This window comes from Sphingomonas sp. ERG5 (genome assembly GCF_000803065.1).
Classification (GTDB): Bacteria; Pseudomonadota; Alphaproteobacteria; order Sphingomonadales; family Sphingomonadaceae; genus Sphingomonas.
On record NZ_JSXI01000039.1, the window covers coordinates 1 to 56,460 of the forward strand.

At 63.4% G+C, this 56,460-nt stretch carries 51 protein-coding genes, 3 tRNA genes and 1 pseudogene (1 of these 55 only partly in view); 29 read left to right on the forward strand and 26 right to left on the reverse strand.

The window, feature by feature from the left end:
- Window positions 1–133: 133 nt before the first annotated feature.
- Window positions 134–211: pseudogene (locus OO12_RS28910) on the forward strand (DUF2274 domain-containing protein); the annotation flags it as partial.
- 233 nt (window positions 212–444) lie between these two features.
- Here OO12_RS28910 and OO12_RS14165 read toward each other — a convergent pair.
- The 5 genes from OO12_RS14165 to OO12_RS14185 form a co-directional block, all read right to left on the reverse strand.
- Window positions 445–1,809 (reverse strand): tyrosine-type recombinase/integrase, encoded by a 1,365-nt coding sequence (locus OO12_RS14165; RefSeq protein WP_082006543.1) that lies wholly within the window; start codon window positions 1,807–1,809, stop codon window positions 445–447.
- 163 nt (window positions 1,810–1,972) lie between these two features.
- Window positions 1,973–2,049: transfer RNA gene (locus tag OO12_RS14170), tRNA-Arg, on the reverse strand.
- A 172-nt stretch (window positions 2,050–2,221) separates the two neighbouring features.
- Entirely contained in the window at window positions 2,222–3,535 is a 1,314-nt protein-coding gene (locus OO12_RS14175) for an ABC transporter ATP-binding protein (RefSeq protein ID WP_034159372.1), read from the reverse strand.
- Between the two features lie 36 nt (window positions 3,536–3,571).
- Window positions 3,572–5,308 carry an ABC transporter permease gene (locus tag OO12_RS14180; protein ID WP_034159373.1) on the reverse strand — a complete coding sequence of 579 codons (1,737 nt, stop codon included), beginning with the start codon at window positions 5,306–5,308 and terminating at the stop codon, window positions 3,572–3,574.
- A 313-nt stretch (window positions 5,309–5,621) separates the two neighbouring features.
- On the reverse strand, window positions 5,622–5,885 hold the full coding sequence (locus tag OO12_RS14185) for an SWIB/MDM2 domain-containing protein (protein ID WP_034159374.1): 264 nt from the start codon (window positions 5,883–5,885) through the stop codon (window positions 5,622–5,624).
- 356 nt (window positions 5,886–6,241) lie between these two features.
- Here OO12_RS14185 and OO12_RS14195 point away from each other — a divergent pair, with 356 nt between their 5' ends.
- Window positions 6,242–7,351, forward strand: coding sequence for an S-(hydroxymethyl)glutathione dehydrogenase/class III alcohol dehydrogenase (locus OO12_RS14195; RefSeq protein ID WP_034159376.1), 1,110 nt, complete (start codon window positions 6,242–6,244; stop codon window positions 7,349–7,351).
- Window positions 7,352–7,463: 112 nt separating this feature from the next.
- Here OO12_RS14195 and OO12_RS14200 read toward each other — a convergent pair whose 3' ends face one another.
- Window positions 7,464–10,076, reverse strand: coding sequence for a TonB-dependent receptor (locus OO12_RS14200; RefSeq protein WP_034159377.1), 2,613 nt, complete (start codon window positions 10,074–10,076; stop codon window positions 7,464–7,466).
- A gap of 228 nt (window positions 10,077–10,304) precedes the next feature.
- On the opposite strand from OO12_RS14200, the gene folE reads away from it, so the two are divergent.
- Genes folE through OO12_RS14215 form a run of 3 tightly spaced genes read left to right on the forward strand, consistent with a single transcriptional unit; the run spans window position 10,305 to window position 12,054 of the window.
- Window positions 10,305–10,925, forward strand: a complete 621-nt coding sequence (gene folE / locus OO12_RS14205) for a GTP cyclohydrolase I FolE (RefSeq protein WP_034159378.1) — start codon at window positions 10,305–10,307, stop codon at window positions 10,923–10,925.
- A 6-nt stretch (window positions 10,926–10,931) separates the two neighbouring features.
- On the forward strand, window positions 10,932–11,696 hold the full coding sequence (locus tag OO12_RS14210; RefSeq protein WP_034159379.1) for an SDR family oxidoreductase: 765 nt from the start codon (window positions 10,932–10,934) through the stop codon (window positions 11,694–11,696).
- A complete protein-coding gene (locus OO12_RS14215) occupies window positions 11,689–12,054 on the forward strand; it encodes a dihydroneopterin aldolase (protein ID WP_034159380.1) in 366 nt (121 codons plus the stop codon). The genes OO12_RS14210 and OO12_RS14215 overlap by 8 nt, the downstream gene beginning before the upstream one ends.
- 355 nt (window positions 12,055–12,409) lie before the next feature.
- Here the strand turns inward: OO12_RS14215 and OO12_RS14220 are convergent, their stop codons facing one another.
- The 8 genes from OO12_RS14220 to miaA all read right to left on the reverse strand — a co-directional run bounded on the left by OO12_RS14220 (window position 12,410) and on the right by miaA (window position 20,475).
- Complete coding sequence (locus OO12_RS14220; RefSeq protein WP_034159381.1) at window positions 12,410–12,817, reverse strand: OsmC family protein; 408 nt, start codon at window positions 12,815–12,817, stop codon at window positions 12,410–12,412.
- Window positions 12,818–12,841: 24 nt separating this feature from the next.
- Entirely contained in the window at window positions 12,842–14,509 is a 1,668-nt protein-coding gene (gene leuA, locus OO12_RS14225; protein ID WP_034159382.1) for a 2-isopropylmalate synthase, read from the reverse strand.
- A 210-nt stretch (window positions 14,510–14,719) separates the two neighbouring features.
- Window positions 14,720–15,358, reverse strand: a complete 639-nt coding sequence (locus OO12_RS14230; RefSeq protein ID WP_052215889.1) for a TMEM175 family protein — start codon at window positions 15,356–15,358, stop codon at window positions 14,720–14,722.
- Window positions 15,355–15,969 carry a YceI family protein gene (locus tag OO12_RS14235; RefSeq protein ID WP_034159383.1) on the reverse strand — a complete coding sequence of 205 codons (615 nt, stop codon included), beginning with the start codon at window positions 15,967–15,969 and terminating at the stop codon, window positions 15,355–15,357. Before OO12_RS14235 ends, OO12_RS14230 begins: the two co-directional genes overlap by 4 nt.
- Before the next feature lie 93 nt (window positions 15,970–16,062).
- The gene (gene ilvC, locus OO12_RS14240) at window positions 16,063–17,082 is read right to left on the reverse strand and encodes a ketol-acid reductoisomerase (RefSeq protein WP_034159384.1); all 1,020 of its coding nucleotides are present in this window, start codon (window positions 17,080–17,082) and stop codon (window positions 16,063–16,065) included.
- 106 nt (window positions 17,083–17,188) lie between these two features.
- Complete coding sequence (ilvN, locus tag OO12_RS14245) at window positions 17,189–17,704, reverse strand: acetolactate synthase small subunit (protein ID WP_034159385.1); 516 nt, start codon at window positions 17,702–17,704, stop codon at window positions 17,189–17,191.
- Window positions 17,704–19,449 (reverse strand): acetolactate synthase 3 large subunit, encoded by a 1,746-nt coding sequence (locus tag OO12_RS14250; protein WP_034159386.1) that lies wholly within the window; start codon window positions 19,447–19,449, stop codon window positions 17,704–17,706. Before OO12_RS14250 ends, ilvN begins: the two co-directional genes overlap by 1 nt.
- Window positions 19,450–19,527: 78 nt before the next feature.
- Window positions 19,528–20,475 carry a tRNA (adenosine(37)-N6)-dimethylallyltransferase MiaA gene (gene miaA, locus OO12_RS14255; protein WP_034159387.1) on the reverse strand — a complete coding sequence of 316 codons (948 nt, stop codon included), beginning with the start codon at window positions 20,473–20,475 and terminating at the stop codon, window positions 19,528–19,530.
- Between miaA and serB the strand changes: the two genes are divergently transcribed.
- On the forward strand, window positions 20,468–21,349 hold the full coding sequence (serB, locus tag OO12_RS14260; protein WP_034159420.1) for a phosphoserine phosphatase SerB: 882 nt from the start codon (window positions 20,468–20,470) through the stop codon (window positions 21,347–21,349). The genes miaA and serB overlap by 8 nt on opposite strands.
- A gap of 81 nt (window positions 21,350–21,430) precedes the next feature.
- Complete coding sequence (locus OO12_RS14265; RefSeq protein WP_034159388.1) at window positions 21,431–22,837, forward strand: hypothetical protein; 1,407 nt, start codon at window positions 21,431–21,433, stop codon at window positions 22,835–22,837.
- A 25-nt stretch (window positions 22,838–22,862) separates the two neighbouring features.
- Here the strand turns inward: OO12_RS14265 and OO12_RS14270 are convergent, their stop codons facing one another.
- On the reverse strand, window positions 22,863–23,840 hold the full coding sequence (locus OO12_RS14270; RefSeq protein ID WP_034159421.1) for an SPOR domain-containing protein: 978 nt from the start codon (window positions 23,838–23,840) through the stop codon (window positions 22,863–22,865).
- Window positions 23,841–24,058: 218 nt separating this feature from the next.
- Between OO12_RS14270 and OO12_RS14275 the strand changes: the two genes are divergently transcribed.
- From OO12_RS14275 to OO12_RS14285, 3 genes are read left to right on the forward strand one after another with little or no spacing between them, the layout of a single operon-like run.
- Window positions 24,059–24,775 carry a ParA family protein gene (locus OO12_RS14275; RefSeq protein WP_034159389.1) on the forward strand — a complete coding sequence of 239 codons (717 nt, stop codon included), beginning with the start codon at window positions 24,059–24,061 and terminating at the stop codon, window positions 24,773–24,775.
- Window positions 24,776–24,830: 55 nt separating this feature from the next.
- Entirely contained in the window at window positions 24,831–25,535 is a 705-nt protein-coding gene (locus OO12_RS14280) for a hypothetical protein (protein WP_235364799.1), read from the forward strand.
- Between the two features lie 19 nt (window positions 25,536–25,554).
- Window positions 25,555–26,925, forward strand: coding sequence for an SPOR domain-containing protein (locus tag OO12_RS14285; RefSeq protein ID WP_034159391.1), 1,371 nt, complete (start codon window positions 25,555–25,557; stop codon window positions 26,923–26,925).
- Window positions 26,926–26,964: 39 nt separating this feature from the next.
- On the opposite strand, the gene OO12_RS14290 is transcribed toward OO12_RS14285, so the two are convergent.
- Complete coding sequence (locus OO12_RS14290; RefSeq protein ID WP_034159392.1) at window positions 26,965–28,191, reverse strand: dihydroorotase; 1,227 nt, start codon at window positions 28,189–28,191, stop codon at window positions 26,965–26,967.
- Window positions 28,188–29,177 carry an aspartate carbamoyltransferase catalytic subunit gene (locus OO12_RS14295; RefSeq protein ID WP_034159393.1) on the reverse strand — a complete coding sequence of 330 codons (990 nt, stop codon included), beginning with the start codon at window positions 29,175–29,177 and terminating at the stop codon, window positions 28,188–28,190. The genes OO12_RS14290 and OO12_RS14295 overlap by 4 nt, the downstream gene beginning before the upstream one ends.
- Window positions 29,178–29,301: 124 nt before the next feature.
- Between OO12_RS14295 and OO12_RS14300 the strand changes: the two genes are divergently transcribed.
- The gene (locus tag OO12_RS14300) at window positions 29,302–29,880 is read left to right on the forward strand and encodes a DUF805 domain-containing protein (RefSeq protein ID WP_200887475.1); all 579 of its coding nucleotides are present in this window, start codon (window positions 29,302–29,304) and stop codon (window positions 29,878–29,880) included.
- A gap of 1 nt (window position 29,881) precedes the next feature.
- Here OO12_RS14300 and ruvX read toward each other — a convergent pair whose 3' ends face one another.
- Both ruvX and OO12_RS14310 read right to left on the reverse strand, forming a co-directional pair.
- The gene (ruvX, locus tag OO12_RS14305) at window positions 29,882–30,346 is read right to left on the reverse strand and encodes a Holliday junction resolvase RuvX (RefSeq protein WP_034159394.1); all 465 of its coding nucleotides are present in this window, start codon (window positions 30,344–30,346) and stop codon (window positions 29,882–29,884) included.
- A gap of 115 nt (window positions 30,347–30,461) precedes the next feature.
- Complete coding sequence (locus OO12_RS14310; protein ID WP_034159395.1) at window positions 30,462–31,565, reverse strand: DUF3089 domain-containing protein; 1,104 nt, start codon at window positions 31,563–31,565, stop codon at window positions 30,462–30,464.
- 188 nt (window positions 31,566–31,753) lie between these two features.
- Here OO12_RS14310 and gatC point away from each other — a divergent pair, with 188 nt between their 5' ends.
- From gatC to OO12_RS14340, 6 genes are all read left to right on the forward strand, one after another.
- Window positions 31,754–32,041: an Asp-tRNA(Asn)/Glu-tRNA(Gln) amidotransferase subunit GatC gene (gene gatC / locus OO12_RS14315; RefSeq protein ID WP_034159396.1), complete on the forward strand. Its 288-nt coding sequence runs from the start codon at window positions 31,754–31,756 to the stop codon at window positions 32,039–32,041.
- Window positions 32,041–33,525 carry an Asp-tRNA(Asn)/Glu-tRNA(Gln) amidotransferase subunit GatA gene (gene gatA, locus OO12_RS14320; RefSeq protein ID WP_034159397.1) on the forward strand — a complete coding sequence of 495 codons (1,485 nt, stop codon included), beginning with the start codon at window positions 32,041–32,043 and terminating at the stop codon, window positions 33,523–33,525. Before gatC ends, gatA begins: the two co-directional genes overlap by 1 nt.
- The gene (locus tag OO12_RS14325; protein ID WP_235364800.1) at window positions 33,519–33,935 is read left to right on the forward strand and encodes a hypothetical protein; all 417 of its coding nucleotides are present in this window, start codon (window positions 33,519–33,521) and stop codon (window positions 33,933–33,935) included. Before gatA ends, OO12_RS14325 begins: the two co-directional genes overlap by 7 nt.
- Entirely contained in the window at window positions 33,932–35,398 is a 1,467-nt protein-coding gene (gene gatB, locus OO12_RS14330) for an Asp-tRNA(Asn)/Glu-tRNA(Gln) amidotransferase subunit GatB (protein WP_034159399.1), read from the forward strand. The genes OO12_RS14325 and gatB overlap by 4 nt, the downstream gene beginning before the upstream one ends.
- A 94-nt stretch (window positions 35,399–35,492) precedes the next feature.
- Window positions 35,493–36,125: a hypothetical protein gene (locus OO12_RS14335; RefSeq protein ID WP_034159400.1), complete on the forward strand. Its 633-nt coding sequence runs from the start codon at window positions 35,493–35,495 to the stop codon at window positions 36,123–36,125.
- On the forward strand, window positions 36,122–36,970 hold the full coding sequence (locus OO12_RS14340) for a hypothetical protein (RefSeq protein WP_034159401.1): 849 nt from the start codon (window positions 36,122–36,124) through the stop codon (window positions 36,968–36,970). The genes OO12_RS14335 and OO12_RS14340 overlap by 4 nt, the downstream gene beginning before the upstream one ends.
- Before the next feature lie 47 nt (window positions 36,971–37,017).
- On the opposite strand, the gene OO12_RS14345 is transcribed toward OO12_RS14340, so the two are convergent.
- Both OO12_RS14345 and OO12_RS28915 read right to left on the reverse strand, forming a co-directional pair.
- Entirely contained in the window at window positions 37,018–37,233 is a 216-nt protein-coding gene (locus OO12_RS14345; protein WP_034159402.1) for a hypothetical protein, read from the reverse strand.
- Window positions 37,230–37,406, reverse strand: coding sequence for a hypothetical protein (locus OO12_RS28915; RefSeq protein ID WP_200887476.1), 177 nt, complete (start codon window positions 37,404–37,406; stop codon window positions 37,230–37,232). Before OO12_RS28915 ends, OO12_RS14345 begins: the two co-directional genes overlap by 4 nt.
- Window positions 37,407–37,561: 155 nt before the next feature.
- Between OO12_RS28915 and OO12_RS14350 the strand changes: the two genes are divergently transcribed.
- The 7 genes from OO12_RS14350 (at window position 37,562) to OO12_RS14380 (ending at window position 44,526) form a co-directional block, all read left to right on the forward strand.
- Window positions 37,562–37,646 (forward strand) — tRNA-Leu (locus tag OO12_RS14350).
- A gap of 63 nt (window positions 37,647–37,709) precedes the next feature.
- Entirely contained in the window at window positions 37,710–39,347 is a 1,638-nt protein-coding gene (gene tig / locus OO12_RS14355; protein WP_034159403.1) for a trigger factor, read from the forward strand.
- A gap of 199 nt (window positions 39,348–39,546) precedes the next feature.
- Window positions 39,547–40,476 carry a glycosyltransferase family 2 protein gene (locus OO12_RS14360; RefSeq protein ID WP_034159423.1) on the forward strand — a complete coding sequence of 310 codons (930 nt, stop codon included), beginning with the start codon at window positions 39,547–39,549 and terminating at the stop codon, window positions 40,474–40,476.
- Window positions 40,477–40,536: 60 nt separating this feature from the next.
- Complete coding sequence (gene clpP, locus OO12_RS14365; protein WP_034159404.1) at window positions 40,537–41,238, forward strand: ATP-dependent Clp endopeptidase proteolytic subunit ClpP; 702 nt, start codon at window positions 40,537–40,539, stop codon at window positions 41,236–41,238.
- A 116-nt stretch (window positions 41,239–41,354) separates the two neighbouring features.
- Entirely contained in the window at window positions 41,355–42,623 is a 1,269-nt protein-coding gene (gene clpX, locus OO12_RS14370; protein WP_034159405.1) for an ATP-dependent Clp protease ATP-binding subunit ClpX, read from the forward strand.
- A 212-nt stretch (window positions 42,624–42,835) separates the two neighbouring features.
- Entirely contained in the window at window positions 42,836–43,921 is a 1,086-nt protein-coding gene (locus OO12_RS14375) for a calcium:proton antiporter (protein ID WP_034159406.1), read from the forward strand.
- Window positions 43,918–44,526, forward strand: coding sequence for a GNAT family N-acetyltransferase (locus tag OO12_RS14380; protein ID WP_034159407.1), 609 nt, complete (start codon window positions 43,918–43,920; stop codon window positions 44,524–44,526). Before OO12_RS14375 ends, OO12_RS14380 begins: the two co-directional genes overlap by 4 nt.
- 27 nt (window positions 44,527–44,553) lie before the next feature.
- Here OO12_RS14380 and OO12_RS14385 read toward each other — a convergent pair whose 3' ends face one another.
- The 4 genes from OO12_RS14385 to OO12_RS14400 all read right to left on the reverse strand — a co-directional run bounded on the left by OO12_RS14385 (window position 44,554) and on the right by OO12_RS14400 (window position 47,972).
- The gene (locus tag OO12_RS14385) at window positions 44,554–44,898 is read right to left on the reverse strand and encodes a hypothetical protein (protein WP_034159424.1); all 345 of its coding nucleotides are present in this window, start codon (window positions 44,896–44,898) and stop codon (window positions 44,554–44,556) included.
- Window positions 44,899–45,051: 153 nt separating this feature from the next.
- Window positions 45,052–45,648 carry a methyltransferase family protein gene (locus OO12_RS14390; RefSeq protein WP_034159408.1) on the reverse strand — a complete coding sequence of 199 codons (597 nt, stop codon included), beginning with the start codon at window positions 45,646–45,648 and terminating at the stop codon, window positions 45,052–45,054.
- Entirely contained in the window at window positions 45,645–47,369 is a 1,725-nt protein-coding gene (locus OO12_RS14395) for a M1 family metallopeptidase (RefSeq protein WP_034159409.1), read from the reverse strand. Before OO12_RS14395 ends, OO12_RS14390 begins: the two co-directional genes overlap by 4 nt.
- 18 nt (window positions 47,370–47,387) lie before the next feature.
- Window positions 47,388–47,972 (reverse strand): hypothetical protein, encoded by a 585-nt coding sequence (locus OO12_RS14400; RefSeq protein ID WP_160296815.1) that lies wholly within the window; start codon window positions 47,970–47,972, stop codon window positions 47,388–47,390.
- Window positions 47,973–48,135: 163 nt separating this feature from the next.
- On the opposite strand from OO12_RS14400, the gene lon reads away from it, so the two are divergent.
- The 5 genes from lon (at window position 48,136) to OO12_RS14425 (ending at window position 55,921) form a co-directional block, all read left to right on the forward strand.
- On the forward strand, window positions 48,136–50,550 hold the full coding sequence (gene lon, locus OO12_RS14405) for an endopeptidase La (RefSeq protein WP_034159410.1): 2,415 nt from the start codon (window positions 48,136–48,138) through the stop codon (window positions 50,548–50,550).
- A gap of 200 nt (window positions 50,551–50,750) precedes the next feature.
- A complete protein-coding gene (locus OO12_RS14410) occupies window positions 50,751–51,023 on the forward strand; it encodes an HU family DNA-binding protein (protein WP_034159411.1) in 273 nt (90 codons plus the stop codon).
- A 151-nt stretch (window positions 51,024–51,174) separates the two neighbouring features.
- Window positions 51,175–51,249 (forward strand) — tRNA-Val (locus OO12_RS14415).
- Window positions 51,250–51,568: 319 nt separating this feature from the next.
- A complete protein-coding gene (locus OO12_RS14420) occupies window positions 51,569–53,137 on the forward strand; it encodes a hypothetical protein (protein WP_034159412.1) in 1,569 nt (522 codons plus the stop codon).
- 69 nt (window positions 53,138–53,206) lie between these two features.
- On the forward strand, window positions 53,207–55,921 hold the full coding sequence (locus tag OO12_RS14425) for a TonB-dependent receptor domain-containing protein (RefSeq protein ID WP_034159413.1): 2,715 nt from the start codon (window positions 53,207–53,209) through the stop codon (window positions 55,919–55,921).
- Window positions 55,922–55,969: 48 nt separating this feature from the next.
- Here OO12_RS14425 and OO12_RS14430 read toward each other — a convergent pair whose 3' ends face one another.
- Window positions 55,970–56,460, reverse strand: partial view of a prolyl hydroxylase family protein gene (locus OO12_RS14430; RefSeq protein ID WP_443024565.1) — the 3' portion only. It continues 127 nt past the right edge of the window; only the last 491 of its 618 coding nucleotides appear in the window; its start codon lies beyond the right edge, outside the window — the gene reads right to left on this strand; its stop codon occupies window positions 55,970–55,972.

Below are 56,460 nucleotides of genomic sequence, written 5' to 3' on the forward strand. Positions count from 1 at the left end.
CGCTCGTGATCGACCACCATACGCACCGCGCGCTCGCGCACTTCCGGCGCAAACTTGTTCGTCGTCTTGCTCATACAGGCTCCACCTTCTCAGGAGTTGGAGCCTCCGGCAAACCCGGCGCGGTTCAGTTCCTGACCTGATACCGTCGATGCTTGCAGCCTTTCTGGAGAGCGACCGCGCATTTGCCCGTGCGCGATCGGGCGGGAAGTAGAAGTCCCGGACAGCAGGGGTAAACCATGACTCTTGCCAAGCAGCCGCGGAGTGAGCTGACAGCGACACCCGAGAACGTGACATCCGCGACGTTCATCACCTCGAATGAATTTGCATCGATAACACGCCTTTCGCGGAGACAAATCGATCGTCTCCGCAAGCGACGCCCGCCCGGATTTCCGACGGAATACGAACTGGGCAGCGGCAAAAGCAAACACGGCCGCTGCCCCCGGTTCAAACTCTCCGACGTGCTCGCCTGGGTGGAGACCCGCGCCCTCTGGTAGCGTGTCGGCGTGGCTGCCAGAGCAATTGCACTGGTGTTACCGAAGAGGAGCGATGCTCGGGCAAGCCCAGAGCTTCAGCGACACCGACTTGTCGAGCTATGCTGGCGATTTCGGCTTCCCATTTAAGAAACCATTCGCGCTTCTCGTCCTCGAGTTCATAGCCATCATAGATGCGCTCGAGGCCCTGTTTGGCATGGTTGAGCATCGCCTCAGCGGTTTCAAAATCCACCTTTAGCCGCTTGGTGTTTGAGCGCGCTGTGCGGCGCATGTCATGAGGCGTCCAGCGCTCAATCGGTCGCCCTGCATATTGGGACATGCGGTTCAACACGCGGTTGCGCGCCTTGTACCATCCGCAAAGAGCCTGCGGGCCATCAATTCTTGAAGAGGGAAATAGCCACTCACTGTTGATTCGAAACAGTGATTGTCCCCAAGGGCCGAGCGCGATCCGATGGACGCGTGAGTTTTTTGCGCGCCCCTCCGGGATCACCCACGTATCGACATGGAGTTCGTCGGATCTCGCCTTGGTTACCTCTGATATTCGTGCAGCAGTCAGGAGCCATAACAGCATCCCGCGTTGATAGGTTCGCGATTCGAGTGCGATAGCGCGCAGGAACCAGCCGATTTCGTCGAGGCTGAATTTGCGGGTTCGTGCCTCTTCGGCGAATTTTAGGTCGGTCAGCCGAGCGGCAGGATTGTCGGGGAGGGCGATTTCGGTGCCTCGAAGCGATGAGGCCCAACCAAAAAAGACCTTGAGTTCGGTTGCCAGGCGATTCGCCCGGATGCGGGCGACCTTGCCCTTGGCGAGAACGAGCTTCGTCAGATCGCGCTCGGTGATGTCATAGATTACCTTACCGCCAAATTTCGGCGCGATGTCACGATCATAGATTGCCAGCTTGTCGGCAATCGTGCGCGGCTTGTTACGGCGTTTCGCGCGAGAGGCGCGGCCCTCGCGCACCGCTTCCATGTAGAGAGCGTGTGCAAACTTCACGGTCATTTTAGCCCGATCTTGAGCGCTCCGTTCGACCTCACGTGGATCAACGCCGGCTTCGATTTGCTGGTTGAGGGCAGCCGCCCATGTCCGGGCAGCGGCAATGGTGTTTGCGGGGAATAGCCCCAGTGTCTTTTTAATTATTGTGCCGCAGCCGAGGATGCGGCGGCGGTAGAACCAGGTTTTCTTGTCGTTTGGCCGAGCTTCAATCCAAAGCCCAGGCGTTACCAAATCCGCCAACTTGCCGGTTGTCAGTGAGTCTATCGCAGCAGGTGTAAGCGTTTGCCGTCTTCCCATATCCGACTCCAAGTCGGCCCGGTCGATCAAAAATCAGGTCACAAATCGGGTCACAAACAGACCAAATCAGGTCACAAATCGGGTCACAAGAGCTGTCCAACTGAGACGAACTAGGTCGATCTCAGGCGAACCTCAGGTTCAAAGATTTGTGCTACGATCAATGACTTACGGGCCGAATCACGAGGATTCAGGGTGGTGCCCCCGGCGAGATTCGAACACGCGGCCTACGGTTTAGGAAACCGTTGCTCTATCCGGCTGAGCTACGGGGGCACTGGCGGTTTTCCTAGGTTTCCACGGCTCGGCGGTCAACCTGTCGTCGCAATGTGACCCCGATGGGTGATGGCGCGCAATCAGGTATGGCCGGTCCCGCCGCCTGTACCGTCGCAGGCACGGCGAACGACGGGACTGTCCCTTGGGATATATCCCCGAATGAGACCACGCATCAACTGGGATCTTCCAGGCTGAACCGATCGCCATCCTCGTCATAGGCGAATATCTCGGCATAGCGTCCCCACTGCGTTACGGTACGCAACGTCTCATCGGCATAGTCAGGCGACATATGATCCTCGAGCTCATCGCGAAAGCGGCGCGCCGGGGCGGTGTGGCCGGCGCGTTCGTCGAGGATACGGCGGATATGTCCGGCCAACGGAACATGGGCGAGCAGCGCCTGGGCGAACATTGCTTTGCGGTCGTCCACATCCGCTTCGGCATAGCGACGTGCTACCGCGGTCAGACGCAGTTCCGCGCCGGTCAATTCGGCAAAGCGCAGCAGTTGCAGCGTTTCCGCCATCGGGAACAGCTCATCGGTTTCGAGCTGAAGCTGGTCAGCGAGATCGGCCAGGCTGGCCGTGCCGTCAAAGGGTGCGGAATCCACTTCCTCGATCAACCCGGCCAGGGCGTTGGTGGAAACTCGGGGCAGCACCATCGCGATCCCCGTACCCGGAAACAGGCCGTCGCGCTGGGGCATGGCGACAGGCCGCGCCGTCATGCGTGCATAGATTTCGTCGACCAGCGCGCGAAAGGCGGGGTCGAGCCGGTCGCGCGGCTGCGGCAGGTCGACCCTGATCTCCGCCGCCACGCGTCCAGGATTGGACGAGAAAACCAGGATGCGGTCGCACATCAGCACCGCTTCCTCGATATTGTGGGTGACGATGAGCATCGACTTGATCGGCATGCGTCCTTCGAACCACAGATCGAGCAGATCGGTACGCAGCGTTTCCGCGGTGAGCACATCGAGCGCGGAGAAGGGCTCGTCGAGCAGTAGCAATGCAGGGTCGACCACGATCGCGCGGGCCAGTCCAACGCGCTGGCGCATCCCGCCCGAAAGCTCCTTGGGATAGGCATTCTCGAAACCGTCGAGGCCGATCAGGTCGATCGCCGCCAGCGCACGGGCGCGGCGCATATCGGCGGGCACGCGCCGCGCCTCCAGGCCCAGCTCGACATTCTGGAGCACGGTCAGCCAGGGGAACAAGGCGAAGGTCTGGAATACCATCGATATGTCGGGCGTGTTCCGGTCCGGATCGGGCGTGAAGCGCACACTTCCTTCATCGGGAGCGATCAGCCCCGCGATCGAGCGCAGCAGCGTCGATTTCCCCGAGCCCGAGCGACCCAGCAATGCGACGATTTCGCCGTCGTAAAGGGTGAGGTTCACATCATCGAGAACGGGGGCTGCGCGCCGCGCGGCGGTGCCGAAAAAGTGACGGAGGCGTTCGACCTGAACGAGCGGGCGCGACGCAATGGCGGTCTTGGTAGCCATGTCGGAACTCCTTGCATTACTTTGTTGCGCTTTGAATCAGGCGAGGCGCAGGCGGCGCTCCGCGAAGCTGTACATTGGCCGCCAGAGCAGCCGATTGAAGGCGATGACGAACAGCGACATCACGGCGATGCCGAGCGCCACGCGCGGATAATCCCCAGCGGCGGTCGCCTTGGCGATGAACGCGCCAAGGCCGGAGGCCTCGAGCTTCTGGTCACCCCATGATACCGCTTCAGCGACGATGCTGGCGTTCCACGACCCACCCGATGCGGTGAGCGCGCCGGTGACGTAGAACGGGAATATCCCCGGCAGGGCGACTTGCCGCCACCATTGCCAGCCGCGGACGCCAAACATGCCGGCGGCTTCACGCAAGTCGGTCGGGATCGCGCTTGCGCCCGCAATGACGTTGAACAGGATGTACCACTGCGTGCCCAGCACCATCAGCGGCGACAGCCAGACGTTCGGATCGAGCTTCCAATGCACGATCGCGATCACCGCGAACGGGAACAGCACATTGGCGGGGAAGGCGGCGAGGAACTGGGCGACCGGTTGCAGGCGCTCGGCCCATTTGGGGCGCAGCCCGATCCAGACACCGATCGGCACCCACACGATGCTGGCGAGAACGATCAGCACGAGGACACGCAGCATCGTTACGCAGGCAAGGGCGAAGACGGTGGCGGCGTCCTCCCAGCGCAGGGAGTGCATCACATAGCCAATGATCGTCCAGGTTGAGTAAAGCAGCGCGACCGCGATCAATACTGTCCAGACGATATCGCCGATGCGACGGACTTTCGGGTTCCGCGTCGCTGCGGGCCGCACTGGCCGGCCGCGATCGAGCATCATCAGCAGCCGTCCGAAACCGGTAACTGGTGCGAACAGGATCGGCAGCAAATGGGTGCGCCGGAACAGATCATAGGCCCAGGAGCGCGGGCGTTCGGTGCTCGCGGTCTGTTCGAAACGGAAACGGTCGGCCCAGGCGACCACGGGTCGGAAGACGAGTTGGTCATAGAGCAGGATGACCACGCCCATCGCCGCCACGGCCCAGCCCACGCTGACAAAGTCGCGATGATCGATCGCGATCGCCAGCCATGAGCCGATGCCAGGCAAGGTGACGGTCGTGTTGCCGACTGTGATCGCTTCCGACGCGACGACGAAGAACCAGCCGCCCGACATCGACATCATCGCGTTCCACACCAGTGCCGGTGTCGCGAAGGGCAGCTCCAGCCGCAGGAAACGGCGCAATGGCGACAGGCCGAACCCGCGCGACACTTCCTCAAGGTCGGAAGGGACCGAGCGCAGCGACTGATAGAAGCTGAACGCCATGTTCCAGGCCTGGCTGGTGAAGATCGCGAACACCGCTGCGCATTCGACGCCGAGTTGCTGGCCCGGGAACATCCCCATGAAGAAGGTGACCGTGAAGGTCAGGAAGCCGAGGATCGGCACCGACTGGAGGATGTCGAGCGCCGGCACGATGATCTGTTCGGCACGGCGGCTGCGTGCCGCCAGCGTTGCGATCACCAGCGTGAAGACCAGCGAAGCGCCCAGCGCCGCGAACATGCGCAGCGTCGTGCGCAGCGCATAGCCCGGCAGGTTCCACGGATCGAGCGTCACCGGCGCGATGCGCAGCTGTGACAGCGGTTCGGCGACGCCTTCGGCGCCGCGGATAATGAGTATGGCGATCCCGGCCAGAAGCAGGAACGCGATAATATCGGCCCGGTTCGGCCCGCGGCGCAAGATGCGCGAAAATGGACCAACGCCCCGGGAAATCGGGGGCATTTCTTTCATGTCTCACCTCGTCGGACGCTGCTGCCAGCGCCCCGGTGAGACTGAAGGATCAGGCTCGGCGGGAGGCCGTCAGCAGCAAGGACAATCGACTACTGTCGCTTGGCATTATTCGGTTGGCTTTCCTGATCGTCGGCGCGAGTCGTCAACAAGGGCGCGGGTGCTCCCGCAGTGCAGCATTGTCAAGCATCGAAGCTCTTGCGGCCCGGGTGACATCCGCAAAAAATCGGGCCCGGACAGCGAGGCTGCCGGGCCCGATCAGTTCGACTGAGCGACGCCGAGGCATTTGCCCCGCGCCGCTTCAAGGTCACGCCTTGACGTGTTGCGCGATATACTTGTTCATTTCGAACATCGTGCACTTGTCGCGGCCGAACACCTTCTTCAGCTTGTCGTCTGCCAGAATCTCGCGCTTGTTGGCGGGGTTCTGGAGATTGTTGGCCTTGATGTAGTCCCAGACCTTGCTGATGACCTGGCTGCGGGGCAGCTTGTCGTTGCCGACGATCGCGCCGAGTTCGGGCGATGGCTGCACCGGTGCATGAATGCCGCCGGTCTTGGTGGGGGTCGTCGCCATATGAAAGTCCTTCCTGATGTGCCGTTCAAGCCGACATCGATTCACGCCTTCTTCAGCGCGCGCTCCTTGTGCGCTGCCTTTCCGCGCTTGTCACTCTCTACCATAGCGTCCCGATCACCCTTCGTCGCAGAGAAGGGGCGGCTCCCGATCCGACGCCCGCCCGCCCGCTCTTTCATGGCCGTGCCGCCGGCGGTGCCGTGGTCGGATTTCCGGTTCGTCTCCGTACTGCCATTCCGAGCGCGGGAAGGCCGTGACGCAAAGACAGGAAAAGCCCGCATTTCCGCCATTCTCAGCCTCATGCTTGCGTTGTCAGCGCCAGCGCGGCATCTGACCCGCACAGCTTGAAAGGACGACTGATGAAGACCCGTGCCGCCGTTGCGTTCGAAGCGAAAAAGCCGCTCGAGATCGTCGAACTCGACCTCGAAGGACCGAAGGCGGGCGAAGTGCTGGTCGAGATCATGGCGACCGGAATCTGCCATACCGACGCCTACACGCTCGACGGACTCGATTCGGAAGGCCTGTTTCCAAGCGTGCTTGGCCATGAAGGTGCGGGAATCGTGCGCGAAGTCGGCGCCGGCGTGACGTCGGTGAAGCCCGGCGACCACGTCATCCCGCTCTACACCCCCGAATGCCGCCAGTGTAAGTCGTGCCTGAGCGGCAAGACCAATTTGTGCACCGCGATCCGCGCAACGCAGGGCAAGGGACTGATGCCTGACGGCACCACCCGCTTCTCCCATAAGGGGCAGCCGATCTTTCACTATATGGGCTGCTCGACCTTTTCGAACTTCACCGTTCTGCCCGAGATCGCGGTGGCGAAGATCCGCGAGGACGCGCCGTTCAAGACCAGCTGCTATGTCGGGTGTGGCGTGACCACCGGGGTCGGCGCGGTGGTCAACACCGCCAAGGTCGAGGTCGGCGATACGGTCATCGTGTTCGGGCTGGGCGGGATCGGCCTTAACGTGTTGCAGGGCGCGCGGCTGGCGGGTGCGGGGATGATCGTCGGGGTCGATATCAATCCCGACCGCGAGGAATGGGGCAAGCGCTTCGGTATGACGCATTTCGTCAACCCGAAACAGGTCGATGGCGACATCGTCGCGCATCTCGTCGCGCTGACCGACGGCGGGGCCGATTATACGTTCGACTGCACCGGCAACACGACGGTGATGCGCCAGGCGCTGGAAGCGTGCCACAGGGGCTGGGGCACCAGCATCATCATCGGCGTGGCCGAGGCGGGCAAGGAAATCAGCACGCGGCCGTTCCAGCTGGTCACGGGGCGCAACTGGCGCGGCACCGCGTTCGGCGGGGCGAAGGGCCGCACCGATGTGCCGAAGATCGTCGATTGGTACATGAACGGCAAGATCGAGATCGATCCGATGATCACGCATGTGCTGAGCCTGGAAGAGATCAACAAGGGTTTCGACCTGATGCATGCCGGCGAGAGTATTCGTAGCGTCGTGGTCTATTGAATCGACGATAGCCGGTGGGTGTGAGGCCCGCTGGAAAAGCAAAAACCCCCGGCGCGCGAACGCCGGGGGTTTTTGTTTGGCCGGGGACCGGCGAGCCGCCCCCGATGCCGGGTCAGAACGATTTGCGGATCGTCATGCCATAAGTGCGCGGCTGGTTGGGATAGCCGCTATAGCTGCCGTCCTGTGCCACTGTCGGGAAGGTCCCGATCAGTGAATTGTTGTTGGTCAGGTTGCGCGCCCAAGCCATGACTTCCAGCTTGGCGTTGACGAAGGTTACACCGAGGCTGGCGTTGACGTTGTTGCTGCCCCAGGTCGACAATCCCGGTGGGGTGGTCTCGGTCAGTTGCGTCTTGCTGGTGTAGTCATATTCGCCGCGCAGATAGGCGTTGATGCCCTCTGCGAGATCGTGGTTGACCGTTGCGGAGGTCGACAGGCTCCATTTCGGGATACCAGCAGGACGGTCGCCCGTCAGATCGCGAAAGTTCGGCCGTAGGCCCGTCGCGGGATTCACCGGGCAACGTACCGTATCGTAGTTGACGCAAGCCGCGCCGGCGAAGGAATCATATTTTGGGTCGAGATATGTCAAGCCGCCGGTCAGTGCCAGGAACGGTGCGGGGGAGTAAGCCGCATCGATTTCGAAACCGCGGACCGACTCCTTGCCAGCATTAACCAGGCTATAGCCCAAGCCGGTAAAGGCGTTGGACTGGAAGCCCTTGATCGACTGTTTGAACACCGCGAGGTTGAAGTAACCGCCACGGAACTTGGCCTTCAGCCCGGCTTCATAGACTGTCACTGATTCCGGATCGGCAGAGCGGCCAACGCCATTCAGCGGTGGGCGGCTGTCCGAGGAGAGGTTGTACGCGCCGGCCTTCCAGCCGGTCGAATAGCTGACATAGGCATTGATGGCACCGAGATCATATGCGGCGCGCGCCGCATAGGTAACCTTGTCGCCGGTCAGGACGCCTGATTCATTGGCATTGGGAAAATTGACCGGGCCATGGTTCGGCGTGTTGCCATAGAAGAATTGCAACGCATTGAGACCGAAGGGGTTAGTGCCGGCGCGTGAAGCGGGGCAGGGTGCCGAGCCAGGTCCCGGCAGCGATCCGCCGAGCGACGCGCCGAACAGATTGTTCGGTACAACGCCGCCATTGGCCGCGGGGTTATAACCCTTTTGCAGCAAACAGCCGGCGATCGAGGCCGGAAGCGCCGCGAACGGAATGAAGTTGAGACCTGGAACATTTTCCAGGTTCAGCTGCGAGAACCGATCGTTCAGTACGACATTCGACCTCGCTGCTTTGCGGTCGTTGAGATAGGCGAGGCCACCGGTCAGCGTGAGCCGGTCGGTGATCTTATAATCTACCTGACCGAAGATCGAATAGGACCGCTGCTTCATCGAATAATTGTCGGCGAGGCCCTGGCCGGGTGCGAAGTAATAGCTGCCTGGCGTAACCGCAGGATTGATCGCATGTTGCAGCGATTCGAGCGCGAAGAGCAGGCCGTTGGTGCCGCCGGTCAGTGCGTTGAGATAAGCACGCGCGTCCTTGCCGAAGCGGATGTCACGACCCGTTTGCAGCTTTTCGTCCTGGTAGAAGCCGCCGATCAGCCAGCTGAACGGGCCGTCGGTATTCGACGCCAGGCGGATTTCCTGCGTGAAGGTCTTGATATGGTTGGAGGTCTTGTTGGACGAAATGTCCGCACCGGTGAAGTCGATGTCCTGGTTCGATTGATTGACCTGATCACGATAGGCGGTGATCGATGTCAGCTTGGCGAAGCCCACATTCCAGTCGATCTGGCCGCTGACGCCTTTGCCGACCAACCGGTTGGCCGGGTCGGTGTTGAAGATCACGCCGCGGTCGAACGTCTTGGTCGTGTCGGAAATCGCCCGGCCCAAGCTGCCGATCGCGAGTGTGGCGGGGCCGTTGAAGATCGACACCACGCCGCAGCAACGTTCCTTGATCAGGTTATAGTCGCCGATGATGCGAAGCGAGAAATCGGACGATGGCTCGAACAGGATGTCGCCGCGAACCGACCAGCGGTTACGATTATTGATGTCGCTGCCGGTAGTGAGGTTCTTGAAATAGCCGTCGCGCTCGTTGAGGCTGCCCGACAGACGGAAGGCGATGGTGTCGGTCAACGGACCGGTCACGGTCGCCTTGGTCTGCATCAGGCTATAGTTGCCGACGCTGATTTCAGCCTTGCCGCCCCAGTCGAATGACGGACGCTTGGTGACGATGTTGATCGCGCCGGCCGACACGTTCTTGCCGAACAGGGTCGATTGCGGGCCGCGCAGCACCTCGATGCGCTCTATCTCGGGCAGATCGTCGAGCGCCGCTGCGGTACGGGTGCGGTAGACGCCGTCGATGAACACCCCGACCGAGCTTTCGATACCGTCATTGCCGTTGCCGTTGCCGAAGCCGCGGATGATGAAGTTGGTCTGGCCGACCGCGTTGAACTGCGACACTTTCAGCGACGGGACGACTGACTGAAGGTCGATCAGGTCGCGAATCTGCGATCGCTCGATGGTTGCGCTGCTGGTGACCGCGACCGAGATCGGCACATCCTGCAGCGTCTGTTCGCGCTTGGTGGCGGTGACGATGATGTCGTCGCTGGTGTCGGTTGTCTGGGTATCCTGCGCGGCAGGGGCGGAATCGGCGGTTTGCGCGGTTGCCGGTACTGCATAGATCAGTGCCAATGCAGATGCGGCAAGCAGTTCATATTTCTTCATAAACATCCCCTCGTGTTTACGTTGCCGATCTTTTCGTCGGCTGGCACGTTCGTAAAATCGGTACGGTAATCTGCGCTGCGTCGATTCGGACGTCAATGGCGTTTCATGCGGGAATCTGCGGGGTTGCGGCACAGTTGCCTAAATGAGACAGTCGTTGAATCGAACATCGTCACGCCGGAACGTCGCTTGCCGTAACGTCGCCTGCGAATCGCCGCGAAGGAATCCCGAATGCCTGATCTGATCGCCAGCCCCGATGATGGGGATCTTGTCGCCTCGACACCGAAGATTCCGGTGCCGGACGATGTCGCGGAGGCCGTGCGGACGCTGATCCGCTGGGCCGGTGACGATCCCGCCCGTGAGGGGCTGATCGATACGCCGGCGCGCGTCGCGCGGGCCTGGAAGGAATATTGCCAGGGCTATACCGACGATCCCGCGCACCATCTGTCGCGCGTGTTCGAGGAAGTCGGCGGCTATGACGAGATCGTGCTGCTGAAGGACATCCCGTTCCAGTCGCATTGCGAGCATCATATGGCGCCGATCATCGGCAAGGCGCACATCGCCTATCTGCCGAGCAACTGGGTGGTCGGTATCTCCAAGCTGGCGCGCGTACTGCACACCTATGCGCGCCGCTTGCAGGTGCAGGAAAGGCTGACCGCGGAGGTCGCCAATTGCATCTGGGACAATCTCAAGCCGGTCGGCGTCGCGGTGGTGATCGAGGCGAACCATGCGTGCATGAGTGCACGCGGCGTGCGCACCCCGGGGGTGGCGATGGTCACCAGCCGAATGATGGGGGTGTTCCGCGAGGATGAACGAAGCCGCAAGGAAGTCCTTGCCCTGATGGGCTTCTAGCGCCGCGTGTCGGATTCGAACCGAACCGTTCTGGTTACCGGAGGCGCGCGCCGGATCGGCGCGGTCATCGCGCGCCATCTCGCGGGGCAGGGATGGCGCGTCGCGATTCATCACTGGAGATCGCATGACGAGGCCGAGGCACTGGCCGCCGAACTGCCCGGCGCGGTGGTGGTGACCGGGGACCTTGCTTTGCCGGCCACCGCGCAGGCGCTGGTCGACGAAGTCCGCGACCTGTTCGGCGCCCCGATCGCCGGATTGGTCAATAATGCGTCGATCTTCCACTTCGATCGCCCGCCGCTGTCCGACGGCAATGCGATGGCCGAGCATATGGCGGTCAATCTGACCGCGCCGGTGCTGCTCGCCTCGGCGATCGCGGCGCAGGACGATCTGACGGATGGAGCGGTGGTCAATATCCTCGACCAGAAGGTCGCCAATCTCAATCCCGATTTCTTCTCGTACAGCTGTTCCAAGATCGCCCTGACCGGGGCGACGGCGATGCTGGCGCAGGCACTGGGGCCACGTATCCGGGTCAATGCGGTGTCGCCGGGCCTGTCGCTGCCGAGCCTCGACCAGACCGAAGCGGAGTTCGCCGCAGTGGCGAGTCGGAACCTGTTGCAGCGCCCGGTCGATACTGGCGCGATCGCCCGGGCGGTCGATTTCCTGCTCACGGTACGGGGCGTCACCGGGCAGAATATCTTCGTCGACAATGGCCAGCATTTCCTGCCGCGCGAGAGCGATGTGATGTTCGAAACGAGAGCGGCGCATGGCTAAGGGCACGCGCTTCGCGACGATCCTGGATGGCCTGGAGGTCGTCATGGGTCTTGGTATCCATCCCGAGGAGTTGGCCGCGCCGCAGCGCGTGATCCTGAACGTGCGGCTTGAGGTCGACTATCCCGTGCCGCCGGCTGAGGACCGGATCGAGGCGGTGCTCGATTACGACTTCATCCGCACCGGTATTCGCGAACTGGTCGCCGGGCGCCATTTCAACCTGCAGGAGACTTTGTGCGAAGCGGTCGCCGCGCTGTGCCTGCGCGATGAACGCGTGTGCGAAGTGACGGTGCGGTCGTCCAAGCCAGATATTTATCCCGATGCGGCAGTGGGGTGCGAGATCGTGCGGGCGCGCGGCTAGCAGCCTTGGTTCGGCCCTGAACTGCCCTGTTTTCACCTGATATGGCCGGGTAGTTTTTCCTCGCCTGTTAAGTTGGATATTCGGTGAAGGATTTTGGTTGTTAGTCAACGACTTGATCGGCGCTCACCTGTTATTGAATAACAGGTCGATAACAGGTCGATAACAGGTCGATAACAGGTCGATAACAGGCTCTGTTTCCAGCATAGCAGGTCACCTGTCTTCGATCGCCTCACGATGAGAAAGAGCCAGCCCGACCCGATCAGGGTATGACCGACGCAAGATGGCATAGATCATATATGGTATTGAATCGGCGCCGTTAGATGCCGCCAGATCGGATCATCGGTGAGCGGGTCGCTCAGCCCCAGGAAAACTCGATCGGTATCTGCACGTCCGGATGCATGCTCTTGTGCACCGGGCAGCTATGCGCGGCCTCTTCCAGCTCGTGCCGATGCTCGGGGCTAAGGTGTTGCGGCACATCGATGCGGACCGCCAGCTTATGCACCCGGCGCACCGGTGCGTTGGCCATTTCCTTTTCGACGATTGCCGTCGCGCCGCCGATATCGATGTTCAGGGCACGCGCCTTGATGCCCATCACGCTCAAGATGCAACTGCCCAGTGCGGTCGCCAGCAAGTCGGTCGGGGAGAAGCTCTCACCCCGACCCTGATTGTCCTTCGGCGCATCGGTGGTCAGTTCGGTACCGGACTCGCCATGGACAGCCTTGCAGTGCAGATCCCCCTGATATTCGATATGAACAGCGGCCATCGATAAATCCTCCGAAAACAGCGCTCAGACGGCATTCGCCGCACTCAGCGCCGCGCGCACCGTCGCCGTCGCGACATCGACATCGATACCGACCCCGAACACCATCCGCCCATCGGCGGTGCGGCATTCGAGATACGCCGCCGCCTGCGCCTGCGCGCCAACGCCGATGGCGTGTTCGTTATAGTCGATCACATCGAGATCCACGCCGCAATCCTCACGCAGCGCGTCGAGCACGCCGGAGATGAGGCCATTGCCGCGCCCGCTGATCGACCGTTCCTCGCCGTCGAGCCGGACGCGGCCGACGAACGTACGCGGTGGGCCGCCGCCGGGGGCGTGGTTTTCCTGATAGTCGATCAGCGCGAAGCGGTCGCGGCCCGAGGGCAGATAGGCCGCGTCGAACACTTGCCAGATATCAGCGGCGTTGAGCTCGCGGCTGGTTTCGTCGGCATAGGCCTGCACATGGCGGCTGAAATCGGCCTGGAGGCGCTTGGGCAGTTTCAGGCCCTTGTCCTGTTCGATCACCCAGGCGACACCGCCCTTGCCGGATTGCGAATTGACCCGGATCACCGCTTCATAGCTGCGGCCGAGATCGGCCGGGTCGATCGGCAGATAGGGGACTTCCCACAGTTCGTCGTTGCGCGCGGCCTGCGCAGCGAAGCCCTTTTTGATCGCGTCCTGATGGCTGCCCGAAAAGGCGGTGAAGACCAGTTCGCCGGCATAGGGCGTGCGCGGATGGACCGGCAGGTTGGTGCAATAATTCACCGTGCTGACGATTTCATCGATGTCGGAAAAATCGAGTTTTGGATCAATGCCTTGTGTGTACATGTTGAGCGCGACCGTCACCAGATCGCAATTGCCGGTGCGCTCGCCATTGCCAAGCAGGCAGCCTTCCACGCGGTCAGCGCCGGCCATCAGGCCAAGTTCCGCCGCTGCCACGCCGGTGCCGCGGTCGTTATGCGGGTGGAGCGAAATGACGATGCTGTCGCGGTTGCGGATGTTCTTGCCGAACCATTCGATCTGGTCGGCATAGATGTTGGGCGTGGCGCATTCCACCGTCGCGGGCAGGTTGAGGATGATCGGATGATCGGGGGTGGGGCGCAGAATCTCCATCACCGCTTCACAGACCTCGACCGAGAAATCGAGTTCGGCGGTTGAGAAGGTTTCGGGGCTATATTCGAAATGCCAGTCGGTGTCGGGCTGGGCGGCGGCCTGGTCGCGCAGGATCATCGCGCCCTCGACCGCGATCTGGCGGACTTCGTCGCGAGTCATGCCGAAGACGATCTTGCGCCACGCCGGGCTGACCGCATTGTAGAGATGGACGATCGCCTTGGGCGCGCCGCGCAGGCTGGCGAAGCTGGTTTCGATCAGGTCGCGGCGCGACTGAGTCAGCACCTGGATCATCACATCGTCGGGGATTCGGTCATTCTTCACCAGCCCGGAGATGAAATCGAACTCGGTGGCACCGGCCGAGGGGAAGCCGACTTCGATTTCCTTCAGGCCGACCTTGACCAGCAAGTCGAAAAGGCGCGTTTTCTTCTCCGCGTCCATCGGATCGATCAGCGCCTGGTTGCCGTCGCGCAGATCGGTGGAGAGCCAGCGCGGCGGTTGCATGATGGTGCGCGAGGGCCATTCGCGGTTGGGCAAGTCGATCTGGGGAAAAGGGCGGTATTTTACGGAAGGGTCACGCAGCATGGCTTCGGGTCTCGCAATTTCGCTTGTCGTCGTTTGGGCGGCGGCATTTGATTTTGTGGGGATACCCCACGGTCCCTTAGGCGGGTCGCGCGCGCCCGAGGCGCGCGGCGAGGGTCGCGCCTAAGGGCGCGTAAGTCGAAGCAGCGAAAGGCGAAGAGCCTGCGTCATTGCCATCGCGTTACCGCGTCATTGTGGCGTCTGTCCAGAGCCCTAATCGAACAACCGGTCGAGCGGGCTTCGCGGCAGGACCCAGAAGATCGCGACGATCGCGGCACAGCCGATGCCGAGCCAGGGCGACACGAACAACGTCAGCACGATGCCGAGCAGATACACCAATGTCGCGAAGAGTCCCTTGCGCCCGGTCTGGCGGTGATAGGTCTTTGCCGCGGCGCTCTGGTTGCCGGTGACGCGGATCGTCGATTGCAGCCAGATATAGGCGAATGCCGGCAGGATCATCGTCACGAGATAGATCAGCGTCGCCTCGCGGTTGAAATGATGCTCGCCGAGATAGGAGGTCGAGAAGGGCACCAGCGAGAGCGCGAACAGCAAGAGCATGTTCGACCAGATCAGCCCGTTGCAGACATGTCTGGCATGGGTGAACAACCGGTGGTGGTGGACCCAGTATATCGCGACATAGGCATAGCTGAGAATATAGGCGAGGAAGACCGGCCACAGCGTCCAGAGCTTGTCCATCCCTTCGGAAATGGGTGGGTGAAGCTCGAGCACCATGATCGTGACGATGATCGCGACGACCCCGTCGGAAAAGGCCTCGACCCGCCCGACTCCGGGCGGGCCTTCCTCGTCGCTGTCGGCCGGGGGGCTGTGATCGGGTATCTTTGTACCGCTCATTGCGCCTCGAACCCGGCATTGATGGTCAGGTCGATCCGGTCGGAGACCAACGGCACGCTATAGCCCATGCCGAAATCGCTGCGGTTGATCGCGGTGGTCGCGGCGAAGCCGACATTGGTCTTCTTCCCGCCCCAGAACGCCTTGCCGGCACCGATCAGGCGCGCCTTCAACACGACCGGCTTGGTCACGCCCTTGATCGTCAGGTTACCGCTGATGGTCGCGTTCGTACCCTCGGTCGCCACGCTGGTCGACACGAAGGTGATGGTGGGGAATTTGGCGGCGTCGAAAAATTCCGCGCCCTGCAGATGCTTGTCGAGCGCCTCAACCGTGGTGCGGACCTTGGCGACCGGAAAGGTGACGCTGACCTTCGCCGCTTCGGGGTGGGCGGGGTCGAGCGTCAGCGTGCCGGAGGGGCTGGTGAACTGGCCGGTATATTCGGTGAAGCCGAGATGGTTGACGGTGAACAGCACCTGGCTGTGCGCCGGGTCGAGTGCATAGGTGCCGGCGACGACTTGCTTCGTGTCGAGTTTACCTGGTGCCTCGGTCGGAAGTTGCTGCGCGAGCACAGGGGCCGAGGCGAGGGTGAGGGCGGCGGTCAGAATGAGACGCATGTTACTCTCCGGGCATGAAAAAGGGGCCGCGCCAATGTGACGCAGCCCCTTTGAGCACGCAAGCGCCGAAGCGCCGACTTAGGGTCTGGACCCTTAGTTCTTGTCTTTATCGACCAGCTTGTTGGCGCCGATCCAGGGCATCATCGCGCGCAACTCGGTGCCGACCTTCTCGATCGGGTGCGCGGCGGCGCGCTTGCGTGCGGCTTTCAACTCGGGCTGGCCGGCGCGGTTGTCGAGCACGAAGTTCTTCACGAAACGGCCGCTCTGGATGTCATCCAGCACGCGCTTCATTTCAGCCTTGGTCTCGCTGGTGATGATGCGCGGACCCGTGGTGATGTCGCCATATTCGGCGGTGTTGCTGATCGAATAGCGCATATTGGCGATGCCGCCCTCGTACAGCAGGTCGACGATCAGCTTGGTCTCATGCAGGCATTCGAAATAGGCCATTTCCGGCGCGTAGCCGGCCTCGGTCAGGGTCTCGAACCCGGCCTGGATCAGATGGGTGATGCCGCCGCACAGCACGGCTTGCTCGCCGAACAGATCGGTCTCGCATTCCTCACGGAAATTGGTCTCGATGATGCCCGACCGGCCGCCGCCGACGCCCGAGGCGTAAGCGAGCGCGATGTCATGCGCATTGCCGCTCTTGTCCTGGTCGATCGCGATCAGGCAGGGGACGCCGCCGCCACGGACATATTCGGAGCGCACGGTGTGGCCCGGGCCCTTCGGCGCGATCATGATCACGTCGAGATCGGCGCGCGGTTCGATCAGGCCGAAATGCACGTTGAGGCCATGTGCGAAGGCGAGGGCTGCGCCCTGTTTCATATTCTCATGATAATCGGCGGCATAGATTGCCGCCTGATGTTCGTCGGGGGCGAGGAACATGACGATGTCGGCCCAGGCCGCCGCCTCGGCATTGGATTTGACCGCGAAGCCGGCACCGATCGCCTTCTTGGCGGTGGCCGAGCCATCGCGCAGCGCGATGGCCACGTCCTTCACGCCGCTGTCGCGGAGGTTCTGGGCATGGGCATGGCCTTGCGAGCCATAGCCGACGATCGCGATCTTCTTGTTCGAGATCAGGTTCAGATCGGCATCGCGATCGTAATAGACACGCATGATATTTCCCTTCTGTACGTCACCCCGGCGCAGGCCGGAGTCCACCGGGCCGAAAACGCCAAGCTGATAGGTTGACCCCGGAACAGGTCCGGGGTGACGATGAAATTCAGACCGGTTCTTTCCCCCGGGCGATGGCGACGATGCCGGTACGGGCGACCTCGATCAGGCCGACCTGGCGCATCAGGGTGATGAAGGTGTCGATCTTCTCGCGCCCGCCGGTCACTTCGAACACGAAGCTGGAGGTGGTCGCATCGACCACGCGCGCGCGGTAGACATCGGCGAGGCGCAGCGCCTCGATGCGGTGGTCGCCGGTGCCGGCGACCTTGACCAGCGCAAGCTCGCGTTCGACATGCGGGCCGAGCGCGGTCAGGTCTGTGACCGAATGTACCGGGATCAGCCGGTCGAGCTGAGCGAGGATCTGCTCCATCGTCTCGTCCGACGCGCTGGTCACGATGGTGATCCGGCTGACCGCATGGTCGGCGGTCACGTCGGACACCGTCAGGCTTTCGATGTTATAGCCGCGCGCGGTGAACAGGCCGGCGATCCGCGCCAGGATGCCCGGTTCATTGTCGACCATGATCGCCAGCGTATGACGCTGCGTCGTTTCCGTCTTGATGTGCATCAGACCAGCGCCTTCGCTTCGTCGTCCATTTCGCCGGTGACTTCATTGGCCTGAAGGATCATCTCGGTATGCGCCGCGCCGCTTGGGATCATCGGGAAGCAATTGGCCAGCTGGCTGACCATGCAGTCGACCAGCACCGGCCCGTCATGCGCAAGCATCGCGGCGATGCCGTCATCGAGCTCGCCAGGCTTCTCGATCTTGATGCCCTTCCAGCCATAGGCCTCGGCGAGCTTCACGAAGTCGGGCAGGGAGTCGCTGTAGCTTTCGGCATAACGGCTCGAATAGGTCAGTTCCTGCCACTGGCGGACCATGCCCATATACTGGTTGTTGAGGATGAAGATCTTGACCGGCAGGCGATATTGCGTCGCCGTGGCCAGTTCCTGGATGTTCATCTGGATCGAGGCTTCGCCGGCGATGTCGATGACCAGCGCCTTGGGATTGCCGAGCTGCGCACCGATCGCGGCGGGCAGGCCATAGCCCATCGTGCCGAGACCGCCCGAGGTCAGCCATTTATTCGGCGCCTCAAAGTCGAAATGCTGCGCGGCCCACATCTGGTGCTGGCCGACCTCAGTGGTGATGATCGGCGCTTGCTTGTGCGTTGCCTCCCACAGCGCACGGATCGCACGCTGCGGCATGATCTCGGTCGCGCTGTCGGTGAAATTGAGGCTGCCGACCGCGCGCCAGCCCTCGATCCGGCGCCACCATTCGGCGAGATCGGGCTTGGGATGGCGTCGCGACTTGTAGACGCGGATCATGTCTTCGAGCGCATGGCCGATATCGGCGACGATCGGCAGGTCGATGCGCACCGTCTTGTTGATCGACGAGCGGTCGATATCGATATGCACCTTGCGGCTGTTCGGACTGAACGCGTCGAGCCGCCCGGTCACCCGGTCGTCGAACCGCGCTCCCATCGCGATCACCAGATCGGCCTGGTTCATCGCCCAGTTGGCTTCATAGGTGCCGTGCATGCCGAGCATGCCGAGCCACTGGTCGGACGAGGCGGGGAAGGCGCCCAGGCCCATCAAGGTCGAGGTGACCGGCGCGCCGGTGATGCGCGCGAGTTCGCGCAGCAGCTGGCTTGCCGCCGGGCCTGAATTGATGATCCCGCCGCCCGTGTAGAAGATCGGCCGTTCCGCCGCCGCGAGCATGTCGACGACCTGTTCGATCGCCGCCTGGTCGGCCTTGACCTGCGGACGATAGGTCTTGTGCTTGATCGGGCCGGGCTTGCTGTAGCGCGCGGTTGCGACCTGCACGTCCTTGGGGATGTCGACCACCACCGGACCGGGGCGGCCCGAGGTGGCGATATGGAACGCCTCATGGATCACCGCGCCGAGCTGGGCCGGGTCCTTCACGAGGTAATTATGCTTGGTGCAATGGCGCGTGATGCCGACGGTGTCGGCCTCCTGGAACGCGTCGGTACCGATCAGCGCGGTCGGCACCTGACCGGTGATCACGACCATCGGGATCGAATCCATCAGCGCGTCAGTGATACCCGTGACGGCATTGGTCGCGCCGGGGCCCGAGGTGACGAGCACCACGCCGGGCTTGCCGGTCGAGCGGGCATAACCCTCGGCGGCATGCGTCGCGGCTTGTTCGTGGCGCACCAGAATGTGCTTGATCCGCCCCGAACGGAACAGGGCGTCGTAAATGGGAAGAACCGCGCCGCCCGGATAGCCGAACACGACTTCCACACCGAGATCGCACAGCGCCTCGACAAGGATATCGGCTCCACTCTTCTCGGTCATCGGTCGTCCTTCATGATTGCAGCGCAACAAATGCAATGCGAAGCGCGCTGCTAGTGATGGAAAATGCGGTCGTCAACCTCAATTGTGTAATCTAGTTTCAATATCGTTGAGCAGCGTGTTCGAATCTGTCTCGGCTGTTCGGGGCCACATAGCGGGAGGTTGATTCCGAAACCACGTAAATTGTCGCTTGGCATATTGCCGCGTGGCGAGACGGGCGCGGGTGAGCGCTTCGTCGCGGCTGATCTGCCCGTTGAGCAGCGCGGTGATCTCCGGCACGCCGATCGCGCGCAGCACCGGCGCATCGGTGGGAAGGTCGGTTCGCGCGATCAACGCCGCAACTTCCTCGATCGCGCCTGCATCGAACATCGCGGCCAGCCGGGCGTCACAGCGACCGAGCAGCCATTCACGATCGGGTAGCAGGATCGTCGCGGTCAGGGCGATGGCGTCGCCGATGCCGCCGGTCCTGTCGCGCTGCCAGTCGGCAAGCGGACGGCCGGTGGACCGCACGACTTCGAGCGCACGGGCAACGCGGGTCGTATCGGCGGGAGCGAGGCGCTGCGCCGCACCGGGATCGGCCTCGGCCAGCAGGCGATAGGATTGGGCGACAGGCAATGCGCGTATTTCCTCGCGGATCGCCGGGTCGATCGGCGGAACCGGGGCGATCCCGTCGAGCAGCGTGCGGATATGGAGGCCGGTGCCGCCGACCAGAACCGGCAACCGGCCCGATGCCTGGGTTTCGGCGATGACGCGCCGCGCATCCATTGCCCAATGGGCGGCGGAACCGCTCCCGGCACCATCGACATAGCCGAACAGGCGGTGCGGGACACGCGCCTCTTCCTCGGCGGTGGGACGCGCCGAAAGGACGCGCAGATCGGCATAGACCTGCGCCGAATCCGCATTGATCACCACGCCATTGTGCCGTTCAGCGAGCATCATCGCCAGCGCGGACTTGCCGCTGGCGGTCGGCCCTGCAATGAGCGCCACGCGGGGCAAGTGCTCCAGATTCGGGGATTGGGCCATGTTCATCGCGACGCTGATAGCACCGGGAACCCTGGCCGGGAGCGATATTTCCACCGCTGGCGATGTGCTGCGCGATGCCGGCTGCGAGCCGGGCGCACAGGGCTGGATCGATGAGGGTTTTGCCGCCGATATCGGTTTTACAGGCGATCCGGTCGCGGCGCGCGAGGCGCTGGAAAGCACTTCTCCGGCGATGGATATCGTCGTGCAGTCCGCCGAAGGGCGCGCCAGGAAATTGCTCGTCGCTGATATGGATTCGACCATGATCACGGTCGAATGCATTGATGAGCTGGCCGATTATGCCGGCATCAAGCCGCAAATCGCCGAAATCACCGAGCGCGCGATGCGCGGCGAACTGGATTTCGAGGCGGCGCTCGACGCGCGGGTCGCGCTGCTCAAGGGCCTCGACGAAGCGGTGATCGAGCAATGCCTGGCCGAACGCGTCGTCATCATGCCCGGGGCGGTCCCGCTGATCCGCACGATGCGCGCGCGCGGTGCGCTGACCATCCTCGTGTCGGGCGGCTTCACGCGCTTTGCCGAGCCGGTGGCGAAGATCATCGGGTTCGACCGCGCGATCGCAAATGTGCTGGAAATCGCGGACGGCAAGCTGACCGGCACGGTGACCAAGCCGATCGTCGGGTCGGACACCAAATTGCAGACCTTGCTCAATGCGGTGGCGGAGCGCGGGATCAAGGCTGAAGAGACCCTGGCGGTCGGTGACGGCGCGAACGACCTGGCGATGATCAGGCGCGCGGGACTGGGCGTCGCCTATCGCGCCAAGCCGATCGTCGCCGCGGCGGCAGCAGCGCGGGTCAGCCATAACGACCTGACCGCTTTGCTGTACGCTCAGGGAATCGCCAAGGCGGATTGGGTGACGACCTAGGTTGGCCTTCCGGCTGGCCGCGCCAACACTTCGTTCATGATTTGCACGCACCATTGCCGGTATTCCGAGAGGAGGCTGACAATGCGCACCGCCCTGTGGCTCATTCTTCCCCTGACGCTCGTCACCATCGAAGCGCGTGCGCAGACCGCGACGCAACAGACCGAGCCCGCAGATCAAATCTGCATCGATGGTCCGCGATGGGGCGCGACGCTTGACGAGAGTCGGCGGATCGAAGCCGAGCCCATTCCTCCCAGTTACAGGAGATTGTTCGAATCCACCGCGCCCTGCACGCGCTGGGCGCTCGACAAGGGATCAGTGGTCGACTGGCACCTGCGCTTCGGCAGTGATCGCAGCATCACCGCGGCGCTGGCTTATCTCGAGCAGGATTACACCCGCGCTGTCCCGGCGCCCGACGCATATCCTCACCTGCTCGATCAGGCCTTTCGCATGGCGGTGCCCGATCTGAAACGAGCAGCGGCGCTCAAACAGCCGACGGGACTGACTTATTCGGTCAGCAGTCGTTTCATCGAAGGCAGCAAGCCGATCCGCCGGTTTCAGGAATTGGTCAGGGCGCGCGAGAATTACATCTTCCTTGCCCGGCATTATCTCCGCGCGGCGGAAGCGTTCGGTTCGGCCACCATGCTCGCCACGGCCGACCGATATCTCGGGCCCGCGGTGGCGGGTGCCGAGGTGTTGACGCCGCTAGAGCAGCAGCCACCGGTCGAGGGACTGCTCTCCTTCAATCTCGATCCGCATCAACTCGACCATCTGCGGGCACGTGCCGCGATTGTTGCCGCACAGCTTAGGCTGCGGCCCGAGGACATCGATCGGGCACGCGTGATACTGCAATCCATCGAGCGCCCGATCTACCATCGCCTGGCCGAAACCGCGTTCAGTGGCGGGGATGATTTCTGCGACATCGCGCAAGGCTGGAACGATGCCGAACCAGTCGCGGCGGCGTGCCGCGCGGACGATGACATGCAGCAAAAGGTCGTTGACTACTGGATCGATCGTGCCGCGCTGGATCTGATCGTAGCGCCCGGCGGCGATCGTCCCGATGCCGCGGGGAGTAGCCTGGCGCTTGCCACCAGGCTGCTGACACTGGAACAGCAACCGGATCGCTCGACCCGATGCTGTGGCCGGTCAGCGACGGAGGATATGCTGGATCTGCTGCTGCTCAGCGCCGGCGCCTATGAGCGGCGCCTTCGCGCGACCATAGTGAATGATGCAAATGCGGCCGGCGAGAACTGGTGGCGGGCGCTCGGTGCGCTGCAACAGGCGGAAAGGCTTGCTCGGCCCTATGAGGCGCCGGCACGTTTCACCCGGATCGCGGGCGCTTGGCTCAAGCTGTGGTCGATGAGCGTGACGGTTTTCCCCGAGCCGAAGGAGCGCCTGCGCTACACCGGCAATCCGGACATGATCCGCTATGCCGGCTATCTCGCCACGAACATGGCCGGTATCGCTGCGTCCGCCAGGGCTGAGCCCTGATCGGATGTGTCAAATCGCCGAAAGCCTACGGCCCGACCGGCACGCACGGTTTGACCGCCGCACAGGCGCGCGAGGCTTCGCCGTTCGACGCGAACGGGCCGACGAGCAATCGGGTCAGAGCGCCCGCCTTCACATAATAAGGCTGGCGGCCGGGAAAGCGCCCGCCGACCTGACCCCATAGCTTGCGCGCATTGGCGGGATCGCCGAACGCGCCAAGCTGGGCCCGCCAGTTGCCGGTTGCGACGGGATGCGGTGCCGCTTGCGCGACCGCCGGAGCGGGGCGAACCTTGACCCTTGGCGGGGCAGGGGGTCGCTCGTCACGCGGGCGGGCCCCAACATTGTCTTCATAGGAAGAAGGCGGCACGTCGGTTCCTCGCATCGCGGTTTGCGTGCCCGTGCCGGAAATTTCCGGCGGCAGCGGCGACCGCGCGGCATCGGCTTCATACTGGCGCGCGAGGACCAGACCCTGCTGGCGTTGATCCTGCGGGATATATTGATCCATCTGCGCCTGCACGCTCGATGCCTGAGGCAGGCCGGAGGCAGCGGAGCGCACCATCAGCGCATAAGCGCGAGGCCAGTCGCGCGGCACGCCGTCGCCATTGTAGAGCATGGTGCCGAGCACCAGTTGCGCGCGGGGTTCGCCGCGTGCGACCGATTTCTCCAGCCAGGGAAGCGCCTCGGCGCGTTTGCCGCTCTGGAACAGGATCAGGCCGTAATTGGTCTCGCCCTGGGGATGGCCCTGCAGCGCCGCCTTGCGGTACCAGCTTTCGGCCATGACGATATCGACCGGCACGCCGCGACCGAGCTTATAGGCTTGGCCGAGATTGAACTGGGCGTCGGCGTCGCCGGCGATCGCCGCGGGGCGCCATTCGTCGACCGCCAGCTTATACTCGCCGCGACCCCAGGCATCGACGCCTGCTTTCACGTCGGCCGCCGCCGGCATCGCCAGCGCCATGAAGATACCGGCAAGGCCAAAAGCCACCGGACGAAGCGTGCTGCGCATAATCTGTTCCATCCTCGCTACACCACTTGAGGTCGATAATGCCTGCTAGCGCGGAATTGGCAAAGATTTCGTTAGCCATATCGTGCCGAAACGGGGCGGGCGTCGTTTCATGCTGTCCCTGATCGGCCTGCCGCCCGCCTTCTCCGCAGCGTTAACCGGTTCTTGACGTGTCCCATGCCATTTCAGCCCCTGGATTTTAGCGGGAGTTCAGGGGACACATGCGCGTTCTCGCGATGGCATCACAGAAAGGCGGCTCGGGCAAGACCACGCTGTCGGGACATCTGGCCGTACAGGCACAGCTGGCCGGCGCGGGCCCGGTCGTACTGATCGATATCGATCCTCAGGGGTCGCTGTCGGATTGGTGGAATGAGCGGAGCGCCGAGTATCCGGCCTTTGCTCAAACGACGGTGGCGCGGCTCGCCGCCGATCTGGAGATACTGCGTCAGCAGGGTTTCCGATTGGCGATGATCGACACGCCCCCCGCCATTACCATGGCAATCCAGAGCGTGATTCAGGTCGCCGAACTGATCGTCATCCCGACGCGTCCGTCGCCGCACGATCTGCGCGCCGTCGGCGCGACGGTCGACCTGTGCGAACGCGCCGGCAAGCCGTTGCTGTTCGTGGTCAATGGCGCAACGCCCAAGGCCAAGATCACTTCGGAAGCCGCGGTCGCGCTGTCGCAGCATGGCACGGTCGCCCCGGTCACGATCCATCACCGCACCGATTTCGCGGCATCGATGATCGATGGCCGTACCGTGATGGAGGTCGATCCGAACGGGCGCTCCAGCCAGGAAGTGCAGGCGCTCTGGTCGTATATCTCCGACCGGCTCGAAAAGAATTTCCGCCGTACCGTGTTTGCCGCCCCCCAGGCGGTCAACGGCTATGGTCAGCAGCGTCCGGCCGCGGGTGGCTTCGGCCGCCGCGTGATGAGCTGAGGGAGGGCCAGACATGATTGGACAGCCCAAACCGTTTGCATCGCTTTCCTCGACCTTGCTCGCCCGCAAGGGGACGGCCCGTCCCGCCATGCGCCCGCAGGGTTTTGGCGGCTTCGGTTCGCTGCAGTCGCAGGACGATCTTGGCTGGAACGACATGGGCGATCCGCATGATGCGCATGCGCATCACGACGCCCATGCTTTTCATGATGCCCATGCTCTTCATGATACGCAGCCAGTCGTGCCCCCCGTGCTGATGCAGCGCGAAGTGCTGCAGCGCGAGATGCTTGGCGACGAATTCGACGCGTCGCCGATCCCGGCGCACGCGCCTGACGCGTTGAAAGAGTTGGAAGAGGAGTTCGAGGAAGAAGCCGAGCCGGTTTTCGAATCCGTGCTGGCGGTGAAACCGATCCGTGCGCTCGATCCCTCGATTGCGCAGCCGGTTGTCGCTCCCCCCGCCGTCGTTCCTCCGGCCGTCGTTCTTCCTGCCGTCGCTCCTGTCGCTGTGGACGCCGTTCCTCTCCCCGCTACGCTCCCCCTGGCGCACGCGGCCCGGATCGCGCGCGAGACGAGCGCCAAGCGCGGCAAGGCAGCCTTCACGCTGCGCCTCGATCATGAACGCCATCTTCACCTGCGTCTGGCAAGCGCGCTCAAGAACCGTTCCGCCCAGCAACTCGTCACCGAAGCGCTGGACGCATTTCTCGATACTTTGCCCGAGGTGGCCGAGCTGGCTGATCAGCTGTCACCACAGGCCGCACGCTGATCGATTTGGGGGAAATCCGATGAAGACCCGGGCCTTGTTCACTGCTGGAATGTCCGCACTGGTGCTTGGCGGCACGGTGTTCGTTTGCGCAACCGGGCCGGGCGGCATCGCCTCCGCCAGCACCCGCGCGGAAACCAACACCGAAAAGGCCGCCGCCAAGGAAGAGGCAACGGCACGCAAGGCGTTCGGCAAGCGCAAATATGACCAGGCGGTCGCACATGCCGAGGCGGCGGTCGGTTTTGGCCCGCAGGTCGTGAGCTATCGCTTGCTGCTCGCGCAAAGCTATCTCCGTGCCGGCCGGTTCAGCTCGGCGCGCCAGTCCTTTGCCGATGTGCTTGCGCTCGACCCGTCGAATGGCGGCGCGGCGCTCCAGCTTGCGCTGACCGAGATCGCCGAGGGGAATTGGGATGGCGCCCGCCATACGCTCGATGCCAATGCGTCGCTCATTCCGGCAAGCGATCGCGGTCTCGCCATCGCGCTGGCGGGTGATCCCGCCACTGCGGTCGATGTGCTCATCGCTGCGGTTCGGACGCCCGGCGCGGACGCCAAGACCCGGCAGAACCTGGCGCTCGCGCTGGCGCTGGCCGGACGCTGGCAGGATGCCAAGACGCTTGTCGCGGTCGATGTCGCTCCGGCGGAGGTCGACAAGAGAATCATGGAATGGGCGAGCTTTGCACGTCCGACCTCGGCGTCCGATCAGGTCGCGAGCTTGCTTGGCGTGACGCCGGTGCAGGATGGCGGCCAGCCGGCTGCGCTGGCGCTCAACCTGCCGCGTGGAACCGCGATGGCGAGCCAGAACAGCGCACCGGTCGAGGCCGCTGTGCCTGCTCAGCCCGTCGCCTCGGTCGCGGTCGCGGTTGCCGCCGCGACGAGCGTGCCCGCCGCATCGCCGGAAACCTCGGTTGCGGCTGTCGCTGCGCCTGCGTCTTACGTCAGCTTCGGCGGGCGGCAGGAAGTGGTGCAGGCGATCCCGGCACGCGTTGCGCGCGTAAAGGTTGAATCGCGCGGTACGCCGGGTGCCGCCGCCACGCCGCCCATCACGCCGGCTGTCGCCAGGGTGGTGGTTGCCAGGGCCAAGCCGGTCGCCGGCGCCGCGGTCGCGCCGCGTGCCGCCGCCAAGGGCAATTTCTTCGTCCAGCTCGGTGCATTCGACAATGCCGCCGTCGCCAAGGACGCCTGGGGCCGCATCGCGCGCCGCAACGCCGGCTTTGGCGGGCACACCCCATCAGGCATGCCGATCAAATCGGGTGCCGGCAGCTTCTATCGCCTGTCGGTCGGCGGCTTTGCCCGCAACGATGCCGATGCGCTGTGCAAAGGCTATCGGGCGAAGGGCGGCACGTGCTTCGTCCGCGCCAGCGCCGGCGATCAGGTAGCCAGCTGGGTCAAGTGACCGGCTGGACGATTTGACCGGCGGCGTAACGCGTCAGAATTACAACAGCTCGGCGCCGCCCTTGAACAGGCGGCGCACCTTGCCCTGAACCGGCAGCCCGTCGAACGGCGTGTTGCCGGCGATCGCCACCATGTGATCGGCATCGATCAACCACGGCGCACCGGCGTCGAACACCATCAGATCGGCCGGCATGCCTGCCGCCAATGTTCCCGTTTCCAGCCCGAGTATTCCGGCGGGGTTGAGCGAGAGCAATGCGATCAGCCGCTCGATCGGGATCAGTTCATCGCGCACCATGCCAAGCGACAGCGCGAGAAGAGTTTCCGCGCCAGCCATGCCGGTTGCCGAATCCGCGAAGGGTAGGCGTTTTTCCTCCGGCCCGCGCGGGTCATGACCCGAACACAGCACATCGATCGTCCCGTCGGCCAGCGCGTGCAGGCAGGCCTGGCGATCGCTTTCGTCGCGCAACGGGGGCGACAAATGCGTGAAGGTCCGGAAGTCGCTCATCGCGATGTCCGATAGCAGGAGATGGGCAGGGGTAATGCCGCAGGTCACTGCCACGCCCCGGCGTTTCGCCGCACGGACGAGGTCGAAGCCCGCCGCGGTGGTCACCTGCCGCAAATGCAGTTTTGCGCCGGTCTCTTCGGCCAGCATCAGGTCGCGCGCGATCGCCAATGCCTCGGCAATCGCCGAGGCAGAGGGCAAGCCCATGCGCGTCGCCGTTTCGCCCGAGGTCGCGACGGCGCTGCCGACCACGCCGCCATCTTCGGGATGGGCGATGACGGTCAGGCCAAGGTCACCGGCATAGGCAAGGACTTTGCGCATCACGCCGGAATCGGCGATCCATCGTTCGCCCGTGCCGACCGCACGAGCACCAGCGTCGCGGTTGATCGCCATTTCGGCGAGATCCTGACCGGCCAACCCGCGGGTCGCGGCGGCGATGGGATGAATCCACAGGCCCGGACGTCCGATCAGCGCGGCGCGCTGCACCACGCCGGGTTCATCGAGCACCGGGGTCTGGTCGGGCATCAGTCCGACCCGCACGATCCCGCCGGCATGGCAGGCGGGAATGTCGATCGTGAAGACGCCCAGATCGACGATCGCCGGCGCGAGCGTTGCGCCCTTGCAGTCGATGACCTCCGCATCCTTGGGGATCTTGATGTCGCCGCTCGCGGCGATGGTTTCGCCGCGCACCAGGACCGCGCCCTTGCTCGCGCCGGCAACGGGGCAGACCAGATTGGCGTTGGTCAGCGCAAAGGTACGGCTCATGACCAGCCTTTCACGCGGCGTGCGCGGCGCGTCAGTACGTCGAGACAGGCCATGCGTACGGCGACACCCATTTCGACCTGTTCAGTGATCGCCGAATGCACGACATGATCGGCGACGGCGGAGTCGATCTCGACCCCGCGGTTCATCGGGCCGGGGTGCATGACCAGCACGTCGGGCTTGGCCCGGGCGAGCCGGGCGAGCGTCAGGCCGTAGCGCAGATGAAACTCGCGGTTGGACGGAATGAAGCCGCCGCTCATGCGCTCGTTCTGCAGCCGAAGCATCATCACCACGTCCGCGCCCTCAAGCGCCTGGTCGAAATCCGAGAAGGGCGTGACGCCCATCCGCTCCATGCCCGCCGGCATCAGTGTGGACGGTGCGCAGACGCGTACTTCGGCGGCAAGTGCCGTCAGCGCGAGAATATTCGAGCGGGCGACGCGGCTGTGCAATATGTCGCCGCAAATCACCACGCGCTGTCCGGCCACCGTTCCGCGGCGTCGGCGGATGGTCAGCGCGTCGAGCAGCGCCTGAGTCGGGTGTTCGTGCTGGCCATCGCCGGCATTGAGCACAGGACAATCGACCTTGTCGGCGATCAGCCGCACCGCGCCCGAACTCTGGTGGCGAATCACGATCACGTCGGCGCGCATCGCATTCAGCGTCATCGCCGTGTCGATCAGCGTTTCGCCCTTCTTCACCGAGCTTTGCGCGGCATGCATGTTGACGACATCGGCGCGCAGGCGTTTTCCGGCGATCTCGAACGACAATAGCGTCCGGGTGCTGTTTTCGAAGAAGGCGTTGATCTGAGTCAGGCCACGCAATTGCTTGTGGCCCTTGTCGCGGCTGCGATTGCTCTCGACCCATTGTTCCGACTCGTCGAGCAGGAACATGATCTCATGCGGTTGCAACCCGTCGATCCCGGTGAGGTGCCGGTGCGGGAAAACGGCGCTTCCGGCAAATTGGGAAGCGGGGCGGTGATCTGAAGCTGGCATTAAAGGGATCGGGTAGCGGCGCTTGGGCCGCGGCGCAAGGCTCCGGTTGGATTGATGGACAGGGTTGTCACGTCATGAGAAAACCCACCGATCGGGGGAGAAATCGATGCACATGTTTTTCAGCATGATCCGGCGCGGACTTGGCAAGATTCCGACCTTTTCGGGACGCGACTCGCTCAGCCAGTTCTGGATGTATGCGGGTGCGGTTTTTGGGCTCGCCATGGCGAGCTGGGTGGCGGTGTTTGTCCCGACGATGGTGTCGATTTTCGTGGCGATGCAGAAATTCGCCGTCGAACACCCCGACCAGGCGGAAATCCAATCTGGACCGGGATCGTATTCGATCAGCATCCAGGGCAACCACCCCGAATTGACGCCTGATTTCGGCGGACTGATGGCTGCCCTGTCGGTCATCGTGGCGGTGGTGGTCGTCCTGCTGGCCAGCGGGGTCGTACGGCGACTGCACGATCGCGGGAAAAGCGGCTTCTGGGCACTGCCGACGCTCATCCTTCTGACCACGAGCATGATTCTCGCGCCGCGCGTGTTTAGCGAATTCGGCAAGGGCGGCGAGCCCGACATGAGGCTGTTCTGGGGGATGATCCTGAATAACTTCGTCTACCTTGCCTCAGCGGCGATCCTGCTCGTGCAGTTGGTCCAGCGCGGTTCGGTGGACGCCAATCGCTTTGGAGATCCGCCGCTTCCCTGACCTAAGCGCTGACCAGCGCGTCGATCGCGCCTTGGAGAATGTACGCGGCGGCCATCTTGTCGACCAGTTCGGCGCGTTTTGCGCGGCTGGCGTCCTGTTCGATCAGGGTGCGGGTCACCGCCTGAGTCGACCAGCGTTCGTCCTGCAGGAAGATCGGCAGGCCGAGATCCTCCATGTTGCGGGCAAAGGCGCGGCTCGACTGGCTGCGCGGGCTTTCGCTGCCGTCGGTCAGGTTGAGCGGCAGGCCGATGACGATCCCCTTGACCTGCTGCTCGGTGATCAGGGCGACAAGGGCCAGCTTGTCCTTCTGGAACTTGGTGCGGCGGACGAGGGTGGCAGGCGAAGCGAAGCTCCAGCCCGCGTCGCACAGTGCCGTGCCGATCGTCTTGGTGCCGACATCCAGCCCGATCAGCCGGCCGCCGGTGGGGAGGGCGTCCCGAAAGGCCAGGCGGTCGGTGGTGATCATTTCACTCCCTTCCGTTCGTGCTGAGCTTGTCGAAGCACAGTTCTGCTCCTTCTCATCGGTCGACGAGAAGAACGGCCCTTCGACAAGCTCAGGGCGAACGGGGACAGGGAAACCTTCATCTCGCCTCGAACGCGGCCAGCCGCCGCGCGGCATCGGCGCGGACGTTCGCCCAGAACAAGCTGTAATCATAGACGTGGTAATTGTTGCCCGGGAGCACATAGCTGCCCATGTTCGGCCCCGCACCGATCAGCAACAGACCGCGGCCTTCGCAGCGTGCCGGAACCTGCCCGGCGACGACCGTCGCGCTGGCCAGGTCGGCCGAGGGAAGCAATGTGCCAAGGTTCGCGGTCGCGGGCGCCGCGGCATCGGCGGTACCGGTTAGCGGGTTGGTGCAGACCATCGGAGTGCCCTTGCGCGGCTGGCCGTTGAAGCCGGTCGTGGTGTCGAACGTGTCGATGATCAACTGGGGTTCGGCCGGCTCGGCGAAGCTTTGCCAGGACAGGATGCAACCGGCCTGGTCGGCGCGGGTGCATTCGGCAAGACCCAGCAGCGGCAGGTCGGTGGTGCGCGACACCGGCCATCCGACGACATAGGCCGCGACGATCCGCTTCGCGAGCGGCGTGCCGGCGATGCGCTCGCGGAGCAGGCGAGTGAGGTGCAGCGCGCCCTGGCTATGCCCGGCAAGGATGATCGGCCGGTCGCCGGCTTCTTTCAGGAACTGGTCGAACGCGGCGGTAACGTCGCGATAAGCGAGGTCGAGTGCCTGGGTCGCTTCCGCCTGACTGGTCAGGAATGCGCCGAACGTCGCCTGGCGATAGCGCGGCGCCCAGATCGCGCCGCTCTCGTTGAACGCGGTCGCCTGGCCGCGCAGGAACAATATCGCGCGATCATTGGCTTCTGCGTCGTCGAGCGGCGCATTCCAGTGCGAGCGGTCGAGATAGGAAGTCGGGTGGATGTAGAAGACCGCGGCGATGGGCGCGGTTGCCGGCTGATAGCCGGTCGGTGTCCAAAGCGCCGGATTGCCGCGCTTGTCGGGGCGGGCGATCCATAGTTTCGGGTCGGCATAGGCGTTGGCCGGCTGCGCGGGCAACGCCTCGAACGTGGCGCTCGGTACCGTCGCGAAACGGATCAGCTGCGGCCCCCAAAGCCGGTAGGAAACCAGCGCCGCGATGGCCAGCACGATGAGGATCGCGATGAGGTAGAGGAACTTCCGGGCCAAACGCCAAACTCCATTGCGCAGACGGGCATGGCCGCCTGCCGAGCGTGATGGCAAGCGCCGTGCATCAGGAATGCGATGCTTGCAATTGTTGATCGGCGACCAGCCAACGGGTGGTCTGGTCGAATAGGCGGGGCCAAAGCGCGCCTTTTTGTTGCGTGGGCGCGGCGGCCTCTGCTAGCCGCACCGGCATGTCAGTCGATATCGCAACCGTCAAAAAGATCGCGAGCCTTGCCCGCATCGCGATCACCGAGGAGGAGGCCGCGCGTATCGCGCCCGAACTCGACAATATCATGGGCTGGATCGAGCAGTTGGGCGAGGTCGATTGCACCGGCGTCGAGCCGATGACCGCGGTCATCCCCAATCATCTGCGCCTGCGCGACGATGTCGTCACCGATGGTGGCGTGCGCGACGCGGTGCTGTCCAATGCCCCCCAGGCCGAACACGGTTTCTTCACCGTGCCCAAGGTGATCGAATAATGACCGACCTGACCGATCTGGGCGTCGCGGCGATCCGCGACGGGGTGCGTACCGGCGGCTTCTCGGCGCGCGAAGTCGCCGATGCGTTCATCGACAAGGTGAGCAAGGCGAAGGCGCTGAACGCCTTTCTGGTCGAAACCCCCGATCATGCCATCGCCGCCGCCACGGAAGCCGACGCGGCGCGTGCGGCGGGCGAAGCGTTGAAGCCATTGGCCGGCGTGCCGATCGGCATGAAGGACCTGTTCTGCACCAAGGGCGTCGCCTCGACTGCTGCGAGCCATATCCTCGAAGGCTTCACGCCGCCCTACGAATCGACCGTGTCGGGCAAGCTGTGGGACGCCGGTGCGGGCATGCTGGGCAAGCTCAACATGGACCAGTTCGCGATGGGATCGTCGAACGAGACCAGCGCGTTCGGCAATGTCATTTCGCCCTGGCGACGGGCCGACGGCGGTAACGCGCCGCTTGCGCCGGGCGGGTCGTCGGGCGGCAGCTCGGCAGCGATCGCCGCGCGGCTGTGCCCAGCGGCGACCGGCACCGATACGGGCGGGTCGATCCGCCAGCCGGCTGCTTTTACCGGCATTTCCGGGATCAAGCCGACCTATGGCCGTTGTTCGCGCTGGGGCGTGGTGGCGTTCGCCTCGTCGCTCGATCAGGCCGGGCCGATGGCGCGCGACGTGCGCGATTGCGCGATCATGCTGGAGGCAATGTCGGGCTTCGATCCGAAGGACTCGACCTCGCTTGAGCTCGAGGTGCCGAAATGGGAGCAGGGCCTGTCCGGCAATCTGCGCGGCAAGCGCGTCGGCATTCCCAGGGAATATCGCGTCGACAATATGCCGGGCGAGATCGATGCGCTGTGGCAGCAGGGAATCGACTGGCTGAAGGATGCCGGCGCCGAGATCGTCGATGTGTCGCTGCCGCATACAAAATATGCGCTGCCGGCCTATTACATCATCGCGCCGGCGGAAGCGTCGTCGAACCTCGCGCGTTATGACGGCGTGCGCTACGGCCTGCGCGATCTGCCCGACGGTGCGAACCTGCAGGATATGTACGCGGCGACGCGTGCGGCGGGCTTCGGCCCCGAGGTCAAGCGCCGCATCCTGATCGGAACCTATGTGCTGTCGGCGGGGTTCTATGACGCCTATTATACTCAGGCGCAGAAGGTGCGGACGTTGATCTCGCGTGATTTCGACCGGGCTTGGGAGAGTTGCGATCTGCTGCTGACCCCGACCGCGCCATCGGCGGCGTTCGCGCTGGGCGAGAAGCTGGCCGATCCGCTGGCGATGTATTTGAACGACGTGTTCACCGTGCCCTCCTCGCTGGCGGGGTTGCCGGCGATGTCGGTGCCGGGCGGGCTCGACACGGGCGGCCTGCCGCTCGGGCTGCAGATCATCGGCAAGGCGCTGGACGAGCAGTGCGTGCTCAATGCCGGCCTTGCGCTGGAGGAGCGTGCCGGGTTCGTGGCGCGACCGGAGGCTTGGTGGTAACGCCGAACGGATTTCACGATCGCAATCTTGAGGTTCTGCGTGAGGCGCAGACCGCGCTGAATGTCGCGTTCGGCGCGATCCTCAGCGCCTATATCGGCAATTCGCTGGCCGAGATCGACAATGGCCCGTTCGATCATACGGCGCTGGCGAAGTTCTTCGTGTATATCGCCATCTTCATCATCGGGCTATGTGTCGGCAACAGCGTGATCCTGCGCGGCGAATTCCGCCTCGGCGCGCTGTTCTTGGCGATTGCGGCTGGCGCTGCGGTCGCCGCGCACAGCCAGGGACGTTCGCTTGGGTTCGAAGTGGCCATCCTGCGCATCCTGGCCGGGTGCTGGGTCGGCGCGCTTCTCGGCAGCAATGCGGTGCTGACCGCAATTCATTATATTCATCATCGGAATCGGAAATGAGCGACTATCGCATCCAGGGTGCCACCGGCGAGTGGGAGGTCGTGATCGGCCTTGAAGTCCATGCCCAGGTCACTTCGAACGCCAAGCTTTTCTCGGGCGCGGCGACGGCGTTTGGCGCCGAGCCGAACACACAGGTGTCGCTGGTCGACGCGGCGATGCCCGGCATGCTGCCGGTGCCCAATCGTGAGTGCATCCGCCAGGCGGTTCGCACGGGCATGGCGATCGATGCGCAGATCAACAAATGGTCGCGCTTCGACCGCAAGAATTACTTCTATGCCGATCTGCCGCAGGGTTATCAGATCAGCCAGCTCTATCATCCGCTGGTCGGTGAGGGCGCGATCGACATCAGCCTCGATGAAAAGAACCCCGATGCCAGCGGCAAACGCATCGGTGTCGAGCGCATCCATGTCGAGCAGGACGCCGGCAAGCTGATGCACGACCAGCATCCGACGCGCTCCTATGTCGATCTCAACCGATCAGGCGTCGCGCTGATGGAAATCGTGTCCAAGCCCGACATGGCTTCTCCAGCGGAAGCAGGTGCTTATCTACGTAAGCTCAGATCGATCCTGCGCTACGTCGGGTCGTGTGACGGCAATATGGAAGAGGGATCGATGCGCGCCGACGTCAATGTCAGCGTGCGCAAGCCCGGCGATCCGCTTGGGACCCGGACCGAGACCAAGAACGTCAATTCGGTCCGCTTCGTGATGGCGGTGGTCGAGCAGGAAGCGCGCCGCCAGGTCGATGTGATTGAGGACGGCGGACGCATCGTCCAGGAAACGCGGCTCTACGATCCCGACCGCAACGAGACGCGGTCGATGCGCTCCAAGGAGGACGCGCATGATTACCGCTATTTCCCCGACCCTGATCTGTTGCCGCTCGAACTCGACGAGGCGTTCCTCGCCGAATGTCGCGAAAGCCTTCCGGAACTGCCCGACGCCAAGCGTGCGCGCTACGAGGGCCTGGGCGTCACGCCATATCATGCGGCGGTGTTGACTGCCGAGGTCGAGACGGCGCGTTGGTTCGATGCGCTGCTCGATGCCGGCGCCAAGGCGGCTCCTGCTGCCAACTGGCTCACGTCGGAACTGTTTGGCGCGCTCAACCGGCTTGGCAAAGGGCTGGAAGAGAGCCCGGTCAGTCCGACTCAGGCGGCCGAGCTGCTTGGTCTCATCGCCGATGGCACAGTGTCGGGCACGCTGGCCAAGCAGGTGTTTGAGATCATGCTCGAAACCGGGCAGGGAGCAGGGGCGATCGTCGAGGAACGCGGCCTGAAGCAGACCAGCGATACCGGCGCGATCGAGAAGGTCATTGCCGATGTGATGGCCGCCAATCCCAATCAGCTCGAACAGTATCGTGGCGGCAAGGAAGCGTTGTTCGGATTCTTCGTCGGCCAGACGATGAAGGCAATGGGCGGCAAGGCCAACCCGGGCGTGGTCAATGAATTGCTGAAAAAGGCGTTGGGCTAAGCATCCGCGCCGACGCGGTTCTTGCCGTGTCCCGCGCCGGCGTTAATCTCTCCTCATGCGCGATCGAGTCGCGTCGTTCTTGAGGGGGGACATAATGAAGTCAGGGGGGGGCGCCGCCGTGTTTGCGGTAACGGCGTTGATGCTGGGCGAAAGCGCAGCATTGTCGCAGGGGATTGCCGCCTCAGCGCCGCCGACACATTCTCTCGCCGACAGCGGATCGCCCTTCGGTGCACCGTCAACGACGATGGGTAATACGGCCGACGTGACGATGCCCGAACTGGCGTTCAAGGGCGACGGGACCGAGGCGGCCGACTTCGACAAATATTATGCGTTCCGCCGCGCGGACACGGATTTCGCCACCGCTTATGCCGATATCGCCGAATGCGACGGCTATGCCCGCGGGCTGCAAAGCGGGATCGGATACCAGCAAGTGCCCTATCCCTATGCCGGTACGATGGCGGGCGCAGTCGGCGGAGCGATCGGCAGTGCGATGGCGATGGCGATCTTCGGATCGGCCGAGAAGCGCCGGTTGCGTCGCGTGAACATGCGCACCTGCATGAATTTCAAGGGTTATGACCGTTACGGCTTGCCCAAGGGCTTGTGGGAGAAATTCAACTTCGAAGAGGGGTTGTCCGGCGTCAGCGAGGAGAAGCGACAAGCCTATCTCAAGCAACAGGCTCTCGTCGCCTCATCGGCTTCGCTGCAGGGTAAGGTATTGGGACGATGAAGCGGATCATGCTGAGCGCCGCGCTCGCACTGGCTGTCGCCATGCCGGCCGTCGCCAAGGAAAAGCCGCCGGTTTTCGTCGAGACCGCGTCGATTCCGGACAAGCCGGTCGTCGCCTTCAATCCGGCCAAGGCTTATGCCCTGCTGCGCACCGAAGTGGCGACGCCGCTTCTGCTCATGAAAGTGCCGACGGCCGAGGATCAGGTGGTCTACGACAAGCTGCGCGCTGCCGCACTCGACGAAGCGCGGCGCAAATATGCGAAGAAGCTCGCCAGCTATAAAGAGAGCCTGGCTCTGGCGACCAAGACCTCCGGCGTGCGCGTTCCGGAAAAGCCGGTCGAGCCGACCGAAGCGAATTTCGAATTCACGCCCTTCGGGATGATGGCCAGCGTTTCGGTCGGGCCGATGTACCGGTTCGCCAAAAGCAAGACGAGCTCAACCTATCTCCAGGAACTGACGCCGGGGACTTACCGGGTCTATGGCACGCTGGCCGCGGTGCCGGGGGCAGCCGCTGCGGGTAGTTGCTATTGCATGGGAAGCGTGGCGTTTGACGTCAAAGCGGGAGAGATCACCGATCTGGGTGTGATCTTGGCTGGTGACCCTGTTGCACGTGTCCCCGGCGATTCGTCCGCGCCGGTCGATCTCAGCGGGCAGAAATTGTTCCAGGCCGCGCCGGCCGCGATGGTGATCGATCCGCGCATCGCCAGTCGGACGATCACCCCGGCGCGCTATAAACCGGCTGGCAAGCTCCCGAATTATTTCGGAGTCACGATTACGCGGATGCCGGAAATGCCTGGGGTATTCCGGTACGAGCGGGACAAGATCGTCGATCTGACGGCGCAATGAAGAAACATGGCGGGGCGCAACGCCGCCCCGCCTGCCTGGCCTGCCCGCTACTGCGCGTCATCCTCCTGATTCTTCGTCACGCCGCCGGTGCCGCCGACGCCGTCGGGCGACCCGGCAGAGGTGAATGTATCGGGCTCCGGGCCGCCTTCGCCGCGCTCGACCGCGTCCTTGCGTGCTTCAACGATCTGTTCGAGATCGCTGCGCGCATCATTATCGTTATCCGGAATGCTGCCGGGAGGCGGATTTTTGGGACGATCGCTCATGCGAAATCTCCCAGGTCGACGGGTTGCCCCGGCGCATTGCCTGGCCCGGTGTCCGGCTGCGGGGCAGGGATGTCGATGTCCGGCGCAATGGGATTGACCTCCGGCGGAGCCGGCACGGGCTGGGCAGGCTGACTCGGCTGGGGCGGCACTTCGGTCGGGGGCGTGGTGGCCATAATCAATCTCCTCAGGTTCCAAACGCCCCGGAATCGCGTCGGTTGCCTCCGCACTTGCCAGCGACCGCGATATTGCTATGGCCCTATATTGTAATGGGCAGCTTGCCCCGCGACGCGGGGCTGGTATAGACGCCGCGCAATCGGCGGTGTCCCATGCGGGCGTGGCGGAACTGGTAGACGCGCCTGGTTTAGGTCCAGGTATCGCAAGATGTGGGGGTTCGAGTCCCTTCGCCCGCACCAGTCCCGCTACAGTTTGCGGGACCTTCGCTTCCTGGAATTTCGGATAAGGCTTGAGTAGTTATCATGCAGACTGTCGAGACGTTGAACGAGGGCCTGAAGCGCGCCTACACGCTGAAGATCACCGCGAAGGACATCGATTCCAAGGTCGATGCCGAGCTGAAGCGCGTTGCGCCGCAAGTGCGTATGCCCGGCTTCCGCCCCGGCAAGGTGCCCGCGAATCTCGTACGCAAGATGCACGGCCCGGCGCTGGCGCAGGACGCGCTCAACAGCTCGATTCAGGAAGGCGTGCAGCAGTTGCTCGCTGAACAGAAGCTGCGCCCCGCGATGCAGCCTTCGGTCAGCCTCGAAAATGATTACGAGCCCGGCAAGGACGCCGAGCTGAAGGTCGAGCTGGAAGTCCTGCCCGATGTGCCGACTCCTTCGATCGACGGCTTGACGCTCGAGCGCCTGACCGTCGCAACCGATGAGACCGCGCTCAACGAACAGCTGCAGAAGTTCGCTGACCAGCAGAAGCGCTGGGAAGATGCCAAGGCGACCTACAAGGCGAAAGCCGGCGATCTGGTCGTGATGGATTTCCTCGGCAAGGTCGGCGATGTCGCATTCGACGGCGGTACCGGTGAGGACATGTCGGTCGAGATCGGCTCGGGCCGTCTGATCCCTGGATTCGAGGATCAGGTCATCGGTGTGAAGACCGGTGACGAGCGCCAGATCAACGTGACGTTCCCCGACGATTACAATGTCGACACGCTGAAGGGTAAGCCCGCGACGTTCGACCTGACGATCAAGGCGGTGAAGACCGCCGGAGAGACCAAGATCGACGACGAACTCGCGACGTCGCTCGGCCTGGAAAGCCTCGAGCAGCTCAAGGGCCTGCTCAAGGGCCAGATCGACCAGGAGCTGAACGGCCTGACTCGCACCCATATGAAGCGCAAGCTGCTCGATCAGCTTGCCGAGGGTCATGATTTCCCGGTTCCGCCATCGATGGTTGAAGCCGAGTTCAATCAGATCTGGTCGCAGCTCGAGCATGAAGCGAGCCATGAGGAAGATCCGGCGGCGGCGATTGCCGAGATGGAATCCGAGCGCGCGGACTATCGTGACATCGCCGAGCGCCGCGTGCGTCTTGGCCTGCTCCTGTCGGAAATCGGCCAGGCCAATGGCGTCGAAGTCAGCCAGCAGGAAATGAACCGCCTGATCGCGCAGGCCGCGCAGCAGTACGGCCCGGAAGATCGCCAGCGCTTCATGGCTTATGTGCAGCAGGAGCCGATGGCGGCCGCCCAGCTGCGCGCCCCGCTGTACGAGGACAAGGTGGTCGACTTCCTGTTCGAGAAGGCGACGATCAGCGATCGTGAAGTGACCCGCGAAGAACTCGAAGCGGCGATCGAGTCGGAAGATGGTCACGTTCATGGCCCAGGTTGCGGCCATGACCATGATCACGATCATGACGCCAAGCCCAAGGCGAAAAAGGCCGCTGCCAAAAAGGCTGCTCCCGCTGAGGCCGCTGCCGTCGAAGAGACGCCGGTCGAAGCGAAGCCCGCCAAGAAGGCCGCCGCGAAAAAGGCTGAGGCTCCTGCCGAAGTCGTCGAAGAGGTGAAGCCGGCTGCAAAAAAGGCCCCCAAGCCCAAGGCTGAAGCGGCTCCGGCCGAAGAGGCTGCGCCGGCGAAGAAGCCAGCAGCCAAGAAGCCGGCGGCGAAGAAGGCGTAAACGCGGTTCTTCGCCTCCCGTCGTCCCCGCGCAAGGGCCACCCATCAAGGCAATATTTTGATGGGGCCCGAAAACGGGGGGCTTCTTCTTCAGGTTTGAAGAAGCCGCTTCGGGTGGATGGCGAAAGGCAGCGAGATTCCCGCTTTCGCGGGAATGACGGGTGGGGAATGGTGTGACGCAAACTGTCGATGGCCAAGCGCTGCACCCCCGCATCGCCGTGCTGCTGCCATGCTATAATGAGGAAACGGCGATCGCGCAGACGGTCGCCGGTTTCCGTGCGGTGCTCCCGCACGCCACGATCTACGTCTATGACAATAACAGCCGCGATCGGACGATCGAAGTCGCGAAAGCGGCCGGTGCGATCGTGCGCAGCGAACGTATCCAGGGCAAGGGCAATGTCGTGCGCCGCATGTTCGCGGACATTGACGCCGACATCTATGTCATGGCCGATGGCGATGCGACCTATGATGCCGCATCCGCGCCGGCACTGATCGCGCGGGTGCTGGACGAAAAGCTCGACATGGTGGTCGGTTCACGCGTCACGCAGGAAAGCGCTGCCTATCGCCGCGGCCACCAATTCGGCAATCGCGCGATGACCGGCATCCTGGCGCGCCTGTTCGGGCGCAGCTTCACGGATATTTTTTCCGGCTACCGAGTCTTTTCGCGCCGTTTCGTGAAGAGTTTTCCGGTCCTGTCCTCCGGTTTCGAGATCGAAACCGAAATCAGCGTCCATGCGCTCGAACTGAAGATGCCGGTCGGCGAGATCGAGACGCCTTATTATGCGCGTCCCGAAGGATCGGTGTCGAAGCTCAACACCTATCGCGATGGTTTCCGCATCGCGCGCACCATCGCGACGCTTTACCGGATCGAGCGGCCGATGCTTTTTTTCGGCATTATCGCGGGCTTGCTCGCCGCACTTGCGGTGATTCTCGCGGTACCGCTGGTCCTGACTTATATGGATACGCACCTGGTGCCGCGCTTCCCGACCGCGATCATGGTGACGGGCCTGATCATCCTCGCTTCACTCAATATCTTTGCCGGGCTGATCCTCGATACGGTGGTGCATGGCCGTCGCGAGGTACGGCGACTGGCTTATCTGGCGCATCAAGCTCCCGGCAACGGGGGTTGAACTCGCTTTCGCCAAGGCCGATGTAGGCTGTCGCAAGGGCATAAAGGATTCAAGACTTCCATGCATAACCCGTTCGACACCGGCGACTTCATGCGTCCCCTCACTACCGCCGGCTTCGCTGCGCAGGATCCTCAGTCGGGCCTGGTCCCGATCGTGATCGAGCAGTCCAACCGCGGTGAACGCAGTTTCGACATTTACTCGCGCCTGCTGCGCGAGCGCATCATCTTCGTGACCGGTGGGGTGGAGGACCATATGGCCTCGGTCATCAGCGCACAGCTGCTCTTCCTGGAGTCGGAGAACCCCAAGAAGGATATCTTCATGTACATCAACTCGCCGGGCGGTGTCGTCACGGCGGGCATGGCGATCCATGACACCATGCAATATATCCGTCCGCGCGTCGGCACGGTGTGCATGGGGCAGGCCGCCTCGATGGGCAGCTTCCTGCTTGCCGCGGGTGAGCCGGGCATGCGGGTTGCGCTGACCAATTCGCGCATCATGATTCACCAGCCTTCGGGCGGGGCGCAGGGCATGGCGTCGGACATCGAGATCCAGGCGCGCGAGATTCTGCGCATCCGGGCACGGATGAACGAGCTTTACGCACAATATACCGGCAAGCCGGTCGAGGAGATCGAGCGCGCCATGGATCGCGACAAGTTCATGTCGTCGGACGAGGCGAAGGAGTTCGGCCTGATCGATGAGGTGTTCGACAAGCGTCCGGCGATTACGGACGAATCGGGCACGCCGGTGCTGCCGGCATCGTAAGGCGATTTTGACACCATTCGTCGTAAGACGATTTTGATTATTGTAGGAATGAAGGCGGGCGGTCTACCATGGCCGCCCGCACTAGCGCGCCCAAGGGGTTGCGAAGGATGTATTGAATGACGAAGCTCAGCGGTGGCGATTCGAAGAGCACGCTCTATTGCTCGTTCTGCGGCAAGTCGCAGCACGAGGTGCGCAAGCTCATTGCCGGGCCTACCGTGTTCATCTGCGATGAGTGCGTTGAGCTGTGCAACGACATCATTCGCGAAGAAACGAAATCCGCGCTCGTCTCGAAAAAGGACGGGGGCGTGCCGACGCCGCAGGAAATCTGCGACGTGCTGGATGATTATGTCATTGGCCAGAAGCGCGCCAAGCGCGTCCTGTCGGTCGCGGTGCACAATCATTACAAGCGCCTCAACCACGGCCAGAAGGGCGCGGATGTCGAGCTTGCCAAGTCGAACATCCTGCTCGTCGGCCCGACCGGCTGCGGCAAGACCCTGCTCGCCCAGACGCTGGCGCGAATCCTCGACGTGCCGTTCACCATGGCGGATGCGACCACGCTGACCGAGGCCGGCTATGTCGGCGAAGATGTCGAGAACATCATCCTCAAGCTGCTCCAGGCATCGGATTACAATGTCGAGCGGGCGCAGCGCGGCATCGTGTATATCGACGAAATCGACAAGATCAGCCGCAAGGCGGAGAATCCCTCGATCACCCGCGACGTATCGGGCGAAGGCGTGCAGCAGGCGTTGCTCAAGCTGATGGAAGGCACCACCGCATCGGTGCCGCCGCAGGGCGGGCGCAAGCATCCGCAGCAGGAATTCCTCCAGGTCGACACGACCAACATCCTGTTCATCTGCGGTGGCGCGTTCAGCGGCCTCGAAAAGATCATCGGCGACCGTCTCCAGGGCAAGTCGATCGGCTTCGGCGCCTATGTCGCGTCGCCGGAGGAACGCCGCACTGGTGAGACGCTGAAGGCGGTCGAGCCCGAGGATCTGCTGAAGTTCGGCCTGATCCCCGAATTCGTCGGCCGTTTGCCGGTGATCGCGACGCTCGAGGATCTCGACGTGCCGGCGCTGGTGACGATCCTGACCGAGCCCAAGAACGCATTGGTGAAACAGTATCAGAAGCTGTTCGACATGGAGCAGGTCAAGCTCGGCTTCACCGATGATGCGCTGGTCACGGTCGCCAAGAAGGCGATCGATCGCAAGACTGGCGCGCGCGGACTGCGCTCGATTCTCGAGGGCATCCTGCTCGACACCATGTTCGACCTGCCCGGCATGGACGGCGTCGATGAAGTGATGATCGATGGCGATGTGATTGAAGGCCGCAAGGAACCGATCCGCGTCTATGCCAAGAAGGACAAGGCGGGCGCCGGCGCCGCGTGATCGCGGTCGCCTGCGATCCTTGATCGTTCCCCGGCAAAGGCTGGGGTCCGGTTGCGAAGCAGGGATGATGCGCGGCATCCATCCTAGCCGGGGCCTGTAACAGGGCCCCGGGCTTCGTGAGGCAGTAATCTGCGGATAACTTGCCCCAAATACTGGCCTTGTCGACGATCTGCGGCCAAGATGGGCCTCAATCGACAGGAGCCGTCCACCGCATGACCCGTAATCCCAGCATTCCGCTCTGGTCGATCATATTACCGCCTGTCGGCCTGATCGCAGTCCTTGCGTCGGTCGCAAAACTCGGCGGGATCGGTGCGAGCATCGGGGCGATCGTCCTGATCGGTTGTGTACTTGCTGCGGTCCATCATGCCGAAGTCGTCGCGCACCGTACCGGCGAACCGTTCGGCACGCTGGTGTTGGCGATCTCCGTCACGGTGATCGAGGTGTCGCTGATCGTCTCATTGATGCTCGCCGATGGCGGCGACGGCGCCACTTTGGCGCGCGATACGGTATTCGCCGCGGTGATGATCATCCTCAATGGCATCGTCGGCCTGTGTCTGCTTGCGGGCGGGGCACGACACCATGAGCAACGCTTCGTCCAGCGCGGCGTGAGCGCGACGCTCGCCGTGCTCGGCGCGATGGTGGTGCTGACCCTGGTCCTGCCCAATTTCACCTCAAGCGTTGCCGGGCCGGTCTATTCCGACAGCCAATTGGTGTTCGTCGCGGTGATGTCGCTGATCCTCTATGCGACCTTCGTGTTGGTGCAGACGGTTCGGCACCGCGACTATTTCCTGCCTGCCACGAGCGGGGCGCTTCCGGCGGATGCGCATGCCGAACCACCGACCATCCGTACCACATGGATGGCGTTCGGGCTGTTGCTGGTTGCACTGGTTGCGGTCGTGCTGCTGGCCAAGGGGCTGGCGCCGACGCTGGAAAAGGCCGTGGTCGGGGCCGGATTGCCGCTGACGCTGGTCGGCGTGGCGATCGCGGCGCTTGTGCTCGCGCCCGAGAGCCTGGCCGCTTACCGCGCGGCGAAGCGCAACCGGTTGCAGACCAGCCTGAACCTGGCGCTGGGATCGGCGCTGGCGACGATCGGTCTGACCATCCCGAGTGTCGCGGTGGTGTCACTGGTGCTCGATCTGCCGCTCAGCCTGGGCATTGATGCGAAGGGCATCACCTTGCTGGGGCTGTCGCTGATGGTATCGATCCTGTCGCTCGGCACAGGGCGTACGACCGTGCTGCAGGGGGTGGTGCATCTGGTGATCTTCGCGGCCTATCTGTTCACGACGATCGTCCCATGACGCTCGAGGTTCCGGCAACGCTGAGCGCAGGGCAGGGGGACCGGGCATCGGTGGCCGCGATGCTCGCCCGGGCCTTTGCCGAGGATCCGGCAACCTGCTTCATCTTTCCCGATCCGGTGGCGCGCGCCAAACGGTTGCCGCGCCTGTTCGGTCTGTTGTTCGATGGCGACGAATCCACCGGCATGCGGCTGGTGACGGCTGGCGGCGCGGCTGCGACCCTGTGGCGCGGGCCGGGAAGATCGCGGACGAGCCGTCTCGAGATGATCCGCAGCGCGTGGCCCATGCTTCGCGCGATGGGCCTCGGAAGCGCGCTCGGTCGGGCGCTGGCGGTGTCGGAGGCGATCGATGCCCATCACCCGGAAGGGGAATTCTGGTATCTGCATATCGCCGGCTGCGACCCGGCGATGCAGGGGCGCGGCATCGGGCGGGCCGCGGTCCAGGCCGGGCTGGATCGCGTCGCGGGCAGCCGGCTTCCGGTCTATCTGGAAACACCGCTCGAAAAGAATATCGGCTTCTATCGCGGCCTGGGTTTCGACCTGACCGCAGAATGGCAGGTTCCGAAGAACGGGCCGCGCTTCTGGTCGATGACGCGATCGGGATCCTGATTCACCCGGCTGCCGGACCCGGCCAGGTTATCGCGTTTCGGCCGCGAGTTTCGCCAGCCAGGCCTTGGCCTGTTTCGGTTCGCCGACCGCGCTCGGATCGACCGGGCCACGTGACGCCATGAAATCGGCATGCAGATCGAACGGGAGCAGCCCGAGACGCGTGCGGGCATCGTCGATCGCATCGGCCGCCTCGATCAATTCGTCGATTGCCGGCGCCCAGAGCGCCGCTGCCTGACGATCCCTGTTATGGCCGAACAAACCCCATTTGCCGGTGGCGCATCGCTCAAGTGCGGCAATCAGCAAGGCGCGATAATCGCTCTCCATGTCCGCCCTGCGTTCGTCCAGCTGCGCCAGCCTGTGGGCCTTCGCCATGTTCATCGATCCTTGTTGTCTTGAGCCGTTGCCGGGCATCGCCATCCTGTCGATGCCCTGATCGCCGCACCCTATGGTATCGGCGACAAAACCAACAGCTTCACGATCCTTGTCTTGGCTCATCGGCAGCGCCTTGAGGGATAGCCAAGCGGATCAGAAGATCCCCGGAACGAAACGGCGCACCCGCGCCGCATAACGATCGTAAACCTCCCCGAACATGTCGCGCAGCAGCCGTTCCTCCTCGGCGATGCGCAGCCAGGTGCCGATGATATAGAGCGGCACCGACGCGAGCAGGTGCAGTGGGTGGCCGAATGCAACCGCCATGGCGATCATGAACAGGAACAGCGCGACATAGATGGGATGACGAACATGGGCGAAAGGGCCCGTCGTCACCAGGCTATGGTCCGACCGGGTTCGCGCCACCAGGCTCCAATTCTGCCCCAGCGCCCGCGCCGAGGTGACGAACAGGCCGATCACCATGGCCATCAGCAGCGTGATCAGGACCGCCTGGCCGATCGCAAAGGGGGAAAGAGGATCAAGCCCGACATTGATCGGTCCGAAACCGGCAAAGCCGATGCCGCATCCCTGCACGACGATGCCGACCAGCGAACGCCGGGACTTCCGCTGCTGGCCGGCATCTTTCACCGCGCCGCGTCGCGCGACCATCAGCGACAGCAGGAAGATCACAAAGCCGATCGCCATGGCCGCCAGGCCCGGCAGGCCGACCGGACTGCTGTGCACGAAGCTCATTTGCCGTTCCCCTTGGCCGCGATGGCGCTCCGCCACGCCTGCAACTCCTCGACGGCGATCGACCGTTTGAGAATGCGGCTGTTCGGATCCGTCACGACATGCGCTTCGGGGGCCACAGTGATCGTGCCCGTCCCGCCGGCCATGGCGACGCGCATGTCCTTGCCGTCGACCTGCACCTCGACCGGCATTGGAAAGGGAAGGTCGCCCGGCACTTTCCAGCTCAAGGTCAGCTTGCTCCCTTCGCGGACCTCGATCAACTCGGGCAGGGCGGCCTGACGGAGATAGACGTCGAAAAACCAGCGATGGTCGGCGCCGGTGACCTGATCGACGAATTGCTGATACTCGGCGGTGCTGCCGTAGCGCGGCGCGAAATTACCCGGTTTCGGATCAGGCCGGCCATAGACGGCAAGGCGGGTGACGTCGCCAAATGCCTGGTCGCCGATCAGATAGCGCAGCGTGTGGAGCATCCACGACGCCTTGTAATAAATGTCGGTGCCTGGACCGCCCTTGTCGAGCTGATAGACGCCCTCCTCGGTGCGGGTGTGGCCCGAGACGATCGCGGCATTGTTGAGGATGTCGGTGCGGTTCGCCAGCATCATCGCGGCATAACGCGCCTCTCCCTCGCGCCAGCGGCCATAGAGTGGCTGCATATAGGTGGCATACCCTTCATGGAGCCACATATCGTCCCAGTCGGCGGCGGTCAGCTGATTGGCGAACCATTCATGCGCGAGTTCGTGCTGGAACAGCCAGTCGAACCCTTCGGGCGCCTTGGCATAGGCGTTGCCATAGCCGTTGATCGTCTGGTGCTCCATGCCCTTGTGCGGGGTTTCGACCACGCCGACCTTCTCGTCGCCGAACGGATAGGGACCGATGGTGCTCTCGAAGAAATCCAGCGTCGGCGCGAATTCGGCGAACAACGCCCGGGCCTGTTTCTCTTCGCCGGGCAAATACCAAAATGTCATCGGAAAACTGTTGCCGAAGCGGCTCTTATAGGTGCCGCTGATCTCCTCATAGGGCGCGATATTGAGCGCGATCGCGTACATATTGGGGTGCTTTGCGCGCCAGTTCCATGTCGTGCGGCCATTGGCGAGTTTGTCGATGCCGAGCAGCACGCCGTTCGACGGCGCCTTCAACCCCTTGGGCACGGTAATGTGCAGATCGACCAGACGCGGCTCGGCGGTCGGAAAATCGAGACAGGGCCAGAACAGGTCGCACCCTTCGCCCTGAACCGCGGTGGCGATCCAGGGCTGGCCGGCGGGCGTCCTGGACCAGACAAAGCCGCCATCCCATGGCGCGCGCACTGCGACATGCGGGGTGCCGCCATAGCTGATCTTCGCGGTGACGGTGCCGTTCGCCGCCACCGGAGCCGGCAGGGCGATGGTCAGACGCCCTTCGGGATTGGCCCAGGCCGATCGCGGCAGCGGCTTGCCGTCGATCGCAATCGCGCTGACCGGCAGATTGCGGTCGAGATCGATCAGCAATCGGGTCAGCGGCGCCCTGGCGATGAAATTCAGTGTCGCGACGCCGCTGATCGACTGGCTGGCGGGCATCACTTCGATTGCGAGGTCGACCGTGTCGAGCTGCTGCTTTGCCTGTTCGGGATCGATCGATCCGCCCGATCGCTGGGTCTGCGCGGTAAGTGGCGGCAATCCCTTCGGCGGAGGCGTCGCCGCGGCGGTCAGCACGATCAGCGATGCGGCAAGCAGAGGGCGGGCGATCATGCGGTGCTTTCTTGGAGGTCAGCGCAGCTCGACCATGAACCGGTCGATGACGAATGTGTAGAAGGGCACGCCGTTCTGCGCGATGCGCAAGCGTCTGGGCCAGCGCAGCCCGCTTGCCGTGACGGTGCCGTCGAAGGTGAAGCGTTCCTGGATGACCTCGCCGCCATCGGGCGCGAACACGGTATAATTGGCGGCGCTGAGGCGGCCGTCCGCGTCGGTCTCGAAGCTGACCGGGGGCAGGCCAGGGCGCGCGGCAAGCAGCCTGTTTCCGGCCGCGGCGGTCGGCGCGCGCAGCAGCATATAGCCATACAGGCCATATTGTTCGCGCTGGTGCCGCAACTCATGCGCGGGCAGGGCGGTCCGCTTGCCGTCGCGTTCGGTCCAGCCGCCGTCCGGCTCGATAATCATCGTGCGAGTCGTCGGTGTGCCTTCGTTCATCATCCAGCTTTCGGAACGGACTCGCCCAAATGGCTCCAGCCGCGCCCTGATCCCCAGCCGGACAGTTCGTTCGGGCGTCGCCACTTCCGCGGCGCCGACCCAGCCGATTGCGGCGACCCGGTCGAGCAGGCGCTGACCGCCCATCGCCGCCGCGGCGCGGGCCACCGGATCGGCCGGAATGCCGCGCGCTGTCGCGATGGCGGGAAGCAGAGTCAGAACACCGCCGAGAACAGTTCGGCGCGTCGTGCAAATCGCACGATTGATGGAACGGCAACCATCACCATATAAGGGTGGACCGGCGCCGCGTTCAGGCGCCCCCGGAGTATTCATGACCCAGTCCTACCCCGTTCTGCCGTTACGCGACATCGTCGTGTTCCCGCATATGATCGTGCCGCTGTTCGTTGGCCGCGACAAGTCCGTTGCGGCACTGGAAGCGGCGATGAACGCCGACAAGGAAATCTTCCTCGTGGCGCAGCTCGACCCGTCGGAAGACGATCCCGAGCGCGACGACCTGTACGACCTCGGCGTCACCGCGACCGTGTTGCAATTGCTCAAGCTGCCCGATGGCACGGTCCGCGTGCTGGTCGAAGGCAAGAAGCGTGCGACCCTGGCGTCGTTGAGTGATGGCGAGGGCTATCTGTCGGCCGAAGTCACATTGCTCGAGGGTGAGCAGGGTGAAGCCGAACTGGAAAAGGTCAGCAATGAGATGGCCGCGCTGATGCGGTCGATCATCGATCAGTTCGAGAATTACGCCAAGCTCAACCGCAAGCTGCCGGCCGAGACCGCCGTGCAACTGACCGAGATCGAGGATCCGTCCCGTCTCGCTGACGCGGTCGCCGCCAACATCTCGGTCAAGGTGTCGGACAAGCAGTCGCTGCTGGTCGAACTCGATCCGGGCAAGCGGCTGGAGATGGCCTTCGCATTCATGGAAGGCGAACTCGGCGTCCTGCAGGTCGAGAAGAAGATCAAGAGCCGCGTCAAGCGTCAGATGGAGAAGACGCAGCGCGAATATTATCTCAATGAACAGTTGAAGGCGATCCAGCGCGAACTCGGCAATGAGGGCGAGGAAGGCGAGGGCGACGAGATCGCCGAGCTGACGCAGAAGATCGCGACGCTGAAACTGTCCAAGGAAGCGCGGACCAAGGCGACCGGCGAGCTGAAGAAGCTCAAGTCGATGGCGCCGATGTCGGCCGAAGCGACCGTCATCCGCAATTATCTCGATGTGCTGCTGGGGCTTCCCTGGGGCAAGAAGTCGAAGATCAAGAAGGATATCGCGGCGGCGCAGGCGGTGCTCGACGAGGACCATTATGCGCTGGAGAAGGTCAAGGACCGCATCGTCGAATATCTCGCGGTGCAGGCGCGCACCAACAAGCTGAAGGGGCCGATCCTGTGCCTCGTCGGACCGCCCGGCGTGGGCAAGACCAGCCTCGGCAAGTCGATCGCCAAGGCGACCGGGCGCGAATTCATTCGCCAGTCGCTCGGCGGTGTGCGCGACGAAGCCGAGATTCGTGGCCATCGCCGCACTTATATCGGCTCGCTGCCGGGCAAGATCGTGACCAACCTCAAAAAGGCCGGGACGTCGAACCCGCTGTTCCTGCTTGATGAGATCGACAAGCTCGGCCAGGATTTCCGCGGCGATCCCGCCTCGGCGCTGCTCGAAGTGCTGGATCCGGAGCAGAATTCGAAGTTCCAGGACCATTATCTCGAGCTCGACATCGATCTGTCCGACGTGATGTTCGTGACCACCGCGAACACGCTCAATCTGCCGCAGCCCTTGCTCGATCGCATGGAGATCATCCGGCTCGAGGGCTATACCGAGGATGAGAAGGTCGAGATCGCGCAGCGCCACCTGATCGACAAGCAGGTCGAGGCGCATGGCCTGAAGGACGGTGAATTCACGCTGACCACCGAAGGCCTGCGCGCGCTGATCCAATATTATACGCGTGAAGCCGGTGTGCGTACGCTGGAGCGTGAGATTGCGCGGCTGGCGCGCAAGGCGCTGCGCCAGATCCTCGAAGGCAAGGCGACGAGCGTGACGGTCACGCCCGACAATCTTGCCGATTTCGCGGGCGTGAAGAAGTATCGCTACGGCCTGAGTGAGGAAGAGAATCAGATCGGTGCGGTCACCGGCCTGGCCTGGACCGAAGTCGGTGGCGAGTTGCTGACGATCGAAAGCGTCACCGTGCCCGGCAAGGGCGGCGCCAAGGTCACCGGCAAGCTCGGCGACGTGATGAAGGAATCGATCGAAACCGCGCTCAGCTTCATCAAGGCGCGTGCGCCGAGTTATGGCATCAAGCCGAGCATCTTCGCGCGCAAGGATCTGCACATCCATCTGCCCGAAGGGGCGGTGCCGAAGGATGGCCCGTCGGCCGGTATCGGCATCGTCACCGCGCTGGTGTCGACGCTGACCGGCGTGCCGGTGCGGCGCGACATCGCCATGACCGGCGAAGTGACGCTGCGAGGCCGTGTGCTGCCGATCGGTGGCCTGAAGGAAAAGCTGCTCGCGGCGCTTCGCGGCGGCATCAAGACGGTGCTGATCCCGGCGGAGAATGAGAAGGACCTGACCGAGATTCCCGCGAATATTCGTGAAGGGCTGAAGATCATTCCCGTCGCCCATGTCGATGAAGTGCTGCGCCTGGCACTGACCGAACCGTTGACGGCGATCGACTGGAGTGAAGCGGACGAACTCGCCGCGCTGCCCCCTCCGGGGGTCACGCCGATTGGCGGCGGGGTGCATCATTAAGGGCTGAACCCGATCGCCCGTGCGGCGATCGGGTCGCCTTTGGGCGATTTTTACGGAAACCACACCTTATTCCCGCCGCATTCGATGCAGTTTGATGACGTTTTGCTTTGACAGGCACTGCGCGACCCGCCTTACTGCGCCACCGGCTTTGCGCCGTGAATCATTCGAGTTGGTGTAAACTGTAAAGGGGGTCTGTAGGCATGAACAAGCAAGAACTGATCGGCACCGTTGCCGACGCGTCCGGGCTGGGCAAGGGCGATGCCAGCAAGGCGGTCGAGGCGGTTTTCGATGCGATTTCCAATTCGCTGAAGAAGGGCGACGAAGTCCGCCTGGTTGGGTTTGGGACTTTTTCGGTGAGCAAGCGCAAGGCCTCGACCGGCCGCAATCCGCGCACCGGAGAGCCGATGACGATCAAGGCGTCGTCGCAGCCGAAGTTCAAGGCCGGCAAGGGCCTGAAGGACGCGGTGAACTGATTGATGATATTTTGATGACCGGCCGGGACTGGACAAGCCCCGGCCGGCTGTCTTAAGGCACGAATAACGGGGCGGCGGTAAACGTCGCCCTGTTGCGTTGACGGCCCGCATTGCGGGGCACCGCAACGACTATCCGTCGCGATGACGCGATGGGCGCGTAGCTCAGTGGTAGAGCACACCCTTCACACGGGTGGGGTCGCAAGTTCAATCCTTGCCGCGCCCACCATTGCTGGTCGTGGCCGGCAGTGCCGCCTGCTTTTTAGCGGGCGCCGACAACGTCACTAACATTTATCATGTTCGAGCGGGGCAGGGCCGTGAACGCCTGGTCGCATCCGGAAGCGGTCATGGGCAGGCGCGAACGTCTCGCCCGTCACATCATCGTAACAATGTCATCATTCTGAAATCCTTTCGTCATCAAAACGTCGCCGAAACCGCGCTGTGGAGTCACGTATCGTCCCTAGCGACCCTCATGCGGTCGGCAGGGGGAACACCGAGTCGATCCGAAGGGAGCAACCGCTCCTGCCCACAGATCGAACGGAGTTTTTATGGCCAGTTTCAAGCGCACTAGCCTCACCCTGCTGACCAGTTGCGCAGCCCTTGCGCTTGGCGCGTGCGGCGCGAGCGACATTGCGTCACCCGGTGAAGGCGTGATCGTCGTACCAGCCCCGACTCCCACGCCGGCTCCGACGCCCACCCCGACGCCGACCTCGCCCGTATTGGTCACGCCGGCGGCGTCATGTCCGACCATTCCGGGGCCGGATCAGCTCGTCAATAGCGGCACGATCAGCGGCCCGACCGGCGAGTACCGCAACTGCGCCTTCCCGGCGCGCTTCACCGCCAATACCCAGATCGCTCGCACCACTGGCGTGATCTATTCATTGCCGGGCCGCGTCGATGTCGGCACCGATCGGGGCGCGGCAAGCACCGGCAACAACGTCACGCTGACGATCGACCCGGGCGTGGTCGTGTTCGGCGCGACCGGTGTGTCGTTCCTCGCCGTCAACCGCGGCAACCGCATCGATGCGGTCGGCACGCCGACCCGTCCGATCATCTTCACCGGCCGCGGCAACGTCACCGGATCGGTGGACGACAATTCGTCGCAGCTCTGGGGTGGTGTCGTCCTGCTTGGCCGTGCGCCGATCACCGACTGTCTCGCCCCTGGTGCAACGCCGGGTACGGTCGCGTGCGAGCGTGACACCGAAGGTACCAGCAACGCGCTGTACGGCGGCGCGACGCCGGCCGACAACAGCGGCCGGATGCAATATGTCCAGATCCGCTATTCGGGCTTCATCCTGTCGGCGGCATCCGAACTTCAGGGCCTGACTCCGTCGGGCGTCGGCAGCGACACCGTGATCGACCATATTCAGGTCCATAACAGCTCGGATGACGGCATCGAGGTCTTCGGTGGCCGGGTGAACATGAAGTATCTGGTGTTGACCGGCAACGAGGACGACAATCTCGACACCGACGTCGGCTACAAGGGCTTCGTCCAGTTCGTCATTGCGGTGCAGCGCAACGGCGTCGGCGATGCGATGGTCGAGGCCGATTCGGACAACACGCTGGAAGAAAATACACCACGCCAGAACACGCGTCTGGCAAACTTCACCTTCGTGCAGCGTTCGACCACCGGCGCCGATCTTGCGGCGATCCTGCTGCGCGGCAGCACCGACTATACGCTCGTCAACGGCGTGGTCGTCAGCCCCAACCTGGCTTGCCTGCGCATCAGCCGTGCCAATACGCTTCGTGCCGCCGATCCCGCGCTCGATGAAGCCGGTCCGCCGCGCTTTGAATCGGTCAACATGTCCTGCGCGGCCAATCCGTTCCTCGGCAATAGCGGCGTCACCGATGCGCAGGTTCGCACCACGTTCGAGGCCGGTACGAACAACATCTCGAACCTGACCTCGACGCTGACCAACGGCTATATCAATGGCGCCAATGAAACGGCCCGTCCGGCGTTCAACGCATCGACGCTCGGCAGCTTCTTCGTCAACACGACCTATGTCGGCGCGGTCAAGGACGCGGCTGACACCTGGTATGCCGGCTGGACCTGCAACTCGGCGACGGCGAACTTCGGCGCGACGAGCGCTGCCTGCACGACCTTGCCGACGACCTGATCGGCCAAACGGGGCGGCGTCGCAGGACGCCGTCCCGTATTTTCAAGAAATTACCCCGGGGGATAATCCATGTCGAAGCCGCTCAGTCTGGCGAGCTTGCTCCTCGTTTCCACCGCGCTCGTGTCACCTGCAGCTTTCGCGCAGGACGCCGCGCCGGGTGGCGCGACGCAAAGCGCAACGCCGGCCGCCGATCCAGCCACGGCTGCCGACCCGGCACCGCAGGAAGAGCCGGCCGACGTTTCGATTCCAGGCGGCGGCAACCCGGGCGCCGACATCGTGGTGACCACCACGCGCTCGCGCAATCTCATCCGCACCACGCCGCAGGTCGTCTCGGTCCTGTCGAGCGCCGACATCGCGCGCACGGGCGAGGGCGACATCGCCGGGGCATTGCAGCGCGTGACCGGCCTCAGCGTGGTCGGCAACGGCTTCGTCTATGTCCGCGGTCTCGGCGATCGCTATTCGCTCGCCTTGCTCAATGGCTCGCCCTTGCCGAGCCCCGAGCCGCTCAAGCGCGTCGTCCCGCTCGACATCTTTCCGACCAGCGTCATCGCCTCTTCCTTCGTGCAGAAAAGCTATTCCGCGAACTTTCCGGGCGAATTCGGCGGCGGCGTGATCAACCTGACGACGAAGGCGATCCCGCGCGACGCATTCCTGTCGGTCGGCGCTTCGGTCAGTGGCGACACCGTCACCACCGGGCAGCTCGGTTATACCTATGCCGGCAGCAAGACCGACTGGACCGGCTTCGACAATGGCACCCGGACCATCCCGACCCTGTTCCAGAATGCGCTGTCGAGCGGCAATCTGATTGCCGTCGGTGAGCACTACACGACCGAACAAATTGGCTTGATCGCCTCCAGCCTGTCCAACGCGCGGACCACCGTGCTGCAGCGCAACAACAATATGCCGGTGAACTTTTCTGGCGAGGTTACCGGTGGCGGATCGATCGATCTCGGCGGCGCCGAGCTCGGCCTGATCGCGACGGCGAGCCTCAGCAACACCTGGCGCACCCGTCAGACGCTGCAGCAGACCGCAGGCGCGCCGGACCTGTCGATCGCCGACAATGATTTCACCCGCGTGATCACCGACAACCGCGTCGTGGCCAGCGGCCTGATCGGTGCCGGGCTGGAATTCGGCGAGAATAAGATCCGCTGGACCAACCTGTATATTCGCGACACGCTGAAGCAGGGCAGCCTGGCGGTCGGCAATCGCTTCATCTCGGCCAATCGCGACCTTCTGGTCCAGAACACCGCCTGGTACGAACGCCAGCTGATCGACACCCAACTGACCGGCGAGTTCAAGTTCGACAAGTTCAGCCTCGATCTGCGCGGCGGATATGCCAATACGCAGCGAGAGGCGCCGTATGAGCGCAGCTTCACCTATGTCCGGACCAACCAGGCATCGGATCCGACGGGCAACAAGTTCGTCAACGACCTTGGCGGCAATAATCTCGAAGGCGTCGCGACGGTATCGTTCAGCGACCTGAACGAAAATCTCTACTCGGCCGGAGCCGATCTCAGCTATCGGGTCGCACCGGGCATCACCGGGACGGTCGGCTATGCCTTCACCGACACCGGTCGTACCTCGACCCGCCGCGACTTCACCTATCGCGGCAGCAACCTGCCGATCAGCGTGCGGCAACTGCGTCCCGACTATCTGCTCTCCGACTACACGATTCAGGCCTATGATATCGTGTTGCTCGAAACGTCCGGTTCGGCCGGCACCGCGGCCTTCGACGCCAAGCTGCGCACGCATGCCGGATATGGCCAGCTCAAGGCCGAGATCATCCCCGGCCTGAAGGCGGATCTCGGTGTGCGGTATGAAACCGCCAAGCAGACCGTCGTGCCGATCGACCTGTTCGGCAACGGCGCCGGCTCAATCGTCTCGACCAATCTGAACAATGATTACTGGCTGCCCGCGGCGACGCTGACCTGGGAAGTGGCGAAGGATGTTCAGGTCCGTGTCAGCGGGTCGAAGACGATCGCGCGCCCGCAGTTCCGCGAACTCGTGTCGCAAATCTATCTCGATACCGATTCGAACCGTCAGTTCCGCGGCAACCCTTCGCTCGTCGATTCGAAGTTGACCAATGCCGAGGCGCGCGCCGAGTGGTTTTTCGCACGTGATCAGCGCGTGACGCTTGGTGGTTTCTACAAGAAAATCGACCGTCCGATCGAGACATTCTCGTCATTCAACTCGGATGGGTCAGTGAATACGAGCTTCGCCAACGCACCGAAGGCGACGCTGTACGGCGCCGAATTCGAGGCTCAGAAATATTTCAGCCTTGCCGACATGTTCGGCGGCAGCAAATTCTTCTCCCCCCGCCGTTTGCTGCTGGTCGCCAATTATACCTATAGCAAATCCAAGATTAAGGTCGGTCCGAATGACCTGGCGGTGATCAACGGTGTGTCGCAGAGCGCGGCAAACCTGTTCCGCGACGGTCAGCCGCTCACCGGTCAATCGGACCATCTGATCAATCTGCAGATCGGCATGGAAGATACCGACAAGCTGTCGCAGTTCACGTTCCTGGCAAATTACGCAAGCAAGCGCGTCACCAGCCGTGGTCCGTCGGGACAGCCGGACATTTATGAAAAGCCGGGCATCGAGATCGATTTCGTTGCGCGTCAGGGCGTCAAAATGTTCGGACTCGACACCGAGATCAAGTTCACCGCGCGCAATATCCTGGCGACCAAGTATCAGGAATATCAGCAGCTTGGCGGCAACAAGATCTTCTATAACCGCTATAATGTCGGCGCGAGATTCTCGCTCGGGATCGGGGTCAATTTCTGATCCTGCGTGGCGCCGCGCCGGCCCGAAGCCGGGGCGGCGCCACGCAGATCATGCCCAACCCCAGGGGCGTTCGCGAAACCATTTCGTCACGACATATTTGACGCCCGATCGAACCTTCATCCCCTGATGGATGGTGGCGGGATTGGGCGTCCCGTCGGGCCGCAAATTGTTCCAGGCGAGCAGCTTGCCCACCTCCGGCTGGACGATCTTGTCGATCGTCTTGAAGCGCGTCGCGCCGCCGGCTTCGGTCTGGTTGAGATAGATCATCACCGTCCAGGTACGCTGCCCCGCGACGCTGCAATATTTGAGATAGTCGACACCGGCGGGTTCGAAATAGTCGGTATGCCCCTTGAACTCCTGTCCCACGGCATAGCGTTGCCCTTGCATCGGCTCGCCATGGGCGGGATCCAGCCCGGTGAACGCCGTGATCAGCGCGTCGATTTCCGCCACCACCGGATCGGCGCGGTCCAGGTCGCAGGTTTCGCTGGTCCGGAAACCGGCGTCGCCGTTTGAATCCGAGATGGTCGATGGGCGGCGCT

Excerpts from the sequence above, each read along its gene's own strand:
- OO12_RS14175 (WP_034159372.1), bottom strand. The coding sequence starts at position 3,535 with ATGGCTACCAAGACCGCCATTGCGTCGCGCCCGCTCGTTCAGGTCGAA.
- OO12_RS14180 (WP_034159373.1), bottom strand. The coding sequence starts at position 5,308 with ATGCCCCCGATTTCCCGGGGCGTTGGTCCATTTTCGCGCATCTTGCGC.
- OO12_RS14185 (WP_034159374.1), bottom strand. The coding sequence starts at position 5,885 with ATGGCGACGACCCCCACCAAGACCGGCGGCATTCATGCACCGGTGCAG.
- OO12_RS14195 (WP_034159376.1), top strand. The coding sequence starts at position 6,242 with ATGAAGACCCGTGCCGCCGTTGCGTTCGAAGCGAAAAAGCCGCTCGAG.
- OO12_RS14200 (WP_034159377.1), bottom strand. The coding sequence starts at position 10,076 with ATGAAGAAATATGAACTGCTTGCCGCATCTGCATTGGCACTGATCTAT.
- folE (WP_034159378.1), top strand. The coding sequence starts at position 10,305 with ATGCCTGATCTGATCGCCAGCCCCGATGATGGGGATCTTGTCGCCTCG.
- OO12_RS14215 (WP_034159380.1), top strand. The coding sequence starts at position 11,689 with ATGGCTAAGGGCACGCGCTTCGCGACGATCCTGGATGGCCTGGAGGTC.
- OO12_RS14220 (WP_034159381.1), bottom strand. The coding sequence starts at position 12,817 with ATGGCCGCTGTTCATATCGAATATCAGGGGGATCTGCACTGCAAGGCT.
- leuA (WP_034159382.1), bottom strand. The coding sequence starts at position 14,509 with ATGCTGCGTGACCCTTCCGTAAAATACCGCCCTTTTCCCCAGATCGAC.
- OO12_RS14230 (WP_052215889.1), bottom strand. The coding sequence starts at position 15,358 with ATGAGCGGTACAAAGATACCCGATCACAGCCCCCCGGCCGACAGCGAC.
- OO12_RS14235 (WP_034159383.1), bottom strand. The coding sequence starts at position 15,969 with ATGCGTCTCATTCTGACCGCCGCCCTCACCCTCGCCTCGGCCCCTGTG.
- ilvC (WP_034159384.1), bottom strand. The coding sequence starts at position 17,082 with ATGCGTGTCTATTACGATCGCGATGCCGATCTGAACCTGATCTCGAAC.
- ilvN (WP_034159385.1), bottom strand. The coding sequence starts at position 17,704 with ATGCACATCAAGACGGAAACGACGCAGCGTCATACGCTGGCGATCATG.
- OO12_RS14250 (WP_034159386.1), bottom strand. The coding sequence starts at position 19,449 with ATGACCGAGAAGAGTGGAGCCGATATCCTTGTCGAGGCGCTGTGCGAT.
- serB (WP_034159420.1), top strand. The coding sequence starts at position 20,468 with ATGTTCATCGCGACGCTGATAGCACCGGGAACCCTGGCCGGGAGCGAT.
- miaA (WP_034159387.1), bottom strand. The coding sequence starts at position 20,475 with ATGAACATGGCCCAATCCCCGAATCTGGAGCACTTGCCCCGCGTGGCG.
- OO12_RS14265 (WP_034159388.1), top strand. The coding sequence starts at position 21,431 with ATGCGCACCGCCCTGTGGCTCATTCTTCCCCTGACGCTCGTCACCATC.
- OO12_RS14270 (WP_034159421.1), bottom strand. The coding sequence starts at position 23,840 with ATGCGCAGCACGCTTCGTCCGGTGGCTTTTGGCCTTGCCGGTATCTTC.
- OO12_RS14275 (WP_034159389.1), top strand. The coding sequence starts at position 24,059 with ATGCGCGTTCTCGCGATGGCATCACAGAAAGGCGGCTCGGGCAAGACC.
- OO12_RS14285 (WP_034159391.1), top strand. The coding sequence starts at position 25,555 with ATGAAGACCCGGGCCTTGTTCACTGCTGGAATGTCCGCACTGGTGCTT.
- OO12_RS14290 (WP_034159392.1), bottom strand. The coding sequence starts at position 28,191 with ATGAGCCGTACCTTTGCGCTGACCAACGCCAATCTGGTCTGCCCCGTT.
- OO12_RS14295 (WP_034159393.1), bottom strand. The coding sequence starts at position 29,177 with ATGCCAGCTTCAGATCACCGCCCCGCTTCCCAATTTGCCGGAAGCGCC.
- OO12_RS14300 (WP_200887475.1), top strand. The coding sequence starts at position 29,302 with ATGATCCGGCGCGGACTTGGCAAGATTCCGACCTTTTCGGGACGCGAC.
- ruvX (WP_034159394.1), bottom strand. The coding sequence starts at position 30,346 with ATGATCACCACCGACCGCCTGGCCTTTCGGGACGCCCTCCCCACCGGC.
- gatC (WP_034159396.1), top strand. The coding sequence starts at position 31,754 with ATGTCAGTCGATATCGCAACCGTCAAAAAGATCGCGAGCCTTGCCCGC.
- gatA (WP_034159397.1), top strand. The coding sequence starts at position 32,041 with ATGACCGACCTGACCGATCTGGGCGTCGCGGCGATCCGCGACGGGGTG.
- gatB (WP_034159399.1), top strand. The coding sequence starts at position 33,932 with ATGAGCGACTATCGCATCCAGGGTGCCACCGGCGAGTGGGAGGTCGTG.
- OO12_RS14335 (WP_034159400.1), top strand. The coding sequence starts at position 35,493 with ATGAAGTCAGGGGGGGGCGCCGCCGTGTTTGCGGTAACGGCGTTGATG.
- OO12_RS14340 (WP_034159401.1), top strand. The coding sequence starts at position 36,122 with ATGAAGCGGATCATGCTGAGCGCCGCGCTCGCACTGGCTGTCGCCATG.
- OO12_RS14345 (WP_034159402.1), bottom strand. The coding sequence starts at position 37,233 with ATGAGCGATCGTCCCAAAAATCCGCCTCCCGGCAGCATTCCGGATAAC.
- OO12_RS28915 (WP_200887476.1), bottom strand. The coding sequence starts at position 37,406 with ATGGCCACCACGCCCCCGACCGAAGTGCCGCCCCAGCCGAGTCAGCCT.
- tig (WP_034159403.1), top strand. The coding sequence starts at position 37,710 with ATGCAGACTGTCGAGACGTTGAACGAGGGCCTGAAGCGCGCCTACACG.
- clpP (WP_034159404.1), top strand. The coding sequence starts at position 40,537 with ATGCATAACCCGTTCGACACCGGCGACTTCATGCGTCCCCTCACTACC.
- clpX (WP_034159405.1), top strand. The coding sequence starts at position 41,355 with ATGACGAAGCTCAGCGGTGGCGATTCGAAGAGCACGCTCTATTGCTCG.
- OO12_RS14375 (WP_034159406.1), top strand. The coding sequence starts at position 42,836 with ATGACCCGTAATCCCAGCATTCCGCTCTGGTCGATCATATTACCGCCT.
- OO12_RS14380 (WP_034159407.1), top strand. The coding sequence starts at position 43,918 with ATGACGCTCGAGGTTCCGGCAACGCTGAGCGCAGGGCAGGGGGACCGG.
- OO12_RS14385 (WP_034159424.1), bottom strand. The coding sequence starts at position 44,898 with ATGGCGAAGGCCCACAGGCTGGCGCAGCTGGACGAACGCAGGGCGGAC.
- OO12_RS14390 (WP_034159408.1), bottom strand. The coding sequence starts at position 45,648 with ATGAGCTTCGTGCACAGCAGTCCGGTCGGCCTGCCGGGCCTGGCGGCC.
- OO12_RS14395 (WP_034159409.1), bottom strand. The coding sequence starts at position 47,369 with ATGATCGCCCGCCCTCTGCTTGCCGCATCGCTGATCGTGCTGACCGCC.
- lon (WP_034159410.1), top strand. The coding sequence starts at position 48,136 with ATGACCCAGTCCTACCCCGTTCTGCCGTTACGCGACATCGTCGTGTTC.
- OO12_RS14410 (WP_034159411.1), top strand. The coding sequence starts at position 50,751 with ATGAACAAGCAAGAACTGATCGGCACCGTTGCCGACGCGTCCGGGCTG.
- OO12_RS14420 (WP_034159412.1), top strand. The coding sequence starts at position 51,569 with ATGGCCAGTTTCAAGCGCACTAGCCTCACCCTGCTGACCAGTTGCGCA.
- OO12_RS14425 (WP_034159413.1), top strand. The coding sequence starts at position 53,207 with ATGTCGAAGCCGCTCAGTCTGGCGAGCTTGCTCCTCGTTTCCACCGCG.